The 50,792-nt window shown below is 36.5% G+C and carries 36 protein-coding genes and 1 riboswitch; of the genes, 11 read left to right on the forward strand and 25 right to left on the reverse strand.

Translation table 11 applies throughout. The features are described 5' to 3' along the window. The first annotated feature begins 331 nt into the window (after positions 1-331). A riboswitch (cobalamin riboswitch) is annotated at positions 332-528 on the forward strand. Positions 529-701: 173 nt separating this feature from the next. Further along, complete coding sequence (locus tag ACQKIM_RS16620) at positions 702-6,224, forward strand: S-layer homology domain-containing protein (RefSeq protein ID WP_427545857.1); 5,523 nt, start codon at positions 702-704, stop codon at positions 6,222-6,224. 429 nt (positions 6,225-6,653) lie between these two features. Here the strand turns inward: ACQKIM_RS16620 and ACQKIM_RS16625 are convergent, their stop codons facing one another. The 3 genes from ACQKIM_RS16625 to ACQKIM_RS16635 form a co-directional block, all read right to left on the reverse strand. Beyond that, positions 6,654-7,331, reverse strand: coding sequence for an LrgB family protein (locus tag ACQKIM_RS16625; RefSeq protein WP_427545859.1), 678 nt, complete (start codon positions 7,329-7,331; stop codon positions 6,654-6,656). Then, positions 7,324-7,767, reverse strand: a complete 444-nt coding sequence (locus tag ACQKIM_RS16630; protein WP_427545861.1) for a CidA/LrgA family protein — start codon at positions 7,765-7,767, stop codon at positions 7,324-7,326. The genes ACQKIM_RS16625 and ACQKIM_RS16630 overlap by 8 nt, the downstream gene beginning before the upstream one ends. Before the next feature lie 210 nt (positions 7,768-7,977). Then, positions 7,978-8,760, reverse strand: a complete 783-nt coding sequence (locus ACQKIM_RS16635; protein WP_427545863.1) for an SDR family NAD(P)-dependent oxidoreductase — start codon at positions 8,758-8,760, stop codon at positions 7,978-7,980. A gap of 354 nt (positions 8,761-9,114) precedes the next feature. On the opposite strand from ACQKIM_RS16635, the gene ACQKIM_RS16640 reads away from it, so the two are divergent. Continuing rightward, positions 9,115-9,306 carry a hypothetical protein gene (locus ACQKIM_RS16640; protein WP_427545865.1) on the forward strand — a complete coding sequence of 64 codons (192 nt, stop codon included), beginning with the start codon at positions 9,115-9,117 and terminating at the stop codon, positions 9,304-9,306. A gap of 529 nt (positions 9,307-9,835) precedes the next feature. Here the strand turns inward: ACQKIM_RS16640 and lpdA are convergent. The 4 genes from lpdA to pdhA are packed head-to-tail and all read right to left on the reverse strand — an operon-like array spanning position 9,836 to position 14,714. Continuing rightward, on the reverse strand, positions 9,836-11,251 hold the full coding sequence (lpdA, locus tag ACQKIM_RS16645) for a dihydrolipoyl dehydrogenase (protein ID WP_427545867.1): 1,416 nt from the start codon (positions 11,249-11,251) through the stop codon (positions 9,836-9,838). A gap of 5 nt (positions 11,252-11,256) precedes the next feature. Then, entirely contained in the window at positions 11,257-12,594 is a 1,338-nt protein-coding gene (locus tag ACQKIM_RS16650) for a dihydrolipoamide acetyltransferase family protein (protein WP_427545869.1), read from the reverse strand. A gap of 23 nt (positions 12,595-12,617) precedes the next feature. Beyond that, complete coding sequence (locus tag ACQKIM_RS16655; protein WP_008174017.1) at positions 12,618-13,595, reverse strand: alpha-ketoacid dehydrogenase subunit beta; 978 nt, start codon at positions 13,593-13,595, stop codon at positions 12,618-12,620. Positions 13,596-13,598: 3 nt separating this feature from the next. Continuing rightward, on the reverse strand, positions 13,599-14,714 hold the full coding sequence (gene pdhA, locus ACQKIM_RS16660; RefSeq protein WP_427545871.1) for a pyruvate dehydrogenase (acetyl-transferring) E1 component subunit alpha: 1,116 nt from the start codon (positions 14,712-14,714) through the stop codon (positions 13,599-13,601). A gap of 392 nt (positions 14,715-15,106) precedes the next feature. Between pdhA and def the strand changes: the two genes are divergently transcribed. Next, positions 15,107-15,664 (forward strand): peptide deformylase, encoded by a 558-nt coding sequence (def, locus tag ACQKIM_RS16665; RefSeq protein ID WP_427545873.1) that lies wholly within the window; start codon positions 15,107-15,109, stop codon positions 15,662-15,664. A 166-nt stretch (positions 15,665-15,830) separates the two neighbouring features. On the opposite strand, the gene phnX is transcribed toward def, so the two are convergent. Genes phnX through ACQKIM_RS16690 form a run of 5 tightly spaced genes read right to left on the reverse strand, consistent with a single transcriptional unit; the run spans position 15,831 to position 21,100 of the window. Continuing rightward, positions 15,831-16,637, reverse strand: a complete 807-nt coding sequence (gene phnX / locus ACQKIM_RS16670; protein WP_427545875.1) for a phosphonoacetaldehyde hydrolase — start codon at positions 16,635-16,637, stop codon at positions 15,831-15,833. Then, on the reverse strand, positions 16,627-17,727 hold the full coding sequence (gene phnW, locus ACQKIM_RS16675) for a 2-aminoethylphosphonate--pyruvate transaminase (protein WP_427545877.1): 1,101 nt from the start codon (positions 17,725-17,727) through the stop codon (positions 16,627-16,629). Before phnW ends, phnX begins: the two co-directional genes overlap by 11 nt. A 13-nt stretch (positions 17,728-17,740) precedes the next feature. After that, positions 17,741-18,727: an extracellular solute-binding protein gene (locus ACQKIM_RS16680; protein ID WP_427545879.1), complete on the reverse strand. Its 987-nt coding sequence runs from the start codon at positions 18,725-18,727 to the stop codon at positions 17,741-17,743. Next, entirely contained in the window at positions 18,724-20,355 is a 1,632-nt protein-coding gene (locus ACQKIM_RS16685; RefSeq protein WP_427545881.1) for an ABC transporter permease subunit, read from the reverse strand. The genes ACQKIM_RS16680 and ACQKIM_RS16685 overlap by 4 nt, the downstream gene beginning before the upstream one ends. Beyond that, positions 20,348-21,100, reverse strand: a complete 753-nt coding sequence (locus ACQKIM_RS16690; RefSeq protein WP_427545883.1) for an ABC transporter ATP-binding protein — start codon at positions 21,098-21,100, stop codon at positions 20,348-20,350. The genes ACQKIM_RS16685 and ACQKIM_RS16690 overlap by 8 nt, the downstream gene beginning before the upstream one ends. 151 nt (positions 21,101-21,251) lie before the next feature. Here ACQKIM_RS16690 and ACQKIM_RS16695 point away from each other — a divergent pair, with 151 nt between their 5' ends. Beyond that, positions 21,252-21,998, forward strand: coding sequence for a DeoR/GlpR family DNA-binding transcription regulator (locus ACQKIM_RS16695; protein WP_427545885.1), 747 nt, complete (start codon positions 21,252-21,254; stop codon positions 21,996-21,998). Positions 21,999-22,075: 77 nt separating this feature from the next. On the opposite strand, the gene ACQKIM_RS16700 is transcribed toward ACQKIM_RS16695, so the two are convergent. Then, positions 22,076-22,846: a Cof-type HAD-IIB family hydrolase gene (locus ACQKIM_RS16700; protein ID WP_427545887.1), complete on the reverse strand. Its 771-nt coding sequence runs from the start codon at positions 22,844-22,846 to the stop codon at positions 22,076-22,078. A gap of 605 nt (positions 22,847-23,451) precedes the next feature. Between ACQKIM_RS16700 and ACQKIM_RS16705 the strand changes: the two genes are divergently transcribed. The 3 genes from ACQKIM_RS16705 (at position 23,452) to ACQKIM_RS16715 (ending at position 25,943) form a co-directional block, all read left to right on the forward strand. Further along, positions 23,452-23,661, forward strand: a complete 210-nt coding sequence (locus tag ACQKIM_RS16705) for a DNA-dependent RNA polymerase subunit epsilon (RefSeq protein WP_427545889.1) — start codon at positions 23,452-23,454, stop codon at positions 23,659-23,661. A gap of 5 nt (positions 23,662-23,666) precedes the next feature. Further along, the gene (gene rnjA, locus ACQKIM_RS16710) at positions 23,667-25,334 is read left to right on the forward strand and encodes a ribonuclease J1 (RefSeq protein WP_427545891.1); all 1,668 of its coding nucleotides are present in this window, start codon (positions 23,667-23,669) and stop codon (positions 25,332-25,334) included. Positions 25,335-25,625: 291 nt separating this feature from the next. Continuing rightward, entirely contained in the window at positions 25,626-25,943 is a 318-nt protein-coding gene (locus ACQKIM_RS16715) for a hypothetical protein (protein ID WP_427545893.1), read from the forward strand. A gap of 33 nt (positions 25,944-25,976) precedes the next feature. Here ACQKIM_RS16715 and ACQKIM_RS16720 read toward each other — a convergent pair whose 3' ends face one another. Beyond that, on the reverse strand, positions 25,977-26,810 hold the full coding sequence (locus ACQKIM_RS16720) for a TetR/AcrR family transcriptional regulator (RefSeq protein ID WP_427545895.1): 834 nt from the start codon (positions 26,808-26,810) through the stop codon (positions 25,977-25,979). Positions 26,811-26,909: 99 nt separating this feature from the next. Here ACQKIM_RS16720 and ACQKIM_RS16725 point away from each other — a divergent pair, with 99 nt between their 5' ends. After that, on the forward strand, positions 26,910-29,999 hold the full coding sequence (locus ACQKIM_RS16725; RefSeq protein WP_427545897.1) for an efflux RND transporter permease subunit: 3,090 nt from the start codon (positions 26,910-26,912) through the stop codon (positions 29,997-29,999). A gap of 203 nt (positions 30,000-30,202) precedes the next feature. On the opposite strand, the gene ACQKIM_RS16730 is transcribed toward ACQKIM_RS16725, so the two are convergent. The 4 genes from ACQKIM_RS16730 to ACQKIM_RS16745 all read right to left on the reverse strand — a co-directional run bounded on the left by ACQKIM_RS16730 (position 30,203) and on the right by ACQKIM_RS16745 (position 38,470). Then, positions 30,203-31,771: a glycoside hydrolase family 10 protein gene (locus ACQKIM_RS16730; protein ID WP_427545899.1), complete on the reverse strand. Its 1,569-nt coding sequence runs from the start codon at positions 31,769-31,771 to the stop codon at positions 30,203-30,205. A gap of 359 nt (positions 31,772-32,130) precedes the next feature. Next, positions 32,131-35,451, reverse strand: a complete 3,321-nt coding sequence (locus ACQKIM_RS16735) for an InlB B-repeat-containing protein (RefSeq protein ID WP_427545901.1) — start codon at positions 35,449-35,451, stop codon at positions 32,131-32,133. Between the two features lie 174 nt (positions 35,452-35,625). Further along, a complete protein-coding gene (locus ACQKIM_RS16740; protein WP_427545903.1) occupies positions 35,626-36,741 on the reverse strand; it encodes a response regulator in 1,116 nt (371 codons plus the stop codon). Then, a complete protein-coding gene (locus tag ACQKIM_RS16745; protein ID WP_427545905.1) occupies positions 36,719-38,470 on the reverse strand; it encodes an ATP-binding protein in 1,752 nt (583 codons plus the stop codon). The genes ACQKIM_RS16740 and ACQKIM_RS16745 overlap by 23 nt, the downstream gene beginning before the upstream one ends. A 982-nt stretch (positions 38,471-39,452) precedes the next feature. Here ACQKIM_RS16745 and ACQKIM_RS16750 point away from each other — a divergent pair. Then, on the forward strand, positions 39,453-40,679 hold the full coding sequence (locus ACQKIM_RS16750) for an MFS transporter (RefSeq protein ID WP_427545923.1): 1,227 nt from the start codon (positions 39,453-39,455) through the stop codon (positions 40,677-40,679). Between the two features lie 198 nt (positions 40,680-40,877). Here ACQKIM_RS16750 and ACQKIM_RS16755 read toward each other — a convergent pair whose 3' ends face one another. The 5 genes from ACQKIM_RS16755 to ACQKIM_RS16775 form a co-directional block, all read right to left on the reverse strand. Continuing rightward, entirely contained in the window at positions 40,878-41,189 is a 312-nt protein-coding gene (locus tag ACQKIM_RS16755) for a hypothetical protein (protein ID WP_427545907.1), read from the reverse strand. A 38-nt stretch (positions 41,190-41,227) separates the two neighbouring features. Beyond that, positions 41,228-43,750 carry a bifunctional lysylphosphatidylglycerol flippase/synthetase MprF gene (mprF, locus tag ACQKIM_RS16760; RefSeq protein ID WP_427545909.1) on the reverse strand — a complete coding sequence of 841 codons (2,523 nt, stop codon included), beginning with the start codon at positions 43,748-43,750 and terminating at the stop codon, positions 41,228-41,230. A 284-nt stretch (positions 43,751-44,034) separates the two neighbouring features. After that, positions 44,035-44,526, reverse strand: a complete 492-nt coding sequence (locus tag ACQKIM_RS16765) for a GNAT family N-acetyltransferase (RefSeq protein ID WP_427545911.1) — start codon at positions 44,524-44,526, stop codon at positions 44,035-44,037. Between the two features lie 100 nt (positions 44,527-44,626). Then, complete coding sequence (locus ACQKIM_RS16770) at positions 44,627-45,331, reverse strand: response regulator (RefSeq protein ID WP_427545913.1); 705 nt, start codon at positions 45,329-45,331, stop codon at positions 44,627-44,629. Further along, positions 45,332-46,933: an ATP-binding protein gene (locus ACQKIM_RS16775; protein WP_427545915.1), complete on the reverse strand. Its 1,602-nt coding sequence runs from the start codon at positions 46,931-46,933 to the stop codon at positions 45,332-45,334. A gap of 402 nt (positions 46,934-47,335) precedes the next feature. Between ACQKIM_RS16775 and ACQKIM_RS16780 the strand changes: the two genes are divergently transcribed. Next, positions 47,336-48,598, forward strand: a complete 1,263-nt coding sequence (locus ACQKIM_RS16780; protein WP_427545917.1) for a dicarboxylate/amino acid:cation symporter — start codon at positions 47,336-47,338, stop codon at positions 48,596-48,598. Positions 48,599-48,634: 36 nt separating this feature from the next. Here the strand turns inward: ACQKIM_RS16780 and ACQKIM_RS16785 are convergent, their stop codons facing one another. Continuing rightward, the gene (locus tag ACQKIM_RS16785) at positions 48,635-49,123 is read right to left on the reverse strand and encodes a hypothetical protein (protein ID WP_427545919.1); all 489 of its coding nucleotides are present in this window, start codon (positions 49,121-49,123) and stop codon (positions 48,635-48,637) included. A 6-nt stretch (positions 49,124-49,129) separates the two neighbouring features. Continuing rightward, positions 49,130-49,792 (reverse strand): potassium channel family protein, encoded by a 663-nt coding sequence (locus tag ACQKIM_RS16790; protein ID WP_054770830.1) that lies wholly within the window; start codon positions 49,790-49,792, stop codon positions 49,130-49,132. A 174-nt stretch (positions 49,793-49,966) separates the two neighbouring features. Here ACQKIM_RS16790 and ACQKIM_RS16795 point away from each other — a divergent pair, with 174 nt between their 5' ends. After that, entirely contained in the window at positions 49,967-50,476 is a 510-nt protein-coding gene (locus tag ACQKIM_RS16795) for a hypothetical protein (RefSeq protein ID WP_427545921.1), read from the forward strand. Positions 50,477-50,792: the final 316 nt, after the last annotated feature.

A 50,792-nucleotide genomic window follows, 5' to 3' on the forward strand; every position in this document is an offset into this window, starting at 1 on the left:
TCAGCGCAGGAAGCGGCTCGTCGCTCGCCCACAGGAAAGCGAGTAGCCTGGAACGGAGATCACCTTCATTTGACTTAGGAGTGTTCACAAAGAGTACCTTGACCATTTAGTTTTTCAACACTATGAAAAACCTCTATTCGATGTCAATGAATGTCTCAAAACACTACTAATCAAATTATGAATCATAATACAATTTTCACCACTATTTTTTAAATAATAATTACATGGGAATATTTTACTTAATTTAATGTAACCAATTATATATTTATTTTAATATCAAAATATTTTTAAAATTTAAATCACAAATATGTTATACTACACTTTAAGTGAATAAGTTTTGCAAAATAAAGGTACTTAAAACTTAAGTTTAAAAGGGAATTCGGTAAAAGCCGAAGCTGTTTCCGCAACTGTAAGTGCAAAAACCGTCAGAGTATACCACTGTTGAATGAAGAAAAATGCTTCTAGTAAATGGGAAGGTTCTGAAAAAGGTGCACAAGCCAGGAGACCTGCCTTTATTTCATCGTATTAACTCTCTTCGGAATTAAAGAGAACTTATGGCAAATAAACGGATAGATATGATATTTTCATATGTTTTTTCTTATTGTTTACCGATGTTTCTTTTATTTTAAAAGAGATATCGGTTTTTTGCTGTGGGAGTTAATGGCAACACGATTCACCTAATAGAAAAAGGAGGTTTATAAATGAAGATTTTTAAAAAGTGGCTGCATATTATGTTGATTGTGATATTAACATTTTCGTTCATATCACCATCTATATCAGTGCATGCAGAAACGCAAACAGTGTACGAAAATGAAAATACCGTTGCACTTACTGAACTGTTCAAAGTAGGTGAGGAGCCTATTCAAGCATTAGAAGATACTACAGCTGACGAGCAGCAAGTAGATACTTCGTTAGTGTTAAGTGAACAAGGACCAATTACATTAACAAAGAACCAAACACATCAACTTTCAGCAACCATACTTCCACACAACACAACAAACGACTCGGCAACAATTGAATGGATTTCTAGAAATGAGTCCATTGTAACAGTAACAGAGAATGGTGTAGTAACAGCAATTAATGAAGGGACTACAGAAATTCAAGCAGCTGTTGGGGACATAAATAGTAGTATTTCAATAATAGTAGAAGCACCTACTTTAAACACTATTTTAACACAGCAACTGCAGATAAAGAGTCATTTTTTATGGAACATCGCAGAACCACTGGCTTCTTTGAACTATGAAAGAATTTTATCATTATGGCAAAGTGGGTACGTTGATAGAAATGAATTAAAAAAGAAGGTACAGCCAAATATTCTCGGAGAGACAGTTAGCAATTATACTAATGCTGTAATGCTTTTGGCAGCTTCACAATCCAATCCCTTTGCCTATGATGGGAAGAATTTTGCTAGTAAGTTAAGTAATTCACAAACAGGTGAAGGTTACTTTTCCTTTTCAGAGCCTAGCTCCTATAATAATGATCGAAAAGCAGATACTTTTATCAAAGCGCTTTTTGCTGTTGAATTTATCGGAGCCGAATATAACCGTGAAACAGCCCTTAATCATTTAAAAACACTCTTACCAGACATAAAAAGTCAAACAAATGGTGTTCTACTTGGGTTAACTGTAAGTGTCTTGGCTCATTATGACCTTGCAGAGGCTCAAACTATGCGAGAAGAACTTTTAATGCATTATAAAGAAAGTGGTGTATATTTTACACAAGGACTAGGTTTATATGTTGATAATTTATATGCTCTTGGTGAAGATCCTTTGAATGAGAAATGGTCCATTAAAATTAATGACCAACAATATGTTTCAGCCGAAGAAGCATATAGCAAGCTTATTTATCCAAATGAGTCCTACGCTTTTTATAATCGATTAAAAGCAAATGAATTGATTGGACAAAGTAATGAGACTGCGGCCAATTCGCACTGGAGCTTAATTGGTTTAGCTTCATTAGTTAATGGCAAATCAATGATTAGTGATGCTAAACAACAATTTACCAGTCTTGATTTTGACTTTTCACCAAAAAAAATAGAAGTAACTAATATTACACAGCCTTACCTACTAAAAGGAACGACGTTTAAACCTATATTTATCATTAAAGATCAGTACCATTCACCCCGAACAGCAACTATACAATTACAGTCTTCTAATCCAGCTGTATTAGCAGTGAATGAAAAAAATGAACTCATTGCACTTCAGGCAGGACACGCTGTTATAACTGCTACCGTAGAAGGTTATGAACATGTACGCAAAGTACTTTCATTTACTGTCACAGACAATGGGCAATTTACTGAGTTGTTACCAAAAATCGAAAAAGCTATTGGTCACTTAATACGTCAAGATAAAATGAGTTCATTTGAGGATGCAACTGCTCTTAAAACATTTGGCTATGATCAGGAAAAGCTTTCAACAATTTTAAATATTTATTCTGTAGTAAGCCCATCCAATGCAGCTAAAAATATTTTGACATTAACAGCAGCTGGTGTAAATCCTTATATGTATAACGGCGTAAATTATGTAGAGGCCCTACACCATCAAATTGATGCTACACATAATCTCACTTCAATTGATGCCGTATATATTGTTATGGCGCAATACGTACTAGGTGAAATTCCAAATGAAAAGGTAACTCACGCTTTATTAGCAGAAAGTGTTAAAAAAGATGATCTTATGTATATTGAGAATTTAGGCTCACCAGATATACAGAGGACAGGAAAGTTATTACATGCGATTACCCTTCTTAACAGTGAAAGGATGGTCACAGAGAATGCTGAAGTATTTATTGAGGCTGAAAATAAATTATTTGCTTTCTTTCAATCCAACTTTAGTAATGGAAAGTTCAATTCCCAGTCAGAACAAAATGCTGTAGTTGTACTAAATTATTTAAGCTTAAAGCAAGAAACTGTTTTAGGGGACTTCGATGCATTTGAGTTAGCCACAATGATTTTACAAAATCAGTATAATAATGCCTATATTACAAATGGGATGATTCCCAATTTATCTGGTTTACAATCTGAGTCTACTGGTATCGGATTAAATGCTATTAGTTTTTTATTAACTGACCATAATGCATACAAGAATTTAAAGAAAAAAGAAACGGCAAAACCTACAACAATACAATTAGAATTATCTGACAAAGCTAAAAAGAATGTACCACTTGAATTAAAGGGTCAGTTACTTGATCAAAATGGTAACTACATAGATTCAACTATTACTTGGACAGTCAATGGCTCAGTAGTAGCAGACTCTTACCTGCCGACTGACATTGGATTATTACAAATTCAAGCTGAGGCACAAGGTATTACAGCTGAAAAAACAATTGAAATAATTGATTATCAAAAAATTTATAGTATTACGATTAATGCACCTAAAGGAGCTGTAACTGATTTAGATCTTCCTTTAACAGCAATCGTAAAAGATAGTGAAGGCGTGGAGGTAAAAGATGTAAAGATTTCATGGAAAGTTGAAGGTTCAGAAGCCCTAGTTAATGGTGCAGCTGTACGCTTCCTTAAACCAGGTCAATATGTCATTACTGCCGAGGTTGAAGGTATCAAAGCAAAAGCCGTAGAAATTTATGTTGAGCTCAATACTGATTCCATTCAAACACAAGTTGTCCAAGCTGTAGAGCATATGAAACAGTATTTAGTAAATAAAGGACAGTATGATTATATATCTGCACTTGCCTACAGTAAAATAGTGAATAATCCGACATTCAGCCAAAAACAAATGCGCTCTATAGGTCATTTGCGTGAGTATGGTAATCATGATCAAAAATATGCACTTTACTATGCCAAAAATATTTTACAAGCTGTTGCTTCTAGTGAAAATCCTAAGCACTTTACAACATATAAAGGACCAGTAGTGGACTTAGTGACACCTCTTGTTGCTTCTCAAGATACTGATGGTCACTTTACAATGTTTACTAATTTTGATAAATCATCTGTAGCGACACAAGCTTGGTCAATCATTGCATTGGATCTCATTAATGAGCCGTACAATATAGAGTTAGCTGTTCAAGACTTATTAAACGGCTTAAATGGACCTATAACAGAAGGCTCATACAAAGAGCAAGAATTACGTGCTCTCTCCTTAATTGCCCTTTCTAAACATCGGGATATCGAGGGTGTAAATCAACAAATTTCAAGTATTCTAAGTTATTTAAAAGTACAGCAAAATTCAAATGGTGGTTTCAATTATGGAGGTTATACAAATAATCCATTCGCTATCGGTACAATTATCCAAGGTTTAATTGCTGTTGGTGAAAATCCATTTGATGCTAAGTGGAAAAAGAATGGGAAAACAATGGTAGAAGCACTATTATCACAGCAAATTAAAAACGGCGGTTTTAAATTTGGAGATGAATTTGAAGCTGAGACTGAATTTGATGAGCTAAAATCCACAGAGGCAGCTTTTGGAGCACTCTCAGATTTATATACAAAATCCTCTATGTTTAATGAATCAATTAAGGTAATTGATAAATTACCAGAAGTAAATAATTCGGTTAAGCCGTTTATTGAAATCACAAATTTTGAACTTCAACAGGATCGACCTTTATTAAGTGTATCTGTCACTGCTTATGACAATATTGATGGAGAGCTAACACCAACTGTAACGATAAATAATACACCAGTATACTCTGTTGACAACAATTATAAGACTCTTGTTAAACAGGGTGTCAACACATTAAAAATTACTACAGAAAATTCTTTAGGCAACGAAAGCAGTGAAGTTATACCAGTATTATTCCAAAATATTATTGCCCAATCTGTTCCACAAGCAACAGTGACTGTTACAGGATTAAATGGTGCCCAAATGTATACCAATAAAGCCATAATAGAAGAAAATGATACAGCCTATTCGACGCTTGTAAAGGCGATTGGAAAACATAATATTGTGGCTCGATCTTCCAAAAATGGCGTATATATTAGCAGCATTAATAATCTAAAAGAATTCGACCACGGTAAAGGTAGTGGATGGATGTATCGTGTGAATGGTGTTTTCCCTGATGTATTTTCAGGTGATGTTAACTTACAAGATGGTGACACGTTAGAATGGATATACACGACAAACTTAGGAAAAGATATTGGCTCTACAATGCCTACTACTCCAGAAAAAGAGGATAATTCAACAGTACCAAACGAAAGTTCAAAACCTATAGATACTGACAAGCAGCCTGTAGTTGATCCTAATAACGAAAATACTAAGCCTGTAACTCCTGTTGAAAATAACAATCAGGATATCATCGTTGTAAATAATGAAAACCTTCAAACAGCTATTAATAGTAAAGAGGCACAAAAAATATTTGAAGAAAACAATTCAACAACCTTAACCATTAAAAATAATATGGGTACAAAAGTTGAGCTTCCTAAATCACTCTTCATGTCTTCTGAAATAAATGACAAAATTAATATATCAGTTGACGAAAAAATTCGTGATAATGAACATATTATTGATTTCAAACTGGAGAGTATCGCTAAGGATGGTAGTAACCATAAAATAATGACTGAAAAAGAATATACAAAAATAACAATCCCACTTCAAACTGTTAACAAAAATACAGTGGTAGTTCAACGTATTAATGGTGAATTACTAGCAGTGCCTCATATTATTAAAGATGGCCAACTTACAATCTATGCGAAGGCAAGTGGTGAATTTATCGTAACAACACAACAAATTACCTTTAAAGATATTAGTCTACTTGAATACAAGGATGATATTGAATTTCTAGCAAGCCGTCATATCATCAAAGGAGTAAACCGTGAGGAATTTGCACCGACAAGACCGATTACACGTGCACAATTTGGTGTTATGATTGCCCGTGCTTTAGGATTACAAGCATCAGACAATCAAACTTCTTTCAAAGATACAAAAGGTAAATGGTATGAACATGAGATTCAAGCTTTACTTGAAGCAGGAATTACAACAGGTAAAACAGTTAATACATTTGATCCTGAAGGCTATGTAACTCGCCAGCAAGCAGCAGCCTTTATGGGACGCATATTAGAATATTTACACTACGAAGCATCAACAGAGAAAACACATCATTTTAAAGATGCCCATCAAATCAGCCCTGAGTTTGAAGCATATATTAATATGTTAAGTAGTTTAGACATTATGACAGGGAAAAAGGATGGCACTTTTGATGCCACAGGATTACTAACACGTGCACAAATGGCTAAAATTTTAAAACGCACCTTAACTACTAGCGGAATCATGTAAGTATTCACCCTATCCTCAAGGTAAATACCCTTGAGGATAGGGTTTTCATTATACGATTTTTAATAGAGTGAAAATGTCACAATTTTCATAATAGGAACCCAGAATATAAGCAAACAATTCGATTCTATAACCACACTCTTTTACAAAAAATAAAAAAGGAGTTAGTTCCTCAATAAATTCATGGTATCCACGACAATCAATAGAATACATTTACCATAAGCAAATTCTTTTATCAAAAATTATGTTTATTGGGGCAATAAAAAGTAGTTTTTCGAGGCTAGGACAGAGCTCAATTATTTTGAAACATAGCGAAAATGGATAATAACTTCTCCATTTCACTGAATTGAGTAAACTTCTTGAATCAAAAAAAGTTAGATCGAGATACAATCGATCTAACTTTTTTCTTTCTGACCCGGACTCACATTCTTTTTACATAAACATATATACAAAAAGTGGGCAGAGAAATGCACCTATAATTGCCGTTAACCCCATTGATAATGAGCCAACTGATAATTCTCGTTCTCCATACTCTCTTAATTTAACAAGTCCAACACCATGTGAAGCACTGCCTACTGCAACCCCTCTGCTAACCGCAGAATCAATTTTTCCAAATTTAATAACTAAAGGTCCAATTATAGCACCTACAAACCCTGCTAGCATGACAAATACAGCTGTTAAAGGGGGAATCCCTCCAATTGTTTCGCTCACCTGCATACCAACCGGTGTCGTTAGGGATTTAGGTAAGGCTGTTAGCATCCAGCTATCACTTACCCTAATCCATTTCAGCATTACAAAAATTGTTACTAAGCCAGTAATCATGCCAATAAAAATACCTGATAAAATAGAGTATTTATACTTCATAATAATGGCACGCTGATTATAAAGAGGATAAGCAAGTGCTACTACCGCTGGGCCAAGCATTTTTTGAAGCCACTCTCCTCCCTGCATATAGGTCGAATAAGGTATCTGAAATACTACTAAAATAACAGCACTGACGATAGTTGTCGTTACTAGTGGAATCATGATAGGATGTGGAAATCGCTGATAAAGCTTTGTAAATAGCATAAACAATACAATGGTGCCAATCACAACAATTATTTCAATCAACTGTTAATTTCCCCTCTCCTTCTTCAAGAACAGCTTCCGGTTCTTTCTTCGCCAACTCTTTCTTCTCAATCATTTGAGTAAGCAATCCCGTGATATAAATAGAGATTAATGTACTAGCTACAACAGCTAAAATAATTAGCAAACCTGTCGTTGACAAAAGCTCTGGATAGTCAATCACCCCTACTGTCGCAGGAATGAAAAATAAGGTTAAAATACCGATTAAAAAGCCTGCTCCGTCTTGAATATATTCTACTTTAATTATTCTAAATTGAAGTGATAGCGCTAATAAAAGTAAACCGATAACGCTTCCAGGAAGAGGCACATGCAATAAAGTCACAATACCTACGCCCATGTAGTAATAAATATTGAGTATCCCAATTTGGACAATAATCCGTACAACTTTCATTAACAATGCAGCAAAATTTTCGTTCAACATTTCGCCACTTTTCACCCCCTATTACGATTATTCTACATCTGCGAGAATTTTCTGTCTATTACAATTTTAGAAAAACAATAGGAAAAGAAGATAGCTCTACACAATTTGAGCCATCTTCTCTTCATACATTAGTTGAATACGCTTTTGTTTGGGTACCGTAACATTTTACTTTTCTCAAAAAATATTACGATGTTCATTTTTTTCAAATTCCTATAGTGCATGTCCAGATCCACCATCAATATTCACTGAGGTACCAGTCACATAACTTGCTGCATCTGATACTAAAAAGGTAATGACATTTGCTGCTTCCTCTGTGTCCCCTACTCGACCAAGCGGAATTGTTTGACCGACTTTGCGAGAATATGTTTCCCAAGCCATCTCAGGCTCTTCCTGTTTCCATTTTTTTTCGATTTGGTCACTACGAATTAGCCCTATACATACAGAATTTACACGAATATTATCTTTCCCTAAGTCTTTACTCATCGCCTTTGTTAAAGCAAGACCAGCAGCTCTACTTACAGTAGTAGGAAGAGAACTAGCAGGTGGCGTTTTAGCCATAACGGCCGTTACATTGACAATTGCCCCACCTCCAGCCTTACGCATATAAGGAGCAGCATATTTTGAACAATGAACAGCACCAAATACCTTTAAATCCAAGTCAGCCTGCCACAGCTCACTACTAACAGATTCAAATGGATTTGCAGAGGCTGTACCTGCATTATTAATAAGAATATCCACGCCTCCAAATTGCTCTACTGTGCGCTCAATTAAGTACTTACAATCTTTTTCTTTTGTAATATCTGTCGGTACGAATAAAACATCCTCACCTGTTTCATTTTTAATACAGCCCGCTGCCACTTGGAGCTGTTTTTCACCTCGTGCACACAGTACAACCTTTGCTCCCTCTTTCACAAGCTGCATCGCTGTATAATAGCCAATACCCTTACTTGAGCCTGTAATAATAGCGACTTTTCCCTTCAATCCTAGTTCCATGTTCATCACCCCAGTTTTTTGGTTCACTTCAATTGCTTTGCAGGCATCGATATCTAGCGGTAAGTGGATTACCATCATCCTTTATATTAAAATTCTATCTATCTCTGCTAGATTAGCTACTTCGCTTTGTAGTTCGAACTATATTTTTTGAATATTCATTCGATATAATTACTTTATCAAAATTATAAGCATTATACAAAAAACGGCTATAAAGCTAATGCTTTATAACCGTTTCATGTTGTTGAAATACTATTATGTCAATGAAATCAAGGTGACAAATAAAAAAAATATAGCTCTTTTTCAAAACGAGGGGTTGATCTCCGTTCCGACTGAGTGCTTTCCTGGGGGCGTCCGATGAGCCGCTTCACTCACGTTGCTCGCTCCAGGGTCTCATCTGTGACGCTGAATCCCCGAGGAGTCACTCAGTCTACACTCCAATCATCCTTTGCTCATAGTATTTTTTTCTGGCAATTCACACAAATATATAGTGATAAATTTGAAGTCTTAGCCATCACTATTTTGCACAAAAATGGAGCTTTGATATAACTTTTTTCTTTTGCGAAAGCAGAGCGACAGCAATAAGTGACTTTATGAAAAGTGACAAAGTGGCTTTATCCATAGAATGTAGGACAAACAACTATAGAATTGTGCCACTACTCTATCCAACTAATGTTGGTGAGTAATATGCTTTTACTTTATTTTCGAAGGAAGAAAATATTCAAAGTTCTACACTATTGCTGATTGGAGTGCAAGGCTACTCGACTCCCGTGGGATAGCGAGACAGACGAGAAACTGAGGCCAACACGATGTTGGTCACGAAGGCGTTGTCACAGGACGTGACGCATTTAGTCTTCGTTCCTCCAGCGCAGGAAGCGGCTCGTCGCTCGCCCACAGGAAGCCTTGCTCTGTGCGAAAGCGAAGCGTCAGCGACAAAGCGACAAAGCGAGTAGCCTGGAACGGAAATCATCTTCATTTGACTTAGTAGTATTCACAAAGAGTCCCTTGACTATTTAATTTTTCAACACTATGAAACGGCTATAAAGCTAATGCTTTATAACCGTTTCCATTTATCTATTTATTTTTTTGTAACAATATGGATTGGGTTGCCAAGTAGGACTTCAGCTGCTTCCATAGTGATTTCACCTAATGTTGGGTGAGCGTGAATTGTTAATGCGATATCTTCAGCAGTCATACCGCCTTCGATTGCTAAGCCCATTTCAGCGATCATATCAGATGCACCAGCACCTACGATTTGAGCACCAATTAATAAGCCATCTTCTTTACGAGCAACAAGCTTCACGAAACCTTCTGATTGGTTTAATGCAAGAGCACGACCATTTGCTGCGAATGGGAATTTCGCTGCAGTGTATTCAATACCCTCTGCTTTTGCTTGCTCTTCGTTGTAACCAACAGTTGCCATTTCTGGATCTGTGAAGCATACAGCAGGAACAGCTAAATAGTCAACAACTGATTTTTCACCAGCAATCGCTTCAGCAGCAACTTTACCTTCGTAAGAAGCTTTATGAGCAAGCTGAGGACCTGCAACGATATCACCGATTGCATAGATGTTTGGAATATTTGTACGACATTGTTTGTCAACATTGATAAGACCACGTTCACCGAATTCAATACCGATTTCAGCAAGGCCCATTTCATCTGTATTTGGACGACGACCTACAGTAACTAATACATAATCAGCTTCAACTTTTTTCTCTTCTCCGCCAACTTCATATGTTACAACTACGCCGTTTTCAGTTTCTTCAACGCCTTTTGCAGATGCGTTAACTTCCATTTCAACGCCTTTCTTTTTAAGGCCTTTTTTCACGATTTGAGTCATTTGTTTCTCAAAGCCAGCTAAAATATCTTTTCCGCCTTCGATGATTGTTACCTGTGAGCCAAGATTTGCATAAGCTGAACCTAACTCAGTACCAATATAGCCTCCACCGATTACAACTAATTTACCAGGAACTTCTTGTAGAGACAGTGCACCAGTAGAATTTAGTACGCGCTCAGAGAATTTGAATGTTGGAATTTCAACTGGACGAGAACCTGTTGCGATAATGACATTGTTAAATGTGTAAGTTTGAGCAGATTCACCATTGATGATACGCACTGAATGAGCGTCAACGAAATAAGCTTCACCTTGTACAATTTCAACTTTGTTACCTTTAAGTAAGCCTTCAACACCGCCAGTTAATTTTTTAACAACGCTGTCTTTAAATGCTTGTGCTTTTGAGAAGTCTAATTTCACATCAGAAGCGATGATTCCCATGTCATCTGAATGTTTAGCTTGCTCAAAACGGTGACCTACTGAAATTAATGCTTTTGATGGGATACAACCTACGTTTAAGCACACACCACCAAGTACATTTTTTTCAACGATTGTTACTTTTTGGCCAGTTTGAGCTGCGCGAATTGCTGCTACATATCCTCCAGGACCTGAACCAATGACAAGAGTATCTGTTTCGATTGGGAAATCTCCTACTACCATTTTTGTTACGCCTCCATTAATAATAATTCTGGCTCACTTAACAAACGCTTTAAGTGATTTAAAGCATTTTGCGCAGTGGCTCCATCGATCATACGATGATCAAAGCTCAATGATAATGCTAACACAGGTGCGGCTACAATTTCACCATTTTTTATTACAGGTTTTTCTGAAATTCGACCAATACCTAAAATTGCTACTTCAGGATGATTAATTACTGGTGTAAACCATTGACCTCCAGCAGAGCCAATGTTCGTAATCGACATGGAAGCACCTTTCATTTCATGCGGTGCAAGCTTGCCATCACGGGCTTTTGTCGCTAGTTCATTAATTTCATTTGATACTGCAAAAACAGATTTACGATCAGCATGCTTAATAACTGGTACTAGCAAGCCTTTTTCTGTATCTGCTGCAATACCGATATTGTAGTAATGCTTTTGAATAATTTCTTGTGTTGCATCATCTAATGAGCGATTAAATTCTGGGAATTCGCGTAAAGTTGAAATAAGCGCTTTGACAACGTAAGGTAAGTACGTTAATTTAACACCCTTCTCAGCAGCGATATCTTTGAATTTTTTACGATGTGCTACAAGTGCAGTTACATCGACTTCATCCATTAGTGTAACATGAGGAGCCGTTTGTTTCGAGTGAACCATTGCTTTTGCAATCGCTTTTCGAATGCCTGACATTTTCTCACGTGTTTCTGGAAACTCTCCTTCAAGAACTACTGGTGCAGTTGGAGCAGTTGTATCTTGCTGAACTGCTGTTTCTACAGATGCTGCTTCAGCTTCTACAGTGCCTCCACCTTTTAAGAAGCTTTCAATATCTTCTTTTAATATTCGACCGTTTTTGCCTGTCCCCTTAACTTCACGGATGTTTACATCGTTATCACGTGCAAATTTACGCACAGAAGGCATTGCAATCACACGTTTTGTGTCATCAACAACTGTCTCTGCTTTTTCTGGTGCTGTTTCTGCTTTTACCGGAGCCTTCTCCTCATTAACAGGAGCTTTCTCTACGTTCTGACCAGATTCAGCAGTTGCTTGAACTTGTGCTTCTGTTTTTGCTTCAGCATGATCATCACCTTTTAGCTTTAAGTCTTCATAGCCGGGTGCATCAAATCGGATTAAAACATCACCAACAACAGCAACTATACCTTCTCCTACTAAAACTTCCTCTACTGTTCCTTCAACTGGTGAAGGGATTTCAACTACTGCTTTATCATTTTGCACTTCGCAAAGAATATCATCTTCTTTTACTGTATCGCCAGCTTTGACAAACCATTTCACGATTTCGCCTTCGTGAATACCCTCGCCAATATCTGGTAATCTAAATTCAAATGCCATGTGTACCCATCCTTTCTAGTTCATTAGAATGTTAAAACTTTTTTCGCTGTTTCCATTACATCTTTATAGTTCGGTAACCAAACACCTTCAGCTTGTGGGAATGGGTACACAGTATCTGGTGCAGCCACACGAAGTACAGGTGCTTCTAAGCTTAAAATTGCGCGCTCTGTAATTTCTGCTACTACATTTGCAGCGATACCTGCTTGTTTTTGCGCTTCTTGTACAACGATTGCACGACCTGTTTTTTCAACAGATGCAATAATTGTTTCAATATCAATCGGTTGAATCGTACGTAAGTCTATAACTTCTACAGAGTGACCTTCTTTTTCAAGCTCTTCTGCAGCCTTTAAGCTTTCGTGTACCATTAAACCATAGGCAACAATCGTTAAATCCTTACCTTCGCGTTTTACATCCGCCTTGCCTAGTGGAATTTCATATGCTTCCTCAGGCACCTCTTCACGGAATGAACGGTATAGTTTTAAATGCTCTAAGAAAATTACTGGATTATCATTTCGAATAGATGATATCAGTAAGCCTTTAGCATCATATGGTGTAGATGGTACAACAACAGTTAACCCTGGTTGTGCTGTCATTAAACTCTCTAAACTATCTGAGTGCATTTCTGGTGTATGTACTCCACCGCCAAATGGAGAACGAATTGTTACTGGTGCATTATAGACACCGCCACTACGATAGCTCATACGCGCTAATTGACCACTAATTGAATCCATTACTTCATAAACAAAGCCAAAGAACTGGATTTCAGGAACAGGACGGAAACCTTGTAGAGAAAGACCAATAGCTAAGCCACCAATACCTGATTCTGCTAGAGGTGTATCAAATACTCGGTCCACACCAAATTCTTTCTGTAGGCCTTCAGTTGCGCGGAATACACCACCGTTGACACCTACATCTTCTCCGAATACAAGAACGTTTTCATCATTCTTTAATTCTGTACGAAGTGCATCTGTAATTGCTTGAATCATTGTCATTTGTGCCATAGGTTATTTCGACTCCTTCTCTTTGTAGATTTCATACTGTTCTTTTAAATTAGATGGCATTTCGCCTTTATACATATTTTCCATTAGTTCTGTTACTTTTTGTTTTGGAGCTGCATCAGCTTTTTTGATTGCTTCTTTTATTTCTTCTTTTGCACGCTCGATTACTGCCTCTTCTTTCTTCTCATCCCATAATCCTTTTGCTTCTAGGTATTTACGGAAGCGCACAAGCGGATCTTTTTGAGACCATTCATTATCTGTATCAGACGTGCGGTAGCGAGTTGGGTCATCTCCAGCCATTGTATGAGGACCATAGCGGTAACACATCGTTTCAATTAATGTTGGACCTTCACCATTAACTGCACGTTCACGCGCATCACGAGTCGCAACATATACTGCAAGCGCATCCATTCCATCTACCAAAATACTCGGTAAGCCGGCTGCTACACCTTTTTGTGCAATTGTTTTTGCAGCTGTTTGTAATTCACGAGGTGTAGAAATCGCATATTGGTTGTTTTGTACGATGAAGATTGCTGGTGATTTAAACGCACCCGCAAAGTTAATACCTTCATAGAAATCCCCTTGCGATGAACCACCATCACCTGTATAAGTTACAGCTACAGCCTTTTTACCACGTTTTTGAATACCAAGCGCTACACCTGCAGCTTGTATATATTGTGCACCGATAATGATTTGAGGTGCTAATACGTTTACACCTTCAGGAATTTGGTTCCCCATAAAATGACCACGCGAGAATAAAAACGCTTTATCTAAAGGTAAACCATGCCATACGATTTGTGGTACATCACGGTAACCTGGTAAAATCCAATCTTCTTTTTCTAATGCAAAGTGTGAAGCAAGTTGTGAAGCTTCTTGACCTGCAGTAGGAGCATAGAAACCTAATCGACCTTGACGGTTCAGTGAGATTGAGCGTTGGTCTAAAATACGTGTATAAACCATACGTGTCATTAGTTCAACTAATTCCTCATCTGATAATTTTGGATCTGCCTCTTCATTTATAATTTCGCCTTCTGTATTCAAAATTTGAAACATTTCAAACTTATCTTCGATTTCAGTTAGCGTTTGTTTTGCATCAAAAATATTATTGTTTTTCTTGCTCATTTGTCACATCTCCCTTTCAACTGTATTAAAATAAATCACTATTTAACTAGTACAACTTGTTCTTAGGACTCAGTATACTGAATAAAATACTGTCGGTCAATCATATATTACGCGTACAAACAAAGATTATTTCTAAAATAACAATTTAATAATGCTGTCTTATACTGTATCATTCGTTAATAATATCTGTATTACAACAACACATTAAATGTGCATAAACATTAGGTTTTCTTCCATGCATACCAATAGTAGAGTGCCCAGTTATAGATAATCTAATAGCTCTAGAAAAACTTTTTAAGTATAGTCAAATAAGATCTTTTTTCATGTGATTGTTTTCATGCGTGATGTATAATTATATACAAGGCACACAAAGTTGAAAGGAAGATTCACATATGATTTTAATGGATGATATTATACGCGAAGGTCATCCGACTTTGCGCACGAAAGCTGAGGAAGTTAAATTTCCGTTAACAGAAGAAGTGAAACAGCTTGCAGCAGATATGCTTCAATATTTAATCAACAGTCAAGATCCTGAAATGGCAGATAAATATGATTTACGCAGCGGCATTGGATTAGCTGCCAATCAAGTTAATAGTCTACATCGAATGTTCGCTTTGCATTTGCAAGATGACAATGGTGAACAGCTAAGCTTTACAGCAATCAACCCTAAAATTGTAAGCCACTCTGTAGAAAATACGTATCTTACTGCTGGCGAAGGCTGTCTATCTGTAGACCGCAATGTCCCTGGCTATGTCCCTCGCCATGCCCGTATTACAGTAAAGTTTAAAACAATCGATGGAGAAGAGAAAAAAATGCGTCTTAAAGGCTTACCTGCTATTGCCTTCCAGCATGAATTAGATCATCTAAATGGTATTATGTTTTACGACCGTATCAATGAGAAAAATCCATTTGAGGAAATTCCTGATTCAATTCCTTTTGAGCGTGACTAAAAATACATCAAGCACACAAACCTCTGCAGTTATTCCCTTTCTGCTGAGGTTTTTTATGTAACCTCTTTAATGAATCACACTTGACTTGTATCTATCATTTCCCTTTCCAAGCCATAAAAAAACCTTCTAATTGTATATCCACAATCAAAAGGCTCTTTCACGAAGGTTACATCATCACTGATTCATGTATTAAGCGATCATTAATAGCTTCAATTAATGCAGGTAACTCTTTCATAGTTTCAATAGTATAATGTGCACCAATTTCCTCAAAAATGCACTTTGTTTTCTCAATTTTTATTTGTTGTTCCTCCACAGATAAGGAGTTGAATTCCTCTTCTGAAAGACCCATCTCAGAACTTCCTATAATAACACCAACAGCCCAGACGCACGCATTCAATGCTTCCTTTATATCTGAGGTTGTATCACCAATCTTCACAACCTGCTTCGTTGATTTTGACCCTAACGCCTCCATATTTTTGAAAATCATATATGGATAAGGACGTCCTTTATCTCCAACTTGGGTAGGTGTTACTAGAAAATCAGGTTGATAGCCCTTAATTGCTGCATGTTGTGTTACTACTTCCATCATCGAATCTGTATAACCTGTTGTGGAGCCAATTCGAATACCTGCTTCTCTTAATTGCTGTACCGTTGCCGTCACATGCAGGATAGGATCTGTATATGTCGCTAAAGATTCCATTAGCTTCGACTCAAATTGTTGGTATAACGCTTGTACATTCTCTTCTGTAAAGGGTTGACCGTGAACTCGTTTCCATTCTTCCTGAATTCTCGGCATTTCTAGCATTGTACGAATATGATCAATTTTCAGCATACCCATTGGTTTACGAGCCTCTTCAAGCGTTACGGATACACCAGCATCTTCAAAAATCGTTAAAAAGACATTTACAGGGGCAAAGCAACCAAAATCAACTGCTGTTCCTGCCCAATCAAAAATAACTGTTTCAATTTTCATTGTTTTTCACCACCATATAATTTTCGATTACTTCACATAATGCAAGCATATCTTTTTCATGTATATCACCAATATTGCCTATACGGAATGTATCCACATCTGTCAGCTTTCCTGGATAGATGACAAAACCTGCTTTTTTCAATTCCTGATAAAAATGCTCAAAAGAAAATTCTTTATGAGGGAACAAAAATGTTGTAATAATTGGTGATTGTAGTTCTTCAGTAATATACGCTTCAAATCCAAGTGGTGACAAACGAGAGCGCAGTAATTGATTATTATCTGCATAACGTTTATAGCGGGCACTGATTCCGCCTTCTTCAATCAGCTCTTCTAATGCCTTCGCAAAAGCTACTACTACATGAGTAGGTGAAGTGAACCGCCACTTCCCGTCTTTTTTCATAGCCTCCCATTGATTGTATAAATCTAAAGCTACACTACGAGCCTGTCCTTTACATTTTTCTAATACCTCTGTTTTAGCAATAACAAAGCCAAATCCTGGAACGCCTTGAATACATTTATTGGCACTACTAATACAAAAATCAATATGCAAGCTTGATAAATCCATTGGCACACCGCCAAAGCTGCTCATTGCATCCACAATATACGTTTTGTTGAAAGCATGAACTACTTCTCCAATTTCTTTAATTGGGTTTAAAATACCAGTTGTCGTCTCACAATGTACCACAGCTACATGTGTAATACCTGCATCCTTTTCAAGTAAAGCTTGTACTTCTAATGATGACGGCTGTTCATCATAAGGAACACTATAGACAACATGCTGCAGCTTTAACACTTCGACCATTTCAACGATTCTTTCCCCATAAGCACCATTTGTTAAAATCAGCACCTTATCTTCCTCGCCTATAGCCGTTGTTAGAACAGACTCCACCACAAAACTTCCACTCCCCTGCATAAGCACCGCTGTGTAATCGGATTCATCAACTTGTGCTAAATCCAAGAGCTGCTTACGAATGACCTGTGTGACGTTTTTATAGTCATCATCCCATGTACAGCGATCTTTTAACATTTCCTGTTTAACCGTCTCAGTTGTTGTTAATGGTCCTGGTGTCAATAATTTATAGTTGCTCATCTTCTATAACTCCTTATTGTTGCGCTTCTTTAAAGAATGCTTGGTGTTTTTCTAATAAATCTACTGTCAAGGTTGTATCCCATTTTTTAAGGTGTGCTGGAATATGCTCAGCCTTTACTTGCTCCCCTTCATAAAGTGCCACAGGATATTGCTCTAATAAACCACTGCGTGCCTCTGTGGCAATTACTTTCGCTATTTCTTTGGCTAGTGCTTCATCTCCTTCTTTGTCTACTACAGCCACAGATTCTGTAAGAGTGAAGTTTCCTTCTGTCGGGTCAATATAATCGATTGGTAGTCCTTCATTTTTAGCATCAATAGCTTGAATTCGTAAGCCAAAGCCAGCCGCTACTTCACCTGTTTTCACCTTCTTAATCGGACCTGAGCCTGAGCTTTCGATATGAGGTCCAGCATTTTTAATTAAATCTGCTAAAACTTTTTTCCCTTCCTGCTCACCATATTCTTTGATAATGGCTTGTACTAGAAGCCAGCCTGTTGAAGAATCCATAATATTTGGGAATGACACTAAATCCTTATAGGCAGGAGCTGTCAAATCCTTAATTGTTTTTGGTACAGGTAGACCTTTTTGTTGTAAAACATCTGTATTGATAAAGATCGAACCGACATTTCCTAAAATCGGCAACGCATACGTTACACCACCATCAAGTGGCTTTAAATCTGAAGAGATATCCACAAACATCGATTTGGAAGTTTGTGCGCTCTCTATAAAATAAGAAGCCATTGTTACAACATCTGCTTCAATATCTGTTCCTTCAGCCATCATTTTTCCACCTAGCTCAGAAGTACCAAAGGATTGAATCAAATACTTTCCGTTATAGCCTTTGTCATCTAATGTAGATTCCATTACCTCAATTGCCTCATCATCAGCATTTGAATAAATAATCACTTGGTCTTTGGAATCTGCTTCTGCCCCTCCACATGCAGCTAAAACTACCGCCGCTGCACTAACTGTCCCTAGCATCATAAATGTTGATTTCTTCATTTTGATATCTCCTTCACTTTTTCTTTATGTGTTGTTATATAATCACAACCTAATTTCACAATGAGGTTTGTACATAAAATAAATATTGATAGTACAAAAATATCGGTATATTTTGCGAAATGCTGTAGCTCTTTTATCCGTGTCGATACAAGCATTGTCTTTGTGCTGACAAGGAATATAACGCCACTGACAGTAACCATTGCATTTAAAAAAAAGTAGCTAAACATTTGATAAATAGTTGGTCTAATGTTCGGTAATATGATACGTATAACTGTTTTTAACCAGGAATCCTTTAATAGCTCCGCTGTCACTTCCCAGGTAGGGTCCATCTTTTGCAATGAGTTTTTTGCCATTAAATAAGGTGTTGTAAAAAAGTGCACAATATTACACGCAATAATAATGAGGAATGTCCCTTTTATAGAACTTCCATTAAAGAAAAATAGGTATGAAAGACCAAGCACCATTCCTGGTACAGTGTTCGTAATCATAGAAGCAAAATCTAAGCTTTTTCTTCCTTTTAACGGTGTCCTTGCATTGAGAAGTGCCGACATAAAAGTAATGACTACACCTAAAATGGCTGTTAATACTGCCACGATTAATGAATTGACATATACCTTTGTTAAATCCTTCTCTGCCAATACATTTTGGACATGTTCTAACGTAAAGCTAAAGTCATAGGGATAGCCCTTTGTAAAAGGAACTATAAACATTGTTGAAAAAATGATAAATACTACTGCTACACAGACAATTGAATAAGCAGTAAACATCCCATCACGTAGACGGTGCTTTACAAGTTCACTTTGCCCAGCTTGTTTATATTGAAAATTAAAGCGCTCTAAAATCGTTAACATAACAACTCCAAGTACAGCAGGTACTAGCATTAACACGGAGATAACCGCTCCACGTTCAAAATGCACGATAGAACCTAACATAGCTTGATAGAGTTCAGTAGCAATCACTCGGTAGTTTCCACCGACTGATGCAGGAATTCCGAAATCTGTAAAGCTTAAAATAAATGTTAAAATAAAAGCTCCACCAATCGTCCCTAGCATTGGGCGAAATACAGTATGATAAAAGCGACGTAGTGAATGATCCCGCATTAACATTGAAACTAGCAAAAATCGTTTGTCTATATACTGCATGGAATTTTGCATTAAAATAAAAGCGACCGGCAATGTGTATAATACATAACCTATGACCAAGCCATTGTACCCATAAATTGTAAATAACGGTTGTCCAATTAATTTTGTAAGGATTCCTTGATTTCCAAATGAATAAATCAGCACAAAGCCATAGGTAATGGTCGGTAGCAGCATTGGCAACGTGATTCCTATTTGTACTAGCTTTTTCGTCTGGCGATGCATGGTCGTAAAATGAACCGCATAGGCCAATAAAAAAGCTAAAATGGTCGTGATTATCGATGCAGCAAAGGAAACTTTAAAGCTATTTAAGAAAGATTTACGGATATCTATATTTTGTAAAGCATCTAGATAATTTTGAATGGTAATAACGTTTCCAATTTTGAAGGACTGCCAAAACATATAAAGTAATGGCACAATTAAAAAGATTAGAAAAAATAATAGAATCGGCAGAAAAATTATTTTCATCATTTTATTCGTTTTAAGCATATGTTTCTCCAAATAATTGATAGATGTTGTGTCGCTTAATATGAAGCTGTCTTAAGATAAAGTCCTCAATAAATTGATTGTTGGGTGCTGTTACGATTTCATGTGGTGTGCCAAATTGAGCAACTGTTCCTTCATTAATAATCAAAACTTTATCTGATAGAGTTAGTGCTTCTTCTGGATCATGTGTCACAATAATGGTCGTCAAATTAAATTCACGAGCGATCAATTTAATACGCTCCTTGATGGATTCCTTAATGACACCATCTAGAGCACTTAATGGCTCATCTAACAATAGAATTTTTGGCTGCATAACAAGTGTTCTTGCAATAGAGACACGTTGTTTTTGACCACCTGACAATTCATGAATCTTTTTATGTAAATGCGGTGTCAGCTCTAAAAAATCAATAAATTCTTGTACCTCCTCATTGGACATTTGTACGTTTTTATTTTTCAATCCATAGACAATATTGTCGTATGCATTTAAATGAGGAAATAACGCAAAATCCTGAAACACAATATTAAATCCTCTTTCTTGCATGGATTGCATCGATATATCTTGTCCATTGTAGATAAGTTGACCAGCTGTTTGCTCTGCAAGCCCTAAAATGATATTGAGCAAAGTAGTTTTACCGCAACCACTTGGCCCTAATAACGAAATGATTTCGCCTGATTCGATGGTTACATTGATATCTACTAAAACTTTTTTATTTTTATAGCTTTTTGAGATATTTTTTAGTTCTAACAAATTGTTCACCTCTCTCAGTTCTTAGCCTTAGTATAGTGACAATTTGTAAAGGAAAATGCGCTTTTGTGTAAATGTTGAGTAAATTCTGACCAACTGTTGACAAAGTTATGATCACTTTGAGTAAATATCTAGTAGAGGTGATGAAATGTTTATGATAGAAAGACAACAACATATTTTGCAGTTTATAAGGGAACGCAAGGTTGTAAAATTAGTAACTCTCACAAAAGAGTTTAACGTTTCGATGGAAACAATCCGTCGCGATATCCAACAGCTTGTCCATGAGAAGAAAATCGAGAAGTTTTATGGAGGTGTAAAATATATAGAACCAGTTGAGGGGGTCATCGATCAACGACTTCATGAACAGTTGCCAGAAAAAATCGCTATTGCAAAAGCCTGTGCATCCTTCGTACAGGACGGTGATTGTATTTTTATAGATAGTGGAACAACTACATACCAAATGACACCATTTCTATTAGAAAAAGAAAAATTGACAGTCATTACAAATTCACTACCTGTGGCATTTGAGCTGATTGGTTCTAAAGTAGAAGTAATTATTATTGGCGGGAAAATTCGACACTCTGAGAAGTCTGTAACATCTAACGATTTCCTTTTCCGTTTTGATCATCTTAATATTAATAAAGCCTTTATTTGCGCAAGCGGTGTTTCTATCGAAAAGGGTATTTCTGATTTTAATTTAGAGGAGGCCATCACGAGAAAACAAATTATTTCTATTTCTCAAACTGTTTTTGTGGCAACTGACTCCTCAAAATTTAATAAAGATGTAGCCATTCAAGTCTGTCCACTGCAAGAAATAGATACAATTATTACCGATAGTGCATTGTCTAAAGAAACTATCATGCATTTTACAAAAGAAGGTGTACAGTTAAAACTCGTTTAAACAGATAAATGAAATAAAACATCAAAAAGCAACTAGCTGAGGCTACTTCCACCAACTAGTTGCTTTTTGATTCTTCATTAAATAATAGCTAGCTTACGCATTATTTTTGCCAGTCCATCATGATCCACATGATCAGCTATATGTGTAGCAATTGCCTTTACTTTTTCGTGTCCATTTCCCATTGCCACACTTGTACCCACAGCCTGAAGCATTTCCGTATCATTAATTCCATCTCCAAAAGCTACAGCATCCTCAAATGTAATACCCATTCGCTCTAGTACTTTTTCAATACCCGCAGCCTTAGAGCCTCCACTTGGTAAAATATCACAAGAATAACGATGCCAACGGACAAACTGCACATTTGGAAATGTCTCACAGTATAAAGATTCATCTTTTTCTTCCATAAATATTAGTGTTTGATAGACATCATTCTGCATATAATAAGATGAGTCTAATTCTGGATATGGATACTTCAAAGTATTTAAAGATTCCGCCACCATATGATTATTACCAACAGACGCTATCATGCGTTTATCATCTAAAAATACTACTGGTTCGTTTCTTGTCTCACCAAAGGCAATAATTTTAGTGAGCTCGTCTTTATCAATACCATTTGTATAGACAACCTCACCTTTGTAAACAACATATTGTCCATTAAAGGTAACGTATGTATCAATTTCCAACTCCTCTAACAAAGATTCAATCATGAACGGTGCACGACCTGTCGCAATAGCAATTTCATAGCCACGACGACGTGCTTCAAACAGCGCTTGTTTAGCGGATGCTGGTAATATTTTTTTACTATTATAAAGGGTTCCATCTACGTCAAAAAACAAAATTTTTTTCATTTTATTATTCCTTTCCTTTCTATAGATACATAATTGTTTCAAGGTTCATAACTTTACATAGACAAAATTTTTTATTATAATAATCCTAAGGAGTGATGTGCCATGCTGAAGAAACTCAAGCGGAAATTGTTGAAGCAACTTCGCGGCATACTCGGAAAAAAATCAATTGCCTAACATTTGCCCTTCAATATTTGAAGGGCTTTTCTTTATTTTAGAGTAACTGCGTGATAATATAAAGGAAATGCATTTATTTGGCTATGTGCAACCACTGTCTCATTGCTTTTTATCAATAACGCCTTGGTATTTTTGTTGCTGTTTCTTTAGCATGTTGCTTTCATAGCAAGAAACTAAACATTCGAATTTTGAATTATAAGGCACAATTGATCAAAATTTGAGATATCTACCAGAGGCTTTAGCTTTTATCAGCTGTAACTACTTTGTTGATTGAAGCAATTTGTGCTCATTTGAAGCATTGAGATACAAGAACTTCAAACGCCTTATTTCTGGATTATAAATAATAGAAATTCGTTGTTTTTTCTTGTAGGACGTGTGTGGTATTAGTTAAAGGTGCAATAAAATTGTACGCAATAAAAGGAGAGCAAACTATGATTTACAAAGTTTATTATCAAGAAAATGCAAATGAAATTCCAGTTCGCGAAAACACTAAAAGTCTATACCTTGAAGCTGCTTCAGATCGTGAAGTACGTCAAAAGTTAAAAGACCGAGACTATAATATCGAGTTCATCCAACTGCTTGAAGGTAATTATTTAGCCTACGAACAAGCAAGTCCGAACTTCGTCTTGGAGGAAATTTAACAAACATGAAGTTTGTTAAAAATGACCAAGCAGCTGTTTTCGCACTCGGCGGACTGGGCGAAATCGGCAAAAACACTTATGGCGTTCAATTTCAAGATGAAATCATTTTGATTGATGCTGGCATAAAATTCCCAGAAGACGACTTACTCGGCATTGACTATGTTATTCCTGACTATACGTATTTAGTACGTAACGTTGACAAAATTAAAGGCTTATTTATTACACACGGGCATGAGGACCATATTGGTGGCATTCCCTACTTATTACGTCAAGTAAATATCCCTGTCTATGGGGGAAAGCTTGCACTTGGCCTATTACGTAATAAATTAGACGAACATGGCTTGCTGCGTACAACAAAGCTAATCGAAATTAAAGAAGATGACGTCATTAAGTTTAGAAAAACATCTGTTAGCTTCTTCAGAACAACTCATAGTATTCCCGATGCTTATGGTATTGTCGTAAAAACTCCACCAGGAAACATTGTGCATACTGGTGACTTCAAGTTTGATTTTACACCTGTAGGCGAACCAGCCAACCTAACGAAAATGGCAGAAATCGGACGTGACGGTGTACTTTGCTTACTTTCAGATAGTACAAATGCTGAAAAACCTAATTTCACAATGTCTGAACGTACAGTTGGAAAAAGTATAGATGAAATTTTCCGTAAGGTAGATAGTCGTATTATTTTTGCAACATTTGCTTCAAATATACATCGTTTACAACAGGCTACAGATGCTGCAATAAAATACGGACGAAAAATAGCCGTTTTTGGGCGTTCAATGGATAATGCTATTACAATTGGGCGTGAGCTCGGTTATATAAACGCACCAAAGGATACATTTATTGATGCCCAAAGCATTAATCGCCTCCCTGCTAATGAAGTTATGATTTTATGTACAGGCTCTCAGGGTGAGCCAATGGCAGCTCTATCACGTATTGCTAATGGTACGCATCGTCAAATTCAAATTCAACCTGGTGACACAGTTATCTTTTCATCTTCACCAGTACCTGGAAATACAGTAAGTGTCAACAAAATTATTAATTTACTGTTCCGTGCAGGTGCAGAGGTTATTCATGGTGCACTAAATAATATTCATACCTCTGGACACGGCTCCCAGGAAGAACAAAAACTGATGCTACGCTTGATGAAGCCTAAATTCTTTATGCCTATCCATGGTGAATTCCGTATGTTAAAAATGCATACACACCTAGCAGAAGATTGTGATGTTCCATTTGAAAATACATTCGTCATGGAAAATGGTGATGTCCTTGCATTAAGTGCCAATGAAGCTCATGTAGCAGGACGTATACCATCTGGCGACGTATACATTGATGGCAATGGTATTGGAGATATCGGTAATATCGTGCTACGTGATCGACGCATCCTTTCAGAAGAAGGTTTAGTCATTGTTGTTGTCAGTGTCGATATGGTAAATCAAAAAATTGTTTCCGGTCCAGACATTATTTCTAGAGGATTTGTTTATATGCGTGAATCAGGAACGATGATTAATGAAGCTCAAAAAATGCTAAATCGTCATCTTAACGATACAATTCAAAGCAAAACGCCTCAATGGACTGAGCTAAAAAATGAAATTACAGATGTCTTAGGACCTTATCTATTTGAAAAGACAAAACGTCGACCAATGATTTTACCAATTATTATGGAGGTTTAAACCTCTAGAAGAAGCTACGTAAAAATTTACGTAGCTTCTTTTTTTATTTTTAATTTTTTGAAACCTCCTTTTATCGTTTTACGTATATAGTAATAAAACATGATAAAGGAGCATTTTTATGCTAGATAAAATCCTTCATTCTTTACTAAATAGTAAATCTAAACACTCTTCATCTAGTAGCCGCCAAAAATACTCAAAACGTCACAATTATTATGGGCATAACCACTATAAACGGAGCAATCGAAAAAGCTCTCGTAGTTTCTTTAGTTCCATGAGTTTCTTTAGCAGCTAATGTGGTGGAAACGTTTATCAGAGAAAAGCTTCGATATAGCCGTTAAGCATTATCTTATGGAGCATCCTGATTACTGCTTTATCAAATTTCTTGGCTATGGCTCATATGGTCGAGCTTATTTAATCAAGGAAGTATCTTCAGAAAACTTTTTTGTTTTAAAATGCTTACGACCAAAGCATCGCCATCATCAAAAAACATTACGTAAATTTAATCAGGAAATTCACATACTAAAACATTTATCACTTCCATACGTTCCTTCGATAAGGGAAACAGACGCACTACAATCCATACCGTTAGAGGTGCTAAATAAAAAATAGAATTGTTCACAATCAAAGTGAACAATTCTATCCCTATATTTTGAAATATTTAGCAATTACATAGGCAACCCAATTGTACGCTGGTTCAACACGTATATTCTCAACCAAACCTTTTAGTATTGGCATACTATAAATTGGATTTTCTACTTGATCTTTTAAAAGCACCATTGATTCGCGTACAATGGATTCTTCCATATTAATTATATTTTGCTCAATTAGCTGTAATATGGTTTCCTTTGAAATTTCCTGTTCACAAGGCTTGGATACAAATTGAACAAGGTCCTCTGTTATAAAAGGAATCGTCGTGAAACGTGCAATAATATCTGTCTTTTCTGCTAGAGATTTCGCTAATTGATCTAAATCAAGAGGCATATTAGAAAAAATAAAGAGTTCTGCATAACTCTTCATAAATCCTTTTATGCAATACATAACATCATATTTTGTCTCTTGAAGTTTATCCTGATAGAGCTGCTCAAGCATATAGAGAATCGATTTAGACATTTCTGCTTCATAAGCCGTTATTTTATGAAAAAGTTCTTTTTTTGTCAAAAAGACCTTCTCATTAAAAAAGACACGTGCGGAAGCAGAATGCACTTTGAAGGCTTGGAAGATGCTTTTGTAAAATTCAACCAGCAAAGTATCCTTGTTGTAAGAGCCTCTGACTACCTGGTCAACATCTATAAGAAACTGTTGTAAGTAATAGTCTACCATTGAAAAAACAAGCTCATCTTTTGTTTTGAAGGATAAATAAAATGCTCCTTTTGAAATACCGCAGCGTTCTGTTATTTGCTGTACAGATGTAGCTTCGAAACCCTGTTCAGAAAACAATTCCAATGCTTTCTCCATTATTAATTGCTTTTTTAACATATTTTTTTCTCTCTCCTAATGCATTTCGTTGACAAATGACCGATTAGTCATTAGTATAAATAATTGAATTTAGATAGTCAATAAAGGGTAGGTGTGAAGGTGAAAGGTTTAGTTAATTTCGTATTGAAAAACAAATTGGCAGTATGGTTACTAACAATTATCATCACTGTCTCTGGTATTTATTCGGGAACAAGAATGAAAATGGAATCCATTCCTGATATTTCGATTCCATACTTAATTGTAATGGGCGTCTATCCTGGCGCAACTCCTGAGCAAGTCATGAATGAGCTTTCCATACCATTTGAAAAATCTATAGAAAGCTTAGAAGATGTCAAAGCCGTTTATTCAACATCCTCATCCAACGTATCACAAGTTCAAGTTGAATACGACTATGGAATTGATATGGATGAGAAAAAGCGCCAATTAGAATCTGCTTTAGATGATGTAAAGCTACCTGAGGGTGCTCAAAAGCCGACAATTATGGCCATTAGCATGAATATGATGCCTGTTGTTGCATTATCAGTTAGTAGCTCGAAGGAAGATATTGTTGAATTAACTTCAACAGTAGAAGACATTCTCCTTCCTAAAATTGAAAAAATTGACGGTGTGGCATCTGCAACAATTACTGGTCAGCACATTAACCAAATCTCATTTAAATATGATGATGAAAAAATGGCTGCACTTGGTTTAACAGAAGATACCGTCAAACAAATGATTCAAGCAAGTGACATGTCACTTTCACTTGGTTTATATCAATTTACTGTTGGTGAACAAGCTGTTTCCGTTGACGGTAAAGTAAAATCTGTAGATGAATTAAAAGATTTATTAATTCCAGTCACACCTTCAGCAACAAATCCTTCTCCATTTGTTCGCTTAGGCGATATTGCAAAGATTGAGGTTGAGGGTAAAGTACAATCTGTATCACGTACAAATGGTAAAGATGCAATTGCCATTCAAATTGTGAAAGGTCAAGATGCAAATACGGTGACAGTCGTAAACGCAGTAAAAGACCTAATTAAGGATGAAGAAAAATTAATTGACGGCTTAAAGGTCGATATCTCGTTAGACCAAGGTGCTCCAATTGAAGATTCAGTCTTTACAATGATTGAAAAGGCCGTATTTGGTGGCGCAATTGCTGTTTTAATTATTTTACTATTCTTACGAGATTTCAAATCAACGATTATTTCAATTATCTCTATTCCAGTTTCTATCTTTATGGCATTGCTATTATTAAACTGGATGGATATAACATTAAATATTATGACTCTCGGTGCGATTACCGTAGCCATTGGTCGTGTTATTGATGACTCCATTGTAGTAGTTGAAAATATTTATCGACGTATTCATTTAAAAGAAGAAAAAGTAACAGGTCGTGCTCTAATTCGTGAAGCGACTATCGAAATGTTCAAACCAATTCTTTCTTCAACCTTGGTAACTGTAGCAGTATTTGCTCCACTTATATTTGTAGGCGGTATGGTTGGTGAATTATTCATGCCGTTTGCATTAACAATGTCATTTGCCTTAGGGGCTTCATTATTAGTAGCAATTACCATTGTTCCAGCTTTATCGCACTTCTTGTTCCGTAAAAAACTGTATGGTGAGAAAAAAGAAAGTCAACATAAGGAAGTTGGTAAACTAGCGACTTGGTATAGAGGTGTGCTTGAAAAAGCATTAAACCATAAAATTATCACTTCTGTAATTGCGATTATACTGCTAGTCGGTTCACTTGCTTTAACACCATTGATTGGCTTTAGCTTCATGGGTTCACAGGAAGAAAAGGTCATGTACTTAACTTACACACCTGGAACTGGCGAACTAATGGATGAAACGGAAGACAATGTCGCTAAAGTAGAAAAAGAATTAATGAAACGCAAAGATATTGATATATTACAAGTCTCTATCAATGATTCGCAAAATGTTGATCCATCTGCTATGATGATGGGCGGCGGTGCAGGCGGTGCATTAATGTACCTGATCTTTGATAAAGATATGGAGGACTTCCCTAAAGCTCGTGAAGAAGTCGAAAACTATGTATTTAACATCGGTCAATCTGGGGAATGGAAATCTCAAAACTTCTCTTCTATGTCGATGTCTTCAAACGAAGTTAGCTATACGCTGTATAGTGAAGATTTAGATAAGCTTCGAGATGCAGTGAAACAAGTAGAAGGTGCACTAAAAGACGTAGATGGCTTAGAGGACATTAAGTCTGACAACGAAGACCCATATGTTGAGCATGTTTTAAAAGTAGAACAGAAAAATGTTCTACAATACGGTTTAACTACAGCTCAAATCGTCATGGCATTGAGCAACAATACTTCTAAAGAAGTTTTAACATCCGTAAGATATGATGGTGAAGATATTGATGTTATTGTACAACGTGACGCAAAAGCAGCAGCTCTATCCATCGATGATGTATTGGCTACTGAGGTTAAAACTGCATTAGGTACAACTATGACTATCGGTGAACTAGTAGACGTAGAGAAAGGCACTACGCTTAACTCATTATCTCGCTCAAAAGGTGAATATTTCGCAACAGTTACTGGTACGGTTATCGACGAAGATATCTCAAAAGCTACTTCAGCCGCAGATAAAAAAATCGATAAATTAGATTTACCTAAAGGCGTAACAACTGGCGTATCAGGTGTAGCTGCAGATATGCAAGAAACATTTACAAAGCTTGGTATTGCTATGTTAGCTGCCATTGCTATCGTTTACTTCATCTTAGTAGTAACATTCGGTGAAGGTTTAGCTCCATTTGCTATTCTGTTCTCACTTCCATTTGCTGTAATTGGCGCATTTGTTGGTTTATTTGTAACAGGTCAAACAATTTCTGTTTCGGTTATGATGGGCTTATTAATGCTCATTGGTATCGTCGTTACAAATGCCATTGTATTAGTAGACCGAATTATTCACATGGAACGTGACGGACTTGTTATGCGTGAGGCGATCTTAGAGGCAGGGGCAACACGTTTGCGTCCAATTCTGATGACAGCCATTGCAACAATTGGCGCTATGCTTCCAATGGCATTCGGTACTGGTGGTAGTGGTCTTATTTCGAAAGACCTAGCGATTACCGTAATTGGTGGTTTATTATCTTCAACATTATTAACATTGGTTGTTGTTCCAATTGTGTATGAAATGTTATCAAAAATGTTAAAGAAAAACCGAAAAGATATTGAAGAAAATTAATAAAGTGAAACTTCAATCAGTGGGGATTTTCCTCATCCTCACTGATTATTAGTTGAACCAATCGGGCTTTTACGGGCAGTTTATCTCCCACTTATATTTTTGTTTCACTTAAATCTTTGTCTTACAGCCCGTTTATGCGGGATAAAAAACAGCCACTCATGCGTCATCGCACGTGAATGGCTGTTTTGTTAATCTTTAGCTATTTATTGATCTTCTTTTACCACAAAAACTTCCTTGCTTTCCACACCTGTAGCAGATACAGCCGTAATACCGTATGTGTAGCTACGCTTAGCAAGAGCTGTCTTGTCCATAAATTCAGTGATGCCATTCTTATTATAAACAACATCCACTATATTTTGAGGCTCATTATAAGAGCCTTCTTTGTTCCCTGCAAAACGATAAATGATATACTTGCGTGGTTGTGTTTCATTCTCGTCTATAATTTTAATCTTGCGACCATCTGCTTCCTTTGTCACTTGTACAATAGTCGGCTCACTTGGCACTGTGTCATCATTCCAAGGTGTATCTGGTGTCAGTGCTGTGTAATTATATAGTTGCTGATTAACAATCGTTGCATAGCCCAGTTTATTGTTTTGAATACTTCTTAAGGAGAAATGCATTTGCCCCTTGGCTGCTACCTGCTCTGAACGATTCGCCATAATTTGGCTAGGAAGCTCCATCTTATTTTTCCATGCCCCATCACTGTCATTCCCTACCTTATAGTCGGCAAGTCCAATATACAACTGAACAGGATGTGTCTGTGCATAGGTTTGTACCTCATGGCTCCACCAATCCAGTAGCGTACCATATTTGGCAACAGCTAATGTTCTTGACCAATAAATTTGTGGTGTAATGTAATCAATCGTGCCATTTTGAATCCATGTTCTGACATCTGCATATAAATCATCGTAATTATTGACACCAGCTCTCGTATCGCTTCCTGTTTTATCCAATGATTTATTGCGCCATACGCCAAATGGTGAAATACCATATTGAACATATGGCTTTGTTTCTTTAATGGCTGTGTAAAGATTTTCTACAAGCTGGTTAACATTATCTCGTCGCCAATCTTCCACATTTTTAAAGGAAGCACCATATTTTTTGTAAGCTGCTTGATCTGGAAAGGCTTCCTTGGCAATTTTATATGGATAAAAGTAATCATCCATATGGACAGCATCAATATCATAATTGGCAACTAGCTCTTTTACTGTTTCAACTAAATAGTTTTGCACTTCTGGTAAACCAGGATTTAAATAATATTGCTTGCCATATTGGACAACCCAGTTTGGATTTGTTCTTGCCACATTATTGGCAGAAAGGTCTGTTAGTTTTTGTCCCGGCATAGTTACACGATAAGGATTCATCCATGCATGCAGCTCCATACCTCGTTTATGTGCCTCCTCTACAATAATCGCAAGAGGATCGTAATCAGGATTTGTGCCTTGCTTTTTCCCTGTTATGTAGGACGACCATGGTGCTAGCTTAGACGCATACATTGCATCATTTGTTGGTCTTACTTGATAAATAACAGTATTCAATTTATTGGCTTTCAATTGATCCAATGTTTGGCGTGTCCAAGTCGTGTATTGCTCCTTAGTCATGCCTGCTTTCATATCAATATTTTGAACCGTTGAAATCCAGACAGCCCGCATTTCCCTTTTCGGCTGTGTCGTGCTTGCCATCGCTTTCTTTGTAGGGATTGTCGATAGGCATAACATAAAAATCATCGCGACTAAAGTGATAAGTTTCCATTTACTATTTTTCTTTCTCATATTTCCTCCATTTACTATTTTTCTATTTTAGTATATGATAAGTGCTCGCTATATGCACGTCTCCAAAGCTGCTTCACCCAATGATTGAAATGCGGTAGTGAATAATCCCCTTTAGCATGAATAAACAATCAATTTATTTACCTAGTAATATTGTCTATTGAATACATTTAGTACTAATACTTTTTCTTTCCGTTTTTAGATATATATTCTAAAAAAGTAGGATTATTATAGACCATCTCTCGTTGACCTTCATTTATTATTTTATCAAACACTCTAGTTAATTCCAACCAAAATATGTATATATTAAAATGCGAAAAACTGCCGAAAAAGCAGTAAATACTTGCTTTCTCGGCAGTTTTTTATTTGTCCATTATTCCCATCGCTCGATACATAAAAGCTACAAATTGAGCACGTGTGATGGATTCATCTGGTCTGAAATTCCCATTGTCTCCAAGTGCAATGCCGTGGTCTGCTAATATTGCAATATAGCTGTTTGCCCAATGTGTGGACGGCACATCTTTGAATGTACTTGTCGCATCTGATGTTAGGTTAAATACTTGCACAAGTACTTTTGCCATTTGTGCACGTGTGATATTGGTATCTGGCATAAACTGTCCATCCGTACCATCAAAAATACCTGCTTGATAGACTTTCATAATCGCATCATAATATAAATGGCTTGTTGGAACGTCACTAAAAGTCAGTGTGTTACGTGTTGGTATCAAAGCAAATGCGCGTGTAAACAATACTGCTACATGTTGGCGTTGAATCGGGTCATTTGGCTTAAATGTGCCATCTGGATAACCCTTGATTATACAACGCCCTGCGATTTCTTCAATCATCTCTCTTGCCCAAGATGTAGCGATATCTGTAAATTGAATCGAACATGCAGATGGTATTGGTGGTGCTGGCACAGGCTCGGTTATGTTTTCCGAATTTCTCTCCGGCTCAGTCGTATCTTCTACATTTTTAATCCACTTTGCATACAATGTGATATTTTCTCTGACAACATCCGTCGTAAAATCCCATTTATTTATAAAAGCTGCTTCCTTATACCAGCCGCCAAATACATAGCCTTCCTTCGTTGGTGTTGGTGGCTCTGCTACTTTGTTGTTATAGTCCTGCTTTTGAACGACTATCCCCATTCCTCCATTTACATTAAACGTTATATTATACGTATACTGTGTTTCTTCAATAGATGATTGTGATGATGATGGTGGTGGCTGAGAAGAATTCTTACTCCACTTTGCATACAGTGTCGTATTTGCCATCACTTTATCATTCGCAAAATCCCACTTTGTCTTGAAGTCCGCTTCTTTGTACCAACCAGCAAATATATGTCCTTCTTTTGTTGGCGATGTAGGCTCTGTTATTTTCTGTTGGTACGCAATAGCTTGATTCGCTACGGCTTTACCTCCGTCTGCATCAAAGGCTACTGTATATTCATTTAGTGTCCATTTTGCATATAGCATTGTATCTGTCGTTATTTCATCATTGTCAAAATCAAAATTTGTCTGGAAATTTTCATCTTTGTACCACCCCGAAAATGTATGCCCTGCCTTTGTTGGTGGTGCTGGCTCTGTTGCTTTTTGTTGATGTGCTATAGTTTGTTCTGCTACGGTTGTACCTCCATTTGCATCAAAGGCTACTGTATATTCATTTGGTGTCCATTTTGCATATAGCATTGTATCTACTGTTATTTCTTCATTGTCAAATTTCCACTTTGTCTGGAAATCTTCTTCCTTGTACCAACCCGCAAATATATGCCCTGTTTTTGTTGGCGGTGCTGGCTCTGTTACTTTTTGTTGGTGCACTATAGTTTGATCCGCTACGGTTGTACCGCCATTTGCATCAAAGGCTACTGTATATTCATTTGGTGTCCATTTTGCATATAGCGTTGTATCTGCCGTTACTTCATCATTGTCAAAATCCCATAAGTTATTACTAGCTGTATCCGCTTCTTTATGCCAGCCAACAAAGCTATTTCCCGTCTTTGTTGGAGGTAGAGGTACTGTTAACTTTCCATTAGGCACAATATTCTGCTTGTCTATCACTGTTCCGCCATCTGTGTTAAATGTAATTTTATAGGAATACTTCGCATAAATCGTCATTTCGTGGGGAACTGTATTATCCCAAGATATGATGAAATCTTGATCTATAAACCAGCCAAGGTAGTTAATAGAGCCCTGTTTCTGATAATCAAAAGCGCCAAACGCTATAGAGGGTACTATACCTTCAAATTCTACTTTGCTTAACTGATTATTAAAAAATGCATTGTTTCCAATTGATGTCACACTGCTAGGAATCGTTACATTATTTAACTGATTGTGCTGAAATGCTGAATTTCCAATTGACTTCAAATTACTTGGAATCGTTACATTTGTTAACTGATTGTACTGAAATGCTAATTTTCCAATTGACATCACATTGCTAGGAATTGTTACATTGCTTAATTGATTGTATTGAAATGCTGAATTTCCAATGGATGTCACGCTACTGGGAATCACTACATTGCTTAATTCATTCTTCTGAAATGTCTCTTCTCTAATCACCTTCACACCATCTGGAATTACAACACTCGCTAACTTGTTATCACGAAATGCTCCTTCTCCAATAGAATTCACGCTATTTGCAATATCCACATGGACTAACTCGTTATCAGCAAATGCATACGGTCCAATTGAAGTCACACTGTTAGGTATATCAACGCTTGTTAATTTATTAGCACCAAATGCAATGTCTCCGATCGTTATCACAGTATTTGGGATTGTCACACTTGCTAATTCTCTATTCCTAAATGCATTTTGTCCAATCGCTGTCACTGTTTTCCCACCCAATATTTTCGGGATGACAATATCCTCGGGAGCTGTACCTATATAACCTGTAATTGTTACACTCACACTATCAGGATTGTGAGTATAGGTAAATGGTGTCCACTCCGCGTAAATTGCCATTGACTGAGAGACAGTTCGATCCCAAGGTTCGGTAAAATCCTGATCTGTAAACCAACCAAGGAAGTCAATAGCTCCCGCTTGGTTGATGAAAGAGTTTACATCAATGGATGACACTGCCCCCTCAAATGTCACTTTTGTTAATTTATTCAAAGTAAACGCACCAATTTCAATTGAGGTTACACTATCGGGAATAGTCAAATTTGTTAAATAATTGGATTGAAATGCGTACATTTTAATTGAAGTTACACTGTTAGGGATATCCACACTTGTTAATTTATTATTAGTAAATGCTGTGTGCCCAATTGTCTCCACACCATATGGAATATCTACACTCTCTAACTCGTTGTCAGCAAATGCTGATGTTCCGATTAACGTTACACTACTTGGAATTTTCACATCCGTTAACTTGTTCTTAGAAAATGCATTATTGCCAATTTCCTTCACACCATTTGGGATTGTCACACTTGTTAACCCTTTCTGATAAAATGCTGCAGTCTCAATGGCAAAGGTTTCAGCCCCAATCACCGTCACAGACTTGCCACCTAACGTATCTGGAATATCAACATGCCCTCCTGCACCTGTATAACCTGTAATCGTCACCGTATTATCACCATTATCCTCATAACGAAAATAACCATCCGTTTGAGTCACAGCTTGAGCAGGTAGACTACTAAATGGTGATAAGAGTAAAAAAACTATCATTAGTAATAAACTACTTTTCCTCAAAAAAACACTCCTTTCTTAGAAATAGTTTTTTGGCGATATTATGCTATTTACTTTTATTTCTCTGTGAGAGCTATTACCATAGTCAAATCATCGCTTCAAAAAAAGGCTCATATGCCAATGAAAGAAAAATGAAAGAATCTAAAAAAGGCTAGGTACTCAACGTTATTGGAGTACCTAGCTCGAATATTTTCTATAAAGCATCTGCATGGCTATTGATGGTTGAAGATTAAACTCTTGCTGCATAATCTGTACATATTGTTGATAGTGATTGTGAAGGGCATACAAATCCCCCATTACTCCGTATATATTGAGCAAAAGCTGATTCGCCTCTTCGTCAAATACATCACGTTTCAGTGCTCTTTTAACTACTTCCAGAGCTTCTGACTGGCGTTCACAGGCCAATAGCCAGTCAGCAAGACGCTTAGCAAAAGAGGCGTACATTAAGGTTATACTCTCCTGTTCTAAGGCTGCCCATGAAAAAGACTGCCCCTCAAATAACTCACCCACAACTTGTTTCTCTAGCTCTACTGCAACAGGCTCATTATCATTGTTTATTTGAGTGAGCAGCCCTACACCTTGCTCAAATTGAATAAAATCCACATCCACATTACTTAGCTCTAGACGATATTTTTCCTGTCCTGAAATCATATTCTCCTTAAAGCCGTGTGTACTTAATGCTTTTCTAAGTTGATAAACTGCCGTATTCAAATAGATTTCAGCATTTTTCAAAGGCATATCTGGAAATATATCATCTATTACTTTCATTTTTCCAACACTTCTACCTCTATTTACGAGTAAATAGACAAAAAGCTCCTTACTTTTTTTGGATCTCCATTTCACTTCTCCCTGCTGAGTACTGCTAACTTCAAGACATCCGAAGGTTTGAACTTTGAGACGATTTAGTACCGGACTATTGACAGTAGAAGAACTGTGGCGTCTGTTAAATGCTCTCGTTATTGTTTGAGCCAATCTGCTTTTCGAAATGGGCTTCATCATATAATCCAGCGGATAAACATCATAGGCTTGTATCGCATAATCTGCGTGTGAAGTAGTAAAGACAATATCTAAATCCGTGTTAGCTGATCGCAAGTTACGAGCTAATTCTATGCCATTCTTATCTGCTATCTCAATATCCAAAAATGCAAGATCCACATCATGCTTACAAAGAAAGGTAAATGCCTCTTCCATTTGTTGAAAACTACCAACAAGTTCGATACCTTCTATGCTAGATAACATGCGCTTCATAGTTAGCAACATAATAGGCTCATCATCTACAATAAGAACCTTCACCGCTCTCTCCACCTCTCAAAGTAAAGTAAAATACACTTCCTTGCCCTACTACACTTTCTACCCACATGCTCTCTCCACTTAGCTGCACAAACTGCTTACTGACTAGCAAGCCAAGACCTGCCCCTTTTTCGCCTGCTGTACCCATTGACGAATACATCTGATTTTCATTAAATAGTCGTTCTATCTGCTCATTATCCATTCCAACGCCATTATCCCGAACAGATACAATCACCATTTCCCCAGAGTATTGAGCACCAACTTGTATAGTACCTCCTACTTGAGTAAACTTGATCGCATTAGACAATAAATTTCGAATAACGAGTAACACTACTTCTCGATCAGCACATACATAAGTATCCTTTACAATATTATTTGTTATATGTAAGCTCTTCACTCCGCTATGAATGGCTAATAACTGATGGCAATCTTCCACAATCTCTGATAGCTCCAATAATTGCGGGTATAACACAACGTCTTCTCGTTGACTGCGGAACCATTCTAGTAAATTGTTCGACATTCCAAGTGTATGCCGGATTTGCTCTCCAAGTTTTATGATAATTTCCTGATGTTCTGCGCCGAAACTGCCAAGGTCTTCCTCTAGCAGCTCTATTAACTGATATTGCATGGCTAACGGGCTACGTATATCATGTGATACCACGGTAAAAAGCTGGTCTTTGAGCTTATTAAGATGCGCGATTTTTTCCAAATGTCCCTGTTGCTCCGTGATATCAATGATCAGCGAGACACTACCTTGTCCTTGTTCACCTAGTGTACGTAATGGATAAACATTCACTCGGTATATTTTCTTTTCTTTATTCAGCCAAACATTGATATCTACACTACCTTGCTGTAGTGACTGCGATAAGCTATACCATTCTGGCCATTGTTTTAATAGTTGTGAAATCGGTTTATCGTAAAAAACGGAATAACCTAATTGTGCAAAAAACTGAACAGCCTTTTGATTTCCCTCAATAATTTTTCCAGAGGCATTCATAATGACAATGCATTCTGGGAAGCTATCAAACACAATATTTTTAGCAATAGGAATGATAGAAAAAAATTTGGTTCTTAAAATAATTAAAATAATAATCATACCTGTCATAGCACAAAAAACCGACAATGTTCCTAACCATGTCGACCATTGGGGTTGAGAAAATCGAATAATCTCAAAAATCAATGGGAGTGAGCACAACAGCAAAACCACTATTCCTGGTCTACGAAAATCATTACGAATCAACCATACATATCTAAATAGTAAATAGATACATACAGCTAGACTACTATAGCAAAAAATGTTAAAAACATTAGCATAAATAGTCCGAATCCTCATTAACCGACCATCGACTAACTCATTCGTATAGTAAACAATATGCAAATACGAATCGAACCATATTAACAATATCCAGATGATAAATATCGAAAAAAGTGGAATTTCCCATTGAATTTTTTTCACTTTCTGATGACTTATTAATCTGTAGACAAACAATATAAAAAACGGTACCATCATACAAAGTGATGTCTGTTGTATATTACGAAAAATAATCATTTCTGTTAATAAATAACTACTTTTTTCCAAAATGACACTACTGGCGAAAATTATTCGGCATACAACCAAGCCTATAAGATAAATAACCCCACGCACTTTCCTAAATCGATATAAGGTAAACAAAATAATCCCCATCATAATGATCGAAATCATCATTAAAATAAGTTCAATGCTAAAAATCATGAAGGAACCTCTCCTAAACTACTTTACCAAGAATGAATTCTATTAAATCAATTACGCTCCAACGTAATTGGCTCGTTCGAAAAGCTTCTATTCAAAATCCGTGAATTAGCCAGGGACTTAATCTTGATTCAGTAGGCATAGATAAAAAACCGCATTCACCACGTCTCTAAAGAGGTGAAAGTATTCTGTACCTTGCTGAATCAAAATAAAAGCATTAATTCACGTATTATTACTTTTTTATTCCAAGTTTATCAAATCGATATTACCCTTGCCATCTTTTTCTAAGTTTCTTCCCTTGCCCCATACAGCTTATATAGAAAAAAGAATTCTAGTAACTTCTTCAATTAAACAACAATTCCACTTTACTAACTAAATATGTATCACTTTGTCTCGCTATATTTTTTTCATCTTCTAAGACAATTTCAAGTCGTAAGAACTATTTTTTTATTGGATATATGGTAAATAATTGGACGGAATTTCATTTTATTTAATTACTTGCATGGTATTGCTAATGAAAGTATGCTATGGTATGATTTCCTTAACTTTTAAGAAATGGAGGTATTTCTAACGATGGCACAACGTTCCCAAAATTTGAACCGTTAATTAAATACGTTCAAAACTTTGCCTGCTGTGCAGAGTAAATGGGATTGGTCTGCCTTTTAGGAATATCTTTATTTTACGTTTATGTAAAAAAGAGGGCCTTTTTGACCCTCTTTTTTTGTTGTCTATAAATAGTGACTTGAACACCTATTGGCATCTGTTCTACATGGATATTGAATGGTCTTAATGTCCTTCAAGACACATGTAAGATTTCTTGCCCCTCAAATTAAGGCTGTTCATCATATATTCACACACTTCCCACTTACACTTAGCACAGGCAAAAACCTGTGTTTTTTTATCTTCACTTATTAAAAACACATACTTTGCAAGAAATTTATGAAGAAAGGAACTAATTTTTATGACACATTCAGATGTACAATCAATGGAACATTGGAAAAGGAATATTACCCTATTTTTAAGCAGTCAAACCATTTCACTTTTTGGTTCATCTCTCGTACAGTATGCCATTACTTGGTATATTACATTAACTACACAATCAGGTATGATGATGACGATTTCGATTATTTGTGGCTTCTTACCTACATTCTTCCTCTCACCTATTGCTGGTGTTTGGGCTGACCGTTACAATCGAAAATGGTTAATTATTTTAGCAGATGGCATGATCGCTCTTTCTACTCTTATTTTAGCAATTCTATTTTTAATGGGGCATGATTCACTATGGCTGCTCTTTGTTATTTCTGCCATTCGTGCTATTGGTGCAGGAATTCAAACACCAGCAGTAGGCGCCATACTGCCACAAATTGTCCCAGAAGATAAATTGATGAAGATTAACGGCACAAACAGCAGTATTCAAGCTTTTGTGATGATTATCTCTCCTATGGCTAGCGGGGCATTATTAACAAAAGCTTCGATAGAGTCTATTTTCTTTATTGACGTCATCACCGCTGCAATTGCTATTAGTACATTGCTTGTATTTTTACACATCCCAGCGCATACAAAGGCAGCTCAACAACAAACGACTGGCTATTTTGATGATATGAAAAAAGGCTTTAAATATATTAAAAACCACGACTTCCTAAAAAGCTTATTCATGTTCTTTGCATTTTTCATGATTTTAGCTGCACCTGCAGCATTTTTAACGCCTCTTCAAGTAACACGCAGCTTCGGCAATGATGTCTGGCGTTTAACAGCTATCGAAATTACCTTCGCGGTTGGTATGCTCATTGGTGGCATCTTTATGGTCTCATGGGGTGGTTTTAAAAATAAAGTACACACAATGACATTTGCAACTCTTTTGTTTGGTGTCTGTACCTTTGTTCTCGGTATTATTCCAGAGTTTTGGCTGTATCTAGTCTTTATGGGGATAACAGGCATGGCAATGCCTATCTTTAATACGCCCGCTACTGTTTTACTTCAAGAAAAAGTTGAAGGAGATTTTTTAGGAAGAGTATTCGGCGTACTTGGGATGATTTCTACCTCTATGATGCCATTAGGAATGCTTATCTTTGGTCCTATTGCTGATATATTCGCGATTGAATGGTTACTCATCGGTACAGGAATATTATTATTTATCCAAGGATTTTTCCTTCTTGGCAGTAAAGTTTTAATAGTAGCCGGCAAACCCACTTCCAAGCATAAGGATGTTTAACTATAGAATATTCAGCCACAGCTAAACGCCATCCATAAAAGAACAGGCTATGCTTCTTGTTTGATGTTAAGGCTATCTCTTTTTAACCAAAAATGAATAAAAAGTGAAAGGCAGAAACGTTGTTAAATCAACATTTCTGCCTTTTCAATTTCATGTGATTTTACTCCAAATGGGACCTATAAGACTGCCTCTTTTTGTCTATAACCATTTCTCGATACAATAAATTTTTTGTGCAGTAGCATCTAATCTTACTTTTTTCCCAATGGCAATTGGATGCATTGGATGTGTATGACAAATATCAACCTCCGCTAGAATAGGGATATTCGTTCCATCCAGTTGCTCAAGTAGTATCTCATATGGTTTGCGCATAGTTCCTAAATCATCGTAACATTCATGCTTACCTAAATTAATGCCACTTATTTGAAAACGGGAATATGCATTGACAGATGCAGGTGCTGAAGGTGAAAAAATACCGATATTAATAGGGCTGGTGTTATTTACTAAATTCATATCGTCTCTCTTTTTCATTTTATGGTTTAAAGTGCGTACTATTTTCTCTTATTCCCAATTAACAATGTGATTTGTGCCATGGTAAATGGTAATGAGGATTTCTTTCTATACGCAACATACTTTGGTACCCAAAAATCTGCATACTTTAATTTGAAGTTTTTTAATCCTTTAAAATGATAGAAGTGCTGTCCATGTAAAAATATTTGTGCAGCTATTTTCTCACTTAAAAAAGAATATCTGGACTGTCCGACATTTGATAAAGGCGACATTCCCATATTAAAGACACGATAGCCCTCTGCTTTTGCCCATTCAAATAATGATAAAAAAATGAAATCCATTGTCCCAGATGGTGATCCCGGCTTAAAACGCATAAGATCTACTGAAACTCTTTCGCCATTATCATACATTGGCATGATACTAGCAAAGCCAAACGTACCTTCTGCTCCGCGTAAAACCGCAATGTTAGAGGTGCTTAAATAGTGTTCATCAAAAAAACCAAGCGAAAAACCTTTCTCCGCTCTCCCCTGCAACCATTTTGTTGATACCTTTTGCAAATCTTTCATGACTTCCTGAGAATATGGCGGGCTTAGTATTTCCACTATATAATTTTCTCGTTCAAATTTATTTTTTATCGCTCGACTTCCCTTCATTTCTTTACCTGTGAATGTAAATTCCTCCAAGTCTACAAAGGCTTCCTCACCGAGCTTAAAAAAGCTATAGCCATACTCATGTAAAGCAGAAAAAATCTTATTGTTAATTTCATAAAAAACTGGTGTATAACCGTGTTTATCAGCCAATTCCAAAAACTCCTGGATAGCATATAAAAAATCAGATTCATTTCCTACTGGGTCTCCAAGGACTATAATCTTATCCGCATAGATTTGATAGGAGAATAAAACCGTACCTTTTTTATTCCAATGTACAAATTTATCATGCAAAAAAATTAAATGTGAATACTCGGTCCCTTTGTAGGTCATCAAATGATTTCTGATGGCACCCTCTTGCTCTTTAGACAAAAGCCTTATCATTTTCTTAGGTGCTCGGATAAAATAACCTATATAAAAAATAACAATGGCGATAAGAATGCCGATAATAGCACTATAAAAAAGGTCTTGATAATCGGTTATAATATAATCCTGAAGGGCACTAGGAAAATGAATTTTGGCAGAAGGTAAGTTTACATAACCAATCAACACATACATTGCTGTAATGATTGTCACTATTGCAAGATCAAGTATGGCGATTCCCCATGTCAAAACATAGCTTTCTCGATAAAATTGCTTTTTGGATACCATTAATAACGCTGCAACAATCATTAAGAAAATGGCTTCCTCATAATCCAGACCCTTAAAAATAGAAAACAACGCTGAACTACTTAGCACAACGATGGTAAGCTGGTATGCCCTCTTTACTTTATATTTTATCCCCCTACATAATCCTAAGAGTATAAAGCCTGCTGCCACCGTCATTTGATGAGAGACATTCATAATTGGTGAGGATAAAAACTCCTGGGCAATTTTTAGGCGACTTAAAATCCCAGGCATTGCAGCAGATAGCAATAAAATAATGCCAGATATAAACACCAATATTGTTAATAGCATGTGGCTAAGCTTCTGAAAAATTATATTGGGTAAATCATCCCAAGATTGATTCCAGCGAATCCAATATTCCTTAATAAATAAAAGAGAGGAAACCAAAAATGGTAGCACGAAGTAGCCAACACGGTACAAAATTAATAGAAAGAGCACTTTTTCATCTGCAATTCCAATACTTTGTGTTCCCCATAAAAAAACGAGATCAAATGAACCGACTCCACCAGGTATCATACTGACTATTCCTGCACTAGAGGCAATTAAAAAAATAGGAATTAACGCAGATAATTCTATTGGAATCTTTAAAATAAACGTTAATATCCAAATCACTAAAAATACAGCAAGCCACTCAGCTACTGAAGTTATCATTAACTGAAGTGATATATTTGGCTTTAAAGAACTTTCCTTTTTATAGCGAATAAAATGCATGGCCAAAAAAGCTGGTACATAAAGGCTAACAAGAATAACTGCAATCGATAACCAACGCTCTTCCTTTAGCAAAGGGAAATCCCAAAAGAATATATACATAATCCAGGTTAGCAGAGAAATCCCTGTTAAATAAAAAAGTGTTACCGTGGCAATATTTTTTAGCAAGCCTTCCTTATCCTCTTTATATTTGGAATAGAAGTAATTACGTAAAAATATACCGACTAGACCACCAAAGCCAATAAGATTTGAAAATGTATTTACGATAAATGAATGATTGAGCAAATTACGTTTATTGATGTTGATTCCTAATATTTTTGCTAATATAACATCATAAAAAATCATTGGTGTAATCGCAAAAAAGGTGATGAGAAAAATTAATAAAAGCTCCCATAGCTGTAGCTCATTCAGTTCTTTTCGCAGTAAATGAACATCGACACCACTCACTGATTGTTGAATTTCATAAATAGCTATCGCCAAAAGTACTATTGGAAATAAAATCTTCAAAAATTTCAATAGTCCCTCTTTTCGAACATTAAACATATGCCAAACCTACTCCCCATAAGCTTTCTTAAATCTTTAAATTACCTGCACTAGAAATTAGCTCTATTTTTAAAGGTAAATGACTATTTCCCTATTGTAACGTATTCTCTGCTATATGTATCGTCAAAGCTAGGAACTACTATTCACGCTAAATTGAACAATTTTACCATAGTGCTCAACTTATACCTTGGGGATTTCCTACCTTATAGCCAAAAGAAAAAGATCATTTTCATTCATCTATATTATAGAGAAGTAAAAATGACCATATTTAATACGGACAAAAGTTATAAAATTTTCCCTAATTCATAAACAGCTTGTTCATGTCCAAATCTTTCTAATACCTGTACCTTGTGCATCCCTACTTTTTCAAGTAAACGACAGGATGCGATGTTAGCTGTTTGTGTTTCTGCTACTAAATGCGTTAAATTCAGAATATTCAATCCGTAATTTATAACATCTGTTAGTACTTCATATGCATATCCTTGCCCCCAATACTGTGGTAAAAATTGATATGAAAGCTCATATGCGTCTTTGTCATGATATTCATCTATGGAGACAAGCCCTATGAATTCATCCGTTGTCCTTAACGAAATATAAAAATATGTATTGGGAAATGGGGCTTCTAGCATTCCTCTAAATGAAGCTTCGATGTAGCTTTCTTTTGGGACTCCTCCCAGATAGACTCTGACATTTACATTTGAATAGAGTGCATTTATCGCATAGTAGTGCTCAAGCTTTAAATGCTCAATTGTACAGTTTTCTGTCAACCTTTTCATTTCATAAACTCCCTTGTTTTTACCAAAGTTTAATACAACCATTAAAGGGAAATCAATTAATATTTAACAAAATATAGGCTGATAAGGTAATTTATTTCTTTTAAATATAATATCGATGAATTGGACGTCCTACGCTTCCATATTGTATATCTACTTTTAATAGATTTTGCTTTTCTAAAAAGTCTAAATAGCGTCTAGCTGTAACACGTGCTGTACCTATATAAGTAGATACCTCCTCCGCAGATACTGCTCCGCCGCTTTCTTGAATATATGCAAGCACCTTATCTAAGGTAGCTCGATTAAACCCTTTTGGCAGTTCTTCTATAATAATTGTATCCATTCCTGTTGAAACTGCAACTTGCTCGGGAAGACGTTGTTGCATTAAATGATCGACATCATGTTGGGTTAAATCCTGCATGCCGCTTATTTTGTTTCTGTAGTTTTGATAATTTTTTAAAGTCTGCTCAATTCTCTCAAAGGTAAAAGGCTTCATAATATAATCATAGACACCTAAGTGTAAAATACGCTGCACAGTGGGCATATCGTTCGCAGCGGTGACAGCGATTACATCAACAGGAAGATGCTCCTCTCGAATTTTCCCTAACGTAATAATGCCGTCTTGCTCTGGCATAAAAATATCCATAAAGATAAGCTCTGGGGTTAATTGCCTAATCTTTTGAATTCCCTCAATACCATTGCTAGCATAGCCGATTAATGAAAAACCCTTGATTTGCTCAATAAATTGCCTGTTCACTTCTCGTACCATTGGATCATCTTCAATTAGTAAGACATTTATTACATCCATCTATTCTTCTCCTAACTCAAATAAGATTAAGAAACTTGTTCCTTTCATAAATTCACTCACTACTTCAATTTCTCCATTACCTTTTCTTACAATTTCATGGATTAAATGCAAGCCAATGCCTCGATTTTCACTAGCCTTTGTCGAAAATCCATTTTCAAACATACGAGCCTGTACCTCTTTGGCCATTCCAATACCATTATCAGAAACTGCTATCGCTAATACACCATCATGCTCATCTACAGAGATAGCGACATATTTATCATCTTTTGAAAGGACATTTAAAGCCTCAAAGGCATTTTCTATTAAATTTCCGAGTAAAACAACAAAATCATGATGATCTAATAGAGGCGGAAAACGTTTAAAATGACTTTTTCGATCAATCTCAACTTCAATTCCTAGTTCTTTGCCATAGCTTACTTTACTCAATAATAAACCTGAAATATTTTCATTATGAAAGCGTTCATTCAAAAACTTTGTTAAAGAAGCTTCATTTTCAGTAGTGGCTGTAACGTATTCAAGTGCTTGCTTTGTATGTCCCAATTGCAGAAGTCCTGCAATCGTATGAAGTTTATTTTTATGCTCATGGGTTTGTACACGTAGTGCTTGAACAAAGGCTTTTACACCTGTGACTTCTTCCGCAAGCTTTTTTACGGCTGTTAAATCCTTAAACATGGCAACTGCACCAACTAGCTCATTATTCACAATAATTGGTACACGATTGCTTAAAATACTATGATGATTAATGTAAAGCTCTTGATCATAAACAGGTGTTGCAGTTTCAACAATTTCAGGCAGACGGGTATCAGGCAAAACATCATAAATCTTTTGACCAATACAGTCCTCTATATTCCTAGTCACGCCTAATATGTCAGCCGCTTTTTCATTAAAAATGGTAATATTCATTTCCTTATCAACCGCTATTATTCCCTCATGCATTGCATTAAAGGTTTCTGTTCTTTCCACATACATCTTGGCAATTTCATGAGGTTCAAGTCCAAACATTTGTTTTTTAATATGTCGTCCAAGTGTATATGCACCCAAAATACTGAAAATCAGCGATATAACAATTGTTATAACAATTTCTCGCTCATAACTTTGCAACATTTCTAGCAATATTGGTAGTGAATAGCCAACTACTACTATGCCTACCTGTTCTTTTTTGTCATTAATAATCGGAACAAAAGCACGTATCATGACACCTGATTCTCCACGTGCTTTCGATACATAATAATGCTCACTAAATGCTGCATTCAGATCCTGCGACTCACTTCGTCGTCCTAATTCCTTACTTACTGGATGGGATAGTTTAATACGCTCCATATTCATCACAACAATATACTCTGCCTTATTAATCACCCTAATACCATCTACAATTTTATTGATATTTTTTGCGGCTTCTTTCATATTGTCATTTTTCAAATGTACACTCAGCTCTGGTACATTTGATACAGTTCGTGCTACAAGCATTGCACGCTGACCAAAATCTTTTTCTTGCTCAGATAATAAGTTACCGAGTACAAAAATACCACCTAGTAAAAAGGAGAGTGCAATGATTAAAAATGTCACTAACAGTATCTTGCCGTTTACAGGCATTTTCATCATTAAAAATTCCTTCCCTTCAAATCTGCATTCTCATAAACAGTAGCACACCATATTGATGATATGTTTTTAAGATTATCTGCAAAAAATTCTTTTGACAACTCCTTTAGTCGACATAAGTAGGAGAAAATATTGAACTTAATGAACAAAATTACAAGTAATTGATATAAAACAAATTTTTTTATCACTTTATATTTTTGTATTATAACAATAATTAATTAACAATAGCGTACCATAACAGTGAAAGATATTGAAAACACTACATTTAAATGTGAATGTAAACGAATGTACTTAATGAACGATATGTTTCTTATTTTCTAAACCTCTTTTTTTAAAAAGTATTCGCTATGATATTTCTAGTGAAAACGATATCAAAAAGAAAATTTAGAAAAGAGGTAGCATAAAATGAAATTACTGAAAAATTTGACTGTTCAGGTTATAGTGGCTATCATCCTTGGGATAATTGTTGGAGCAATTTTCCCTGAGTTTGGTGCCAGCTTAAAAATCCTAGCAGATCTATTCATTAAGTTAATTAAGATGTTAATTGCCCCTATTATCTTCTTAACAGTGGTTATTGGAATCGGTAGTATGGGAGATATGAAAAAGGTTGGGAAAATTGGGGGTAAGGCATTACTTTACTTCGAAATAGTATCCACAATTGCCCTAGCAATAGGAATTGCTGTTGCTTTAATCGTTAGTCCTGGTACAGGTTTGGATACATCAGGTGCATCTGAAGCCGATATTTCCAAATATACAACCGCTGCGGCTGAAACTGAGCAAGGCTTGGGTGCATTCATTTCTAGTATTATTCCAGAAAATGTTGTAGGTGCACTAGCAACTGGTCAATTATTACCTGTTCTATTCTCTGCAATTTTATTTGGCTTAGCCGCTGCCTCAATTGGAGCACCTGCAAAACCAGTAATCACCTTCTTTGAGCAGGTGGCAGAGATATTCTTCAAAATTGTAAGTATGGTTATGAAAATATCCCCAATCGGAGCTTTTGGTGCGATGGCCTATACGATTGGAAATTTCGGTTTAAAATCATTAGGTAATCTAGGTCTATTAATGGCCGCAGTGTATATTACAATGTTTTTATTTGTTGTATTTGTTTTAGGTGCCATTGCAAAATTCTTTGGATTTAATATCTTTAAATTTATCGCATACATCAAAGATGAGATTTTCTTAGTAATCGGTACATCCTCCTCTGAATCAGCTTTACCGTCTATGATGCGAAAGCTTGAAAATTTCGGTTGCTCGAAGCAGGTTGTAGGTTTAGTCGTTCCTACTGGATACTCCTTTAATCTTGATGGGACTTCCATCTACCTATCAATGGCTGCATTGTTTATTGCACAAGCATATGGAATGGACCTCACTTGGATTCAAATCATTACACTACTTGGAATTTTAATGATTACTTCTAAGGGTGCAGCGGGTGTAACAGGTTCAGGTTTTATCACATTAGCAGCGACTTTAGCTGCCTTCCCAATGATTCCAGTGGAAGGAATAGCACTTTTAATCGGTGTTGATCGCTTTATGTCTGAGGCTCGTGCTGTAACAAACTTAATTGGTAATGGTGTAGCCTGTGTGGTAGTGTCAAAATCTGAAAAAGAGTTTGATACTGCTATGCAAGAACGTGCACTTCAAGGAAAAGCCACTATTGTATCCTAAGAAAAAAGGGTAGTGATGACAGCCAATGCTGATTCACTACCCTCTTAATTTTCCATATTGTTCAAGTAAAAGCTGCGTACTTGTGGATTGCTCAAGTGCTTTCCGCTCGTTTGCCCAATATATTAAATATTGCTGATCGCCCACATGAAAAACCATTTGCTTGAGTTCTTCGCTTAGCTCAGAGCTAATGGCTACCTTTAGAATGTCTACCTCATATAAGGTTTTATCTTTTATGTTGTAAACAATCCGATAGGCTGGTTCCTCTTCAAAGATGGCTCTTTCTTTTTTGCTCAAATTCCTAACATGACTTAGCGGATATTTTTCACGATTGGTTGTTGCGTCCTCACCTGTTAAGCGAATGATCGATTGCTCTCCTTTAAAAAGCTCGATGCTATCAATTTGTGATGCTTGATCCAAAATCGCTGAGATGGCTGCTTCCTTATTTTTTTCTCGAAACTGCATGGTAAACGCAACAGTTAGTATAATTGCTGCTAAAATGACTAATCTCCATCTACGTTTGTTCATTGGACACTACCCATTCAATGCCTTTTTCACAAAGCGGTTAATGTCTACATCAGCCCCAATGACAAGCATAATATCCCCTAGTAAAATTTTGTCACTAGCTTGTGGTGAGACGATTATATCAGGGCCACGCTTGATGCCAACAATGTTAATACCATATTTAGCACGAATATCCAAATCCATAATGGAGTAGCCTGCAATTGCATCATTTGCCTTTAACTCCATAATTGAGTGTTCATCTGAAAGCTCCAAATAATCAAGAACTGTATTGGATAGCATATTATTGGCAATCCGTATCCCCATATCACGCTCAGGGTGAACAACAAAATCAGCACCAATTTTGCGTAGTACCTTTTCATGATAGTCATTTTGAGCCTTGACTGTAATTTGTTGAACACCAATTTCCTTTAAAATAATAGTTGTTAAAATACTTGCCTGGATATCTTCACCAATTGCAACGATTACATGCTCAAAATTACGAATACCTAATGAATTTAGGACCGATTCATCTGTCGAATCCGCGATAACAGCCTGAGTGGCAATGGAAGCAAATTCATCTACACGCTCCGAAGAATGATCAATTGCCATAACCTGTGCACCCTGACTCATTAACTCGCGAACAATACTTCCCCCAAAACGTCCAAGCCCAATAACAGCAAACTCTTTTTTCATCATAAAAAAATCCCTCCGAAAACTACTATATCATTATTGTAACGTATTCTTGGTTATATGTATCGTCAAAGAAAGATTCAATTCGTCATTAGGGGAGGGGGTTGGTTGAAAGCGTTAAAATATAATTCTTGTTTTAATTAATTTTCGCTCAAGGGTACTGCACTTATTGCTCTGTTGCATGTCTTTTTTGCTCAGGTAGGTGCTCTTTTTGATCAGTATCAGCACTTTTTCGCTCTTATCTACACTCTTTTTGATCAGCTTCGGCTATTTTTCGCTCAGGCCTATACTCTTTTTGATCCGCTCCAGCACTTTTCCGCTCTGGCCTACACTCTTTTTGATCAGCTTCCGCTATTTTTCGCTCTGCCCTACACTCTTTTTGATCAGCTTCGGCTATTTTTCGCTCTGGCCTATACTCTTTTTGATCCGCTCCAGCACTTTTCCGCTCTGGCCTACACTCTTTTTGATCGGCTTCGGCTATTTTTCGCTCTGCCCTACACTCTTTTTGATCAGCTTCCGCTATTTTTCGCTCAGACCTACACTCTTTTTGATCAGCTCCAGCACTTTTCCGCTCTGGTCAACACTCTTTTTGATCCGCTCCAGCTTTTTTCCGCTCTGATCTACACTTTTTTTGATCCGCTCCAGCACTTTTCCGTTCTGCTCAACCCTCTTTTTGATCAGCATTAGCATTTTTTCTCTCTATTCAACCCGCTTTCTGATCTGCCCATCACCTTTCCAATCAGGCCGCTCCTTTTTGCTTAGCTTCAACCCTTTTCCAATCAAATTACAAACTAATTTATGTCCAATAATCCCTTACCACTTATTTTCTTCGCAAAAAATGCAAAAAAAGACGAGAATTTAAATTATTCTCGTCTTTTCATAGTGTTGAAAAACTAAATGGTTAAGGGACTCTTTGTGAACACTCCTAAGTCAAATGAAGGTGATCTCCGTTCCAGGCTACTCGCTTTCCTGTGGGCGAGCGACGAGCCGCTTCCTGCGCTGA

The organism is Lysinibacillus sp. NPDC047702, from assembly GCF_050272555.1.
GTDB lineage: Bacteria > Bacillota > Bacilli > Bacillales_A > Planococcaceae > Lysinibacillus.

Coding starts and splice junctions, on each gene's coding strand:
- ACQKIM_RS16765 (WP_427545911.1), bottom strand. CDS start 44,526: ATGAAAAGGTTGACAGAAAACTGTACAATTGAGCATTTAAAGCTTGAG.
- ACQKIM_RS16715 (WP_427545893.1), top strand. CDS start 25,626: ATGTGGTGGAAACGTTTATCAGAGAAAAGCTTCGATATAGCCGTTAAG.
- ACQKIM_RS16640 (WP_427545865.1), top strand. CDS start 9,115: ATGAGCCGCTTCACTCACGTTGCTCGCTCCAGGGTCTCATCTGTGACG.
- ACQKIM_RS16680 (WP_427545879.1), bottom strand. CDS start 18,727: ATGAAGAAATCAACATTTATGATGCTAGGGACAGTTAGTGCAGCGGCG.
- ACQKIM_RS16730 (WP_427545899.1), bottom strand. CDS start 31,771: ATGAGAAAGAAAAATAGTAAATGGAAACTTATCACTTTAGTCGCGATG.
- ACQKIM_RS16785 (WP_427545919.1), bottom strand. CDS start 49,123: ATGAACAAACGTAGATGGAGATTAGTCATTTTAGCAGCAATTATACTA.
- mprF (WP_427545909.1), bottom strand. CDS start 43,750: ATGTTTAATGTTCGAAAAGAGGGACTATTGAAATTTTTGAAGATTTTA.
- ACQKIM_RS16700 (WP_427545887.1), bottom strand. CDS start 22,846: ATGAAAAAAATTTTGTTTTTTGACGTAGATGGAACCCTTTATAATAGT.
- ACQKIM_RS16720 (WP_427545895.1), bottom strand. CDS start 26,810: ATGTTAAAAAAGCAATTAATAATGGAGAAAGCATTGGAATTGTTTTCT.
- lpdA (WP_427545867.1), bottom strand. CDS start 11,251: ATGGTAGTAGGAGATTTCCCAATCGAAACAGATACTCTTGTCATTGGT.
- phnX (WP_427545875.1), bottom strand. CDS start 16,637: ATGAAAATTGAAACAGTTATTTTTGATTGGGCAGGAACAGCAGTTGAT.
- ACQKIM_RS16705 (WP_427545889.1), top strand. CDS start 23,452: ATGATTTACAAAGTTTATTATCAAGAAAATGCAAATGAAATTCCAGTT.
- ACQKIM_RS16650 (WP_427545869.1), bottom strand. CDS start 12,594: ATGGCATTTGAATTTAGATTACCAGATATTGGCGAGGGTATTCACGAA.
- ACQKIM_RS16755 (WP_427545907.1), bottom strand. CDS start 41,189: ATGAATTTAGTAAATAACACCAGCCCTATTAATATCGGTATTTTTTCA.
- pdhA (WP_427545871.1), bottom strand. CDS start 14,714: ATGAGCAAGAAAAACAATAATATTTTTGATGCAAAACAAACGCTAACT.
- ACQKIM_RS16635 (WP_427545863.1), bottom strand. CDS start 8,760: ATGGAACTAGGATTGAAGGGAAAAGTCGCTATTATTACAGGCTCAAGT.
- ACQKIM_RS16775 (WP_427545915.1), bottom strand. CDS start 46,933: ATGATGAAAATGCCTGTAAACGGCAAGATACTGTTAGTGACATTTTTA.
- ACQKIM_RS16685 (WP_427545881.1), bottom strand. CDS start 20,355: ATGCTTAAAACGAATAAAATGATGAAAATAATTTTTCTGCCGATTCTA.
- ACQKIM_RS16770 (WP_427545913.1), bottom strand. CDS start 45,331: ATGGATGTAATAAATGTCTTACTAATTGAAGATGATCCAATGGTACGA.
- ACQKIM_RS16655 (WP_008174017.1), bottom strand. CDS start 13,595: ATGGCACAAATGACAATGATTCAAGCAATTACAGATGCACTTCGTACA.
- ACQKIM_RS16780 (WP_427545917.1), top strand. CDS start 47,336: ATGAAATTACTGAAAAATTTGACTGTTCAGGTTATAGTGGCTATCATC.
- ACQKIM_RS16620 (WP_427545857.1), top strand. CDS start 702: ATGAAGATTTTTAAAAAGTGGCTGCATATTATGTTGATTGTGATATTA.
- def (WP_427545873.1), top strand. CDS start 15,107: ATGATTTTAATGGATGATATTATACGCGAAGGTCATCCGACTTTGCGC.
- ACQKIM_RS16695 (WP_427545885.1), top strand. CDS start 21,252: ATGATAGAAAGACAACAACATATTTTGCAGTTTATAAGGGAACGCAAG.
- ACQKIM_RS16745 (WP_427545905.1), bottom strand. CDS start 38,470: ATGATTTTTAGCATTGAACTTATTTTAATGATGATTTCGATCATTATG.
- ACQKIM_RS16790 (WP_054770830.1), bottom strand. CDS start 49,792: ATGAAAAAAGAGTTTGCTGTTATTGGGCTTGGACGTTTTGGGGGAAGT.
- phnW (WP_427545877.1), bottom strand. CDS start 17,727: ATGAGCAACTATAAATTATTGACACCAGGACCATTAACAACAACTGAG.
- rnjA (WP_427545891.1), top strand. CDS start 23,667: ATGAAGTTTGTTAAAAATGACCAAGCAGCTGTTTTCGCACTCGGCGGA.
- ACQKIM_RS16630 (WP_427545861.1), bottom strand. CDS start 7,767: ATGTTGAACGAAAATTTTGCTGCATTGTTAATGAAAGTTGTACGGATT.
- ACQKIM_RS16750 (WP_427545923.1), top strand. CDS start 39,453: ATGGAACATTGGAAAAGGAATATTACCCTATTTTTAAGCAGTCAAACC.